The 57,671-nt window shown below is 72.3% G+C and carries 47 protein-coding genes, 8 tRNA genes and 1 pseudogene (1 of these 56 running past the window's edge); 35 read left to right on the top strand and 21 right to left on the bottom strand.

From position 1 onward, the window contains the following. The 5 genes from AB0G74_RS19795 to AB0G74_RS19775 all read left to right on the top strand — a co-directional run. On the top strand, positions 1-1,403 hold the 3' portion of the coding sequence (locus tag AB0G74_RS19795) for a DNA polymerase III subunit gamma and tau (protein ID WP_361147916.1). The gene continues 823 nt to the left of window position 1, outside the view; 1,403 of the gene's 2,226 nt are visible here — the last part of the coding sequence; its start codon lies beyond the left edge, outside the window; the stop codon is at positions 1,401-1,403. Between the two features lie 59 nt (positions 1,404-1,462). After that, entirely contained in the window at positions 1,463-2,716 is a 1,254-nt protein-coding gene (gene purD / locus AB0G74_RS19790) for a phosphoribosylamine--glycine ligase (RefSeq protein ID WP_361147914.1), read from the top strand. Between the two features lie 774 nt (positions 2,717-3,490). Further along, positions 3,491-5,245, top strand: coding sequence for a hypothetical protein (locus tag AB0G74_RS19785; protein WP_361147978.1), 1,755 nt, complete (start codon positions 3,491-3,493; stop codon positions 5,243-5,245). A 446-nt stretch (positions 5,246-5,691) separates the two neighbouring features. Then, positions 5,692-7,227 carry a N,N-dimethylformamidase beta subunit family domain-containing protein gene (locus AB0G74_RS19780; protein WP_361147912.1) on the top strand — a complete coding sequence of 512 codons (1,536 nt, stop codon included), beginning with the start codon at positions 5,692-5,694 and terminating at the stop codon, positions 7,225-7,227. 98 nt (positions 7,228-7,325) lie between these two features. Next, positions 7,326-8,228 carry a phosphoribosylaminoimidazolesuccinocarboxamide synthase gene (locus tag AB0G74_RS19775; protein ID WP_361147909.1) on the top strand — a complete coding sequence of 301 codons (903 nt, stop codon included), beginning with the start codon at positions 7,326-7,328 and terminating at the stop codon, positions 8,226-8,228. Between the two features lie 139 nt (positions 8,229-8,367). On the opposite strand, the gene AB0G74_RS19770 is transcribed toward AB0G74_RS19775, so the two are convergent. The 8 genes from AB0G74_RS19770 to AB0G74_RS19735 all read right to left on the bottom strand — a co-directional run bounded on the left by AB0G74_RS19770 (position 8,368) and on the right by AB0G74_RS19735 (position 13,320). Then, positions 8,368-8,440: transfer RNA gene (locus AB0G74_RS19770), tRNA-Gly, on the bottom strand. 25 nt (positions 8,441-8,465) lie between these two features. Then, positions 8,466-9,074: a response regulator transcription factor gene (locus AB0G74_RS19765; protein ID WP_361147907.1), complete on the bottom strand. Its 609-nt coding sequence runs from the start codon at positions 9,072-9,074 to the stop codon at positions 8,466-8,468. After that, the gene (locus AB0G74_RS19760; RefSeq protein WP_361147905.1) at positions 9,071-10,537 is read right to left on the bottom strand and encodes a histidine kinase; all 1,467 of its coding nucleotides are present in this window, start codon (positions 10,535-10,537) and stop codon (positions 9,071-9,073) included. Before AB0G74_RS19760 ends, AB0G74_RS19765 begins: the two co-directional genes overlap by 4 nt. Before the next feature lie 23 nt (positions 10,538-10,560). Next, on the bottom strand, positions 10,561-11,361 hold the full coding sequence (locus tag AB0G74_RS19755; protein ID WP_361147903.1) for an ABC transporter permease: 801 nt from the start codon (positions 11,359-11,361) through the stop codon (positions 10,561-10,563). Position 11,362: 1 nt separating this feature from the next. Further along, the gene (locus AB0G74_RS19750) at positions 11,363-12,280 is read right to left on the bottom strand and encodes an ABC transporter ATP-binding protein (protein ID WP_361147901.1); all 918 of its coding nucleotides are present in this window, start codon (positions 12,278-12,280) and stop codon (positions 11,363-11,365) included. A gap of 159 nt (positions 12,281-12,439) precedes the next feature. After that, a tRNA-Gly gene (locus tag AB0G74_RS19745) sits at positions 12,440-12,512 on the bottom strand. A 78-nt stretch (positions 12,513-12,590) separates the two neighbouring features. After that, positions 12,591-12,662, bottom strand: a tRNA-Gly gene (locus tag AB0G74_RS19740). 322 nt (positions 12,663-12,984) lie between these two features. Beyond that, positions 12,985-13,320, bottom strand: a complete 336-nt coding sequence (locus AB0G74_RS19735; RefSeq protein WP_358828044.1) for an Lsr2 family protein — start codon at positions 13,318-13,320, stop codon at positions 12,985-12,987. A 592-nt stretch (positions 13,321-13,912) separates the two neighbouring features. On the opposite strand from AB0G74_RS19735, the gene purS reads away from it, so the two are divergent. The 9 genes from purS (at position 13,913) to purM (ending at position 23,511) form a co-directional block, all read left to right on the top strand. Continuing rightward, positions 13,913-14,161 carry a phosphoribosylformylglycinamidine synthase subunit PurS gene (purS, locus tag AB0G74_RS19730; RefSeq protein ID WP_006348228.1) on the top strand — a complete coding sequence of 83 codons (249 nt, stop codon included), beginning with the start codon at positions 13,913-13,915 and terminating at the stop codon, positions 14,159-14,161. After that, entirely contained in the window at positions 14,158-14,838 is a 681-nt protein-coding gene (gene purQ / locus AB0G74_RS19725; RefSeq protein WP_361147898.1) for a phosphoribosylformylglycinamidine synthase subunit PurQ, read from the top strand. The genes purS and purQ overlap by 4 nt, the downstream gene beginning before the upstream one ends. 37 nt (positions 14,839-14,875) lie before the next feature. Continuing rightward, complete coding sequence (purL, locus tag AB0G74_RS19720) at positions 14,876-17,125, top strand: phosphoribosylformylglycinamidine synthase subunit PurL (RefSeq protein WP_361147896.1); 2,250 nt, start codon at positions 14,876-14,878, stop codon at positions 17,123-17,125. Positions 17,126-17,276: 151 nt separating this feature from the next. Continuing rightward, on the top strand, positions 17,277-17,828 hold the full coding sequence (locus AB0G74_RS19715) for a winged helix-turn-helix domain-containing protein (protein ID WP_361147894.1): 552 nt from the start codon (positions 17,277-17,279) through the stop codon (positions 17,826-17,828). 82 nt (positions 17,829-17,910) lie between these two features. Beyond that, complete coding sequence (locus tag AB0G74_RS19710; protein WP_361147891.1) at positions 17,911-18,858, top strand: M23 family metallopeptidase; 948 nt, start codon at positions 17,911-17,913, stop codon at positions 18,856-18,858. Between the two features lie 10 nt (positions 18,859-18,868). After that, positions 18,869-19,618 (top strand): sterol carrier family protein, encoded by a 750-nt coding sequence (locus AB0G74_RS19705; RefSeq protein WP_361147889.1) that lies wholly within the window; start codon positions 18,869-18,871, stop codon positions 19,616-19,618. A gap of 492 nt (positions 19,619-20,110) precedes the next feature. Further along, positions 20,111-20,599 (top strand): META domain-containing protein, encoded by a 489-nt coding sequence (locus AB0G74_RS19700; RefSeq protein ID WP_361147887.1) that lies wholly within the window; start codon positions 20,111-20,113, stop codon positions 20,597-20,599. A gap of 155 nt (positions 20,600-20,754) precedes the next feature. Then, positions 20,755-22,272: an amidophosphoribosyltransferase gene (gene purF, locus AB0G74_RS19695; protein WP_361147885.1), complete on the top strand. Its 1,518-nt coding sequence runs from the start codon at positions 20,755-20,757 to the stop codon at positions 22,270-22,272. Between the two features lie 141 nt (positions 22,273-22,413). Continuing rightward, positions 22,414-23,511 carry a phosphoribosylformylglycinamidine cyclo-ligase gene (purM, locus tag AB0G74_RS19690; protein ID WP_361147882.1) on the top strand — a complete coding sequence of 366 codons (1,098 nt, stop codon included), beginning with the start codon at positions 22,414-22,416 and terminating at the stop codon, positions 23,509-23,511. A 288-nt stretch (positions 23,512-23,799) separates the two neighbouring features. Here purM and AB0G74_RS19685 read toward each other — a convergent pair whose 3' ends face one another. Continuing rightward, a complete protein-coding gene (locus tag AB0G74_RS19685; protein ID WP_361147880.1) occupies positions 23,800-24,054 on the bottom strand; it encodes a DUF3073 domain-containing protein in 255 nt (84 codons plus the stop codon). 295 nt (positions 24,055-24,349) lie between these two features. Beyond that, positions 24,350-25,441, bottom strand: coding sequence for a Glu/Leu/Phe/Val dehydrogenase dimerization domain-containing protein (locus AB0G74_RS19680; RefSeq protein WP_361147976.1), 1,092 nt, complete (start codon positions 25,439-25,441; stop codon positions 24,350-24,352). A gap of 171 nt (positions 25,442-25,612) precedes the next feature. On the opposite strand from AB0G74_RS19680, the gene AB0G74_RS19675 reads away from it, so the two are divergent. Together AB0G74_RS19675 and bldC are read left to right on the top strand one after the other, a co-directional pair. After that, a complete protein-coding gene (locus AB0G74_RS19675; RefSeq protein WP_361147877.1) occupies positions 25,613-26,500 on the top strand; it encodes a hypothetical protein in 888 nt (295 codons plus the stop codon). Between the two features lie 551 nt (positions 26,501-27,051). Beyond that, on the top strand, positions 27,052-27,258 hold the full coding sequence (bldC, locus tag AB0G74_RS19670; protein WP_003949541.1) for a developmental transcriptional regulator BldC: 207 nt from the start codon (positions 27,052-27,054) through the stop codon (positions 27,256-27,258). A gap of 792 nt (positions 27,259-28,050) precedes the next feature. On the opposite strand, the gene AB0G74_RS19665 is transcribed toward bldC, so the two are convergent. After that, positions 28,051-28,125 (bottom strand) — tRNA-Asp (locus AB0G74_RS19665). Between the two features lie 143 nt (positions 28,126-28,268). Further along, on the bottom strand, positions 28,269-32,222 hold the full coding sequence (gene hrpA, locus AB0G74_RS19660) for an ATP-dependent RNA helicase HrpA (RefSeq protein ID WP_361147875.1): 3,954 nt from the start codon (positions 32,220-32,222) through the stop codon (positions 28,269-28,271). A 310-nt stretch (positions 32,223-32,532) separates the two neighbouring features. On the opposite strand from hrpA, the gene AB0G74_RS19655 reads away from it, so the two are divergent. The 3 genes from AB0G74_RS19655 (at position 32,533) to AB0G74_RS19645 (ending at position 34,703) form a co-directional block, all read left to right on the top strand. After that, positions 32,533-32,919, top strand: coding sequence for a hypothetical protein (locus AB0G74_RS19655; RefSeq protein WP_361147873.1), 387 nt, complete (start codon positions 32,533-32,535; stop codon positions 32,917-32,919). Between the two features lie 105 nt (positions 32,920-33,024). Further along, positions 33,025-33,852: a thioredoxin domain-containing protein gene (locus AB0G74_RS19650; protein WP_361147870.1), complete on the top strand. Its 828-nt coding sequence runs from the start codon at positions 33,025-33,027 to the stop codon at positions 33,850-33,852. Positions 33,853-33,854: 2 nt separating this feature from the next. Then, positions 33,855-34,703 (top strand): cytochrome c biogenesis CcdA family protein, encoded by an 849-nt coding sequence (locus AB0G74_RS19645; RefSeq protein WP_361147868.1) that lies wholly within the window; start codon positions 33,855-33,857, stop codon positions 34,701-34,703. A gap of 44 nt (positions 34,704-34,747) precedes the next feature. On the opposite strand, the gene AB0G74_RS19640 is transcribed toward AB0G74_RS19645, so the two are convergent. From AB0G74_RS19640 to AB0G74_RS19625, 4 genes are all read right to left on the bottom strand, one after another. After that, positions 34,748-34,821, bottom strand: a tRNA-Phe gene (locus AB0G74_RS19640). A gap of 47 nt (positions 34,822-34,868) precedes the next feature. Then, a tRNA-Asp gene (locus tag AB0G74_RS19635) sits at positions 34,869-34,943 on the bottom strand. A 46-nt stretch (positions 34,944-34,989) separates the two neighbouring features. Beyond that, positions 34,990-35,062, bottom strand: a tRNA-Glu gene (locus AB0G74_RS19630). A gap of 80 nt (positions 35,063-35,142) precedes the next feature. Further along, on the bottom strand, positions 35,143-36,807 hold the full coding sequence (locus tag AB0G74_RS19625) for a metallophosphoesterase (RefSeq protein WP_361147866.1): 1,665 nt from the start codon (positions 36,805-36,807) through the stop codon (positions 35,143-35,145). A 123-nt stretch (positions 36,808-36,930) separates the two neighbouring features. Between AB0G74_RS19625 and AB0G74_RS19620 the strand changes: the two genes are divergently transcribed. From AB0G74_RS19620 to AB0G74_RS19590, 7 genes are all read left to right on the top strand, one after another. Beyond that, a complete protein-coding gene (locus AB0G74_RS19620) occupies positions 36,931-37,281 on the top strand; it encodes a metallopeptidase family protein (protein ID WP_361147864.1) in 351 nt (116 codons plus the stop codon). A 215-nt stretch (positions 37,282-37,496) separates the two neighbouring features. Further along, complete coding sequence (locus AB0G74_RS19615; RefSeq protein ID WP_361147862.1) at positions 37,497-37,922, top strand: CrcB family protein; 426 nt, start codon at positions 37,497-37,499, stop codon at positions 37,920-37,922. Then, positions 37,919-38,269: a fluoride efflux transporter CrcB gene (gene crcB, locus AB0G74_RS19610; protein WP_361147860.1), complete on the top strand. Its 351-nt coding sequence runs from the start codon at positions 37,919-37,921 to the stop codon at positions 38,267-38,269. Before AB0G74_RS19615 ends, crcB begins: the two co-directional genes overlap by 4 nt. Before the next feature lie 546 nt (positions 38,270-38,815). Then, positions 38,816-39,406, top strand: a complete 591-nt coding sequence (locus tag AB0G74_RS19605) for a hypothetical protein (RefSeq protein ID WP_361147858.1) — start codon at positions 38,816-38,818, stop codon at positions 39,404-39,406. Positions 39,407-39,755: 349 nt separating this feature from the next. Continuing rightward, entirely contained in the window at positions 39,756-42,074 is a 2,319-nt protein-coding gene (locus AB0G74_RS19600; RefSeq protein ID WP_361147856.1) for a DEAD/DEAH box helicase, read from the top strand. Between the two features lie 300 nt (positions 42,075-42,374). Then, on the top strand, positions 42,375-45,524 hold the full coding sequence (locus AB0G74_RS19595) for an FG-GAP-like repeat-containing protein (protein ID WP_361147854.1): 3,150 nt from the start codon (positions 42,375-42,377) through the stop codon (positions 45,522-45,524). Between the two features lie 132 nt (positions 45,525-45,656). Beyond that, positions 45,657-45,729 (top strand) — tRNA-Lys (locus AB0G74_RS19590). Between the two features lie 667 nt (positions 45,730-46,396). Here AB0G74_RS19590 and AB0G74_RS19585 read toward each other — a convergent pair. Beyond that, the gene (locus AB0G74_RS19585) at positions 46,397-47,386 is read right to left on the bottom strand and encodes an XRE family transcriptional regulator (protein ID WP_361147852.1); all 990 of its coding nucleotides are present in this window, start codon (positions 47,384-47,386) and stop codon (positions 46,397-46,399) included. 128 nt (positions 47,387-47,514) lie between these two features. Between AB0G74_RS19585 and AB0G74_RS19580 the strand changes: the two genes are divergently transcribed. Next, complete coding sequence (locus AB0G74_RS19580; RefSeq protein WP_361147850.1) at positions 47,515-48,177, top strand: HAD family hydrolase; 663 nt, start codon at positions 47,515-47,517, stop codon at positions 48,175-48,177. Here the strand turns inward: AB0G74_RS19580 and AB0G74_RS19575 are convergent. After that, a complete protein-coding gene (locus tag AB0G74_RS19575) occupies positions 48,158-48,814 on the bottom strand; it encodes an HAD-IA family hydrolase (protein WP_361147848.1) in 657 nt (218 codons plus the stop codon). The genes AB0G74_RS19580 and AB0G74_RS19575 overlap by 20 nt on opposite strands. Before the next feature lie 128 nt (positions 48,815-48,942). Here AB0G74_RS19575 and AB0G74_RS19570 point away from each other — a divergent pair, with 128 nt between their 5' ends. The 6 genes from AB0G74_RS19570 (at position 48,943) to AB0G74_RS19545 (ending at position 53,267) form a co-directional block, all read left to right on the top strand. After that, positions 48,943-50,163, top strand: a complete 1,221-nt coding sequence (locus tag AB0G74_RS19570; protein ID WP_361147846.1) for a helix-turn-helix transcriptional regulator — start codon at positions 48,943-48,945, stop codon at positions 50,161-50,163. Between the two features lie 165 nt (positions 50,164-50,328). After that, positions 50,329-50,493: a hypothetical protein gene (locus tag AB0G74_RS19565; RefSeq protein WP_361147844.1), complete on the top strand. Its 165-nt coding sequence runs from the start codon at positions 50,329-50,331 to the stop codon at positions 50,491-50,493. Positions 50,494-50,718: 225 nt separating this feature from the next. Next, complete coding sequence (locus AB0G74_RS19560) at positions 50,719-50,913, top strand: hypothetical protein (RefSeq protein WP_361147842.1); 195 nt, start codon at positions 50,719-50,721, stop codon at positions 50,911-50,913. 177 nt (positions 50,914-51,090) lie between these two features. Continuing rightward, entirely contained in the window at positions 51,091-51,366 is a 276-nt protein-coding gene (locus AB0G74_RS19555; RefSeq protein WP_361147840.1) for a hypothetical protein, read from the top strand. A gap of 175 nt (positions 51,367-51,541) precedes the next feature. Beyond that, positions 51,542-52,276: an HD domain-containing protein gene (locus AB0G74_RS19550; RefSeq protein ID WP_361147838.1), complete on the top strand. Its 735-nt coding sequence runs from the start codon at positions 51,542-51,544 to the stop codon at positions 52,274-52,276. Positions 52,277-52,406: 130 nt separating this feature from the next. Beyond that, positions 52,407-53,267 carry a methyltransferase domain-containing protein gene (locus AB0G74_RS19545; RefSeq protein ID WP_361147836.1) on the top strand — a complete coding sequence of 287 codons (861 nt, stop codon included), beginning with the start codon at positions 52,407-52,409 and terminating at the stop codon, positions 53,265-53,267. Positions 53,268-53,403: 136 nt separating this feature from the next. Here the strand turns inward: AB0G74_RS19545 and AB0G74_RS19540 are convergent, their stop codons facing one another. After that, positions 53,404-54,147, bottom strand: coding sequence for a hypothetical protein (locus AB0G74_RS19540; RefSeq protein ID WP_361147834.1), 744 nt, complete (start codon positions 54,145-54,147; stop codon positions 53,404-53,406). Positions 54,148-54,311: 164 nt separating this feature from the next. Here AB0G74_RS19540 and AB0G74_RS19535 point away from each other — a divergent pair, with 164 nt between their 5' ends. After that, entirely contained in the window at positions 54,312-55,058 is a 747-nt protein-coding gene (locus AB0G74_RS19535; RefSeq protein WP_361147832.1) for a VOC family protein, read from the top strand. An 88-nt stretch (positions 55,059-55,146) separates the two neighbouring features. Here AB0G74_RS19535 and AB0G74_RS19530 read toward each other — a convergent pair whose 3' ends face one another. Further along, the gene (locus tag AB0G74_RS19530) at positions 55,147-55,755 is read right to left on the bottom strand and encodes a choice-of-anchor C family protein (protein ID WP_361147830.1); all 609 of its coding nucleotides are present in this window, start codon (positions 55,753-55,755) and stop codon (positions 55,147-55,149) included. A 515-nt stretch (positions 55,756-56,270) separates the two neighbouring features. Between AB0G74_RS19530 and AB0G74_RS19525 the strand changes: the two genes are divergently transcribed. Then, positions 56,271-57,335, top strand: coding sequence for a methyltransferase domain-containing protein (locus AB0G74_RS19525; RefSeq protein WP_361147828.1), 1,065 nt, complete (start codon positions 56,271-56,273; stop codon positions 57,333-57,335). Between the two features lie 148 nt (positions 57,336-57,483). Here the strand turns inward: AB0G74_RS19525 and AB0G74_RS19520 are convergent. Beyond that, positions 57,484-57,671, bottom strand: a pseudogene (locus AB0G74_RS19520) (HNH endonuclease); the annotation flags it as partial.

The following is a 57,671-nucleotide window of genomic DNA, read 5'->3' as shown; positions in this document are numbered from 1 at the left end:
TCGAGGGGGGGAACGACCCCCGGCGGTTCGTCGCCGATCTGCTGGAGCGGCTCCGTGATCTGGTGATCCTGGCCGCCGTGCCGGACGCCGCCGAGAAGGGGCTGATCGACGCCCCGGCCGATGTCGTGGAGCGGATGGCCGCCCAGGCGTCCGTCTTCGGCGCCGCCGAGCTGAGCCGGGCCGCCGACCTGGTCAACACCGGTCTTACGGAGATGCGGGGGGCGACCTCGCCCCGGCTGCAGCTGGAGCTGATCTGCGCCCGGGTGCTGCTGCCCGCCGCCTTCGACGACGAGCGGTCGACGCAGGCCCGGCTCGACCGGCTGGAGCGGGGCGCCGCCGCGGGTGCCGTGTTCCAGCCGGGACCGGCGGGCCCGCCCGGTCCGGCGATGGGGTACGTCCCCGGGCCCGAGGCCGCCGCGCATACGCCTCCGCGGGCCGCCCCGGCGCCCGTCGTTCCCGAGCCCGTGGCGCCGCCCGCGGCCGAGCCCGTAGCGCCGCCCGTCGCCGAGCCGCCGCAGCCCCAGTCGCAGCAGCCCGCGCAGGCCCAGGCGAGGCCCGGTGCCTGGCCCGGTGCCGCCGCGCCCGGTGACGGCGGCGGCGCGCGGCGGCCCGGTGGCTGGCCGACCGCCGCCGCGCCCGGGGAGGGCGCCAGGCCCCCCGCCGCTCCCGCCACTCCCGCCGCGGCCCCCGCCGCCCCGGTGCCCGCCCCGCAGGGGCAGCCCGCCGCGCAGGCGCCCTCGGCCGGGATGGCGCAGGGCGCGGCCCAGGTACGGAACATGTGGCCGTCGATCCTGGAGGCCGTGAAGAACCGGCGGCGCTTCACCTGGATCCTGCTGAGCCAGAACGCCCAGGTCGCGGGGTTCGACGGGACGACCCTCCAGATCGGCTTCCTCAACCCCGGGGCCCGGGACAACTTCGCGGGCAGCGGCAGTGAGGACGTGCTCCGCCAGGCGCTCTCCGAGCAGTTCAACGTCCACTGGAAGATCGAGGCCATCGTCGATCCCACCGGCGGCGCCGGAGGCCCCGGCAGCGCCGGATACGGCGGCGGAGGCGGCACCGGTGGCACCGGCGGCTCCGGTGGTGGTGGCTACGGCGGCGGACGCCCGCCCCAGGCGCCCCCGGCCGCGCCCCGGAGTGCCCCCCAGGCCGCGCCGAGCGCCCCCGCCCCCGCGGCCGTAGCGCAGCGGCCCCCGGCCCCGCAGTCCGGCGACGGGCCGCCGCAGGCCGCGCCCGCACGGGATTCCGCCGCTTCGCGGCAGCACGCGGGGCCCCCGCCGGTCGCTCCGGAGGACGACGTTCCGGAGGACGACGACCCCGATCTGGTGGACTCCGCGCTCTCCGGTCACGACCTGATCGTGCGCGAGCTGGGCGCCACCGTCCTGGAGGAATATACGAATGAGTAGACCCCGGTCTTAGGAGGGCCGTACAGGCTCCGGCGCCCGCGGCGGTTAGGCTGGCGCCCGTGAAGGTCCTCGTCATCGGCGGCGGCGCCCGCGAACACGCCCTGTGCCGCTCTCTCTCCCTCGACCCCGACGTCACCGCTGTGCACTGCGCCCCCGGCAATGCGGGCATCGGCGAGGTCGCCGAGCTGCACTCCGTCGACGCGCTCGACGGCGCGGCCGTCGCCCGGCTCGCCCGCGAACTGGACGCCGGTCTCGTCGTCGTGGGCCCGGAGGCGCCGCTCGTCGCCGGGGTCGCCGACGCCGTGCGCGCCGCCGGGATCCCCTGCTTCGGCCCCTCCCGGGAGGCGGCCGTCCTGGAGGGCTCCAAGGCGTTCGCGAAGGACGTCATGGCGGCGGCCGGGGTACCGACCGCCCGCAGTTACGTCTGTACGAACGCCGCCGAGATCGACGAGGCCCTCGACGCCTTCGGCGCCCCGTACGTCGTGAAGGACGACGGCCTCGCGGCCGGAAAGGGCGTCGTCGTCACCGATGACGTCGCCGCCGCCCGCGCCCACGCCCTCGTCTGCGAGCGGGTCGTCATCGAGGAGTACCTCGACGGCCCGGAGGTCTCCCTCTTCGCCGTCACCGACGGCGAGACGGTCGTCCCGCTCACCCCCGCCCAGGACTTCAAGCGCGCCCTCGACGGCGACGCGGGCCCCAATACCGGCGGCATGGGCGCCTACTCGCCGCTGCCGTGGGCCGACCCCAAGCTCGTGGACGACGTACTGAACACCGTCCTCCAGCCGACGGTGGACGAGCTGCGCCGCCGTGGCACGCCGTTCTCCGGGCTGCTCTACGCGGGCCTCGCGATCACCTCGCGCGGCGTCCGCGTCATCGAGTTCAACGCCCGCTTCGGCGACCCGGAGACCCAGGTCGTCCTGGCCCGGCTGCGGACCCCGCTCGCGGGGCTGCTGCTGCACGCCGCCAAGGGCACCCTCGCCGACGCGCCGCCGCTGCGCTGGCACGAGGACGCCGCCGTCACCGTGGTCGTGGCCTCCCACAACTACCCGGACACGCCCCGCACCGGCGACCCGATCGGCGGCCTCGCGGACGTCGCGGACCAGGACGCCCCGTACGCCTACGTCCTGCACGCCGGGACCCGCCGCGAGGGCGACGACGTCGTCAGCGCGGGCGGCCGGGTGCTCTCCGTCACGGCGACGGGGAAGGATCTGCGCGAGGCGCGGGAGCGCGCGTACGCGGCCGTGGGCCGGATTCGGCTCGACGGCTCCCACCACCGTACGGACATCGCCGGGGCGGCCGCCGAGGCGTCGTAGACGCGTGGCGACGCGGACGGACCCGCCGGTACGTCCACGGGCGTACCGGTGGCCGGGGCCGTCCGTGAGCGCGTCGGCGGATGCGCGTACGCGGCGGTACGCGGAGACGTACGGACGTGGCCGCGGAGCCGGGCGCGGCCGGTGTGCTCGGTACGCCGGATGCGGCGGATGTGCCGGGCGTGATGCGGCGATGCGGGCGTTGCCCGTGCACATTCATGACACCGCCGTGACGGTCGGAGCCGGGGCGGGAAGGGGCTCGTGTCCTCCTTCCCGCCCCGGTTCCGTTGCGGGTGGGACGGCCGGTCCGGGGCCGGGGGACGGGCCGCGGCCGGTGCGGTCCGCTCCGCCCGGAGCGGCGGTACGGCCCCGCCCCGGGGCCCGGTTCGTCCGGCGCCGACGGTTCCGTCCCGGGTGCCGAAGCCGGTCTCGTACGGCACTCTCCGCCGCCCCCGACCCGCTGGTCACAGCGGGAATCCGCCCGGATCCGGGGCCGGGTGCGAGTTGGCGTATTCACGCCATCTCCACGGGGAACTCACACTCTCCGCTCATTCGTCATCACCTTTGACCAAAGCCATTCCATCGGGTGACGCTCGGCCATCCGGATGACGCCCGCGATCGCCCCAACTATGGTGCGGCGGAGGCGTTCCGGCACTTGGCCCACCGGCATTGCGATGTCGGTGGCGGGTGCCACAGTGGGTGGAGTGCACCACCCACACCGTCGCGGGGCAGAGGGGGTGAGGACCGGCCGTGTCCATTACCGGGACCAGTGAGTCGATGTCGATCGGCGCGCGGGCCGCGCGCTCACGGGCGCTGGCCGTGCTGCGGATCCGTGGCAGAGCCGTCGCGGTCGCGATCCTGCCCGCGGCCGTCGCCGTGGTGTTGTTCGCGGGCGGGAACACCGGCCATATGCGGGGTCCGGGCTGGGACACCGCCCGGACCGCCGCGCTGGCCGTAGCGCTCGTGGTGGGCGTGGTGGCGCTGGGTGTCGCGGCGGTGATCGCGCGGGCCAGACCCGCCCTCAGCCCGACTGTCGAGATCCCCGAGAGCGCGGCCCCCGACCTCTACCGCCTGGTCCGGGAGCTGGCCGACCGGCTGGGAGTGCCCGCGCCCTCCGCGCTCGCGCTCACCCCCGACTGCGACAGCTGGCTGGAGGACCGTACGCACCGGGCGCACCGCCCACTGCGGGCGGTCCGGCCGCCCGCAGGCCCGGATCCCGACCGGGACCGGCCGCCCGAGGCGCCCGTGCTGGTCATCGGGTCGCCGTTCCTGTGGTGGATGCGGGTCGCCGAGCTGCGGGCCCTGCTCGCGCCCGTGGTGGCGGGCACGGCGTCCGCGGCCCAGCCCGACATAGCCGGGGCGCGCCGCTTCGTCCGCGGTCTGGACGCCGCGGTCGCCCTCGGCACCCGGCCCGCCGGGACGGCGTGGTCCGCCGGGGCGGTCGCCTCCCAGGCCCCCGCCCGGGCCGGGACCGGCCGGAGCGGAACCGGGTGGATACGGCTGCTGCGCGGTCTGCTCGGTCTTCCCCGGGTGCTCGTGCTGGGCTTCGTCGCCCGCGTCGCCCGGCTGCTGCTGCGCGCCTGCCGGACCCATGCCGCCGAGATGGAGCGGGGCGTCGCCGCCGCCGCGTCCGAGCGCGCCCAGGACGTCGACTACGGGCTGCGGATCGTCGCCCAGGAGCAGGTCGGCCTCGCCTACGCGGGCTGGGACCGGCTGCTCACCCGGGTCGCCCTGCCCGCCTGGCGGATGGGCCGCTGGCCCGCCCGGCTGGACGCCGGGGTGGTCTCCGCCCTGACCGAGCTGTCCCGCCGCGACCGGCTCGCGGAGGGCTTCGCCACCCGTCTCGGCGAGCGGCCCGCCTGCGATCTGCTGGAGGAGCCGGGCGCCATGGACGAGGCCGCGTCCCTGCTCGCGGCCCGGCTCTTCCACGGCGGCCCGGCCGCGCCGGGACCCGACTGGTCGCCCGTCGACTGGCGGCAGTATCCGGAGGAGGTCGTGGACCGGAAGTGGCGGACGGAGGCGGCCCGGCTCCACCGCGTCCTCGACGAACAGAAGGCGGCGCCCGCCGCCGGGCCGACCCTGGAGCGCGTACTGACCCGGCTCACCGGGCCGGGACCGGAGGCCGGTGACCGGCTCGCCGAAGGCATCGGCGCCGCCGTCGCCCGGGAGGAGGCCGACCGGACGGCCCGCTCCGGCGCCCCGGGGGACCGCTCGGGGCCGGGCGCCGTCGAGGCGCCCCACGGCTGGGGCGCCGACCCGCTGCCCCTCTTCCCCCTCCAGCCCCCGCGCACCGGCCGGGAGCTGCTCGCCGACCATGTCACCGCCATGGTGTGCTGTGCCGCCGTCGACACCGCCGGGGCCCGCCCCGGTCTCGACTGGCTCGACGGCCCCGCCCTGCTCTTCCACGGGGAGCGCCGCGCGGATCTGGCCTCCCGGGTCCTCACCCTCACGGAGGACGGCGACCCCGGGCCGCTGCGCGCCTGGCTCGCCGCCAACGGCATCCGTACGGAGAAGCCGGTACGCCTCGTCTGACGTACGGTCCCCGGCCCCGCCCCGGTCCCGCCGCCCCGGCCCGCGTTGTTGCGCCGAACGAGGTGGTCCGGGGCGGTCCGGGGCCGTGAGCCCGGTGCTCCGTACGCCCGTAGAGGCCCGGTACCGGCCCCGGGTCCGTACGGCCGCCGCGTCGCCCTTCCCCCGCGCCGCCCGGCGGAAACCGGCCGCCCACCGCTCGTCCGGGGACATTCTCGCGACGAAGGGTGACAGTGCGAGCGCGTAATGTGATGTGCTGGGCCCTCGTCCGGTGGACGGCACGCGGCACGCGGTGTACCGGGACGCGGCCCGTCCGGCGACGGGGCGCGGAGCGCACCGGGCGGGTCGATACCGGTGTGTCCACCCCCGGAGCGGCCACGGCGGATCAGTGCACGGGCGCGGCGTACGGGGCGTACGGGTGCGTACGAAGAGGGGCAGGGCGCGACGGCATGCGGGACACGGGGGCCGAGGGGCCCGAGCGATCCGAGGGACCCGGGACCACCGGCGAATCCACGGGTGAATCCAACGGCGGGTCCACCGGCGGGGCGCATGCCTCGCGGTACGGCTCCCGTGACGACGACACCGGCTGGGCCGTCCCCTGGTACGCCGATCCCGACCGGGGGCTGGGCGGCCGGGCGCCCCGGGCCCCGGCCGGCCCCCGGGGGCGGATCGGCGGCTTCGTCTCCAACGGCCCGGTCGCCCCGGGCGGGACCCTTGACTTCCACATCACCGTCGATCCGCCCCGGCCGTTCCAGGCCGATGTCTACCGCGTCGGGCACTACGCGGGCCGGGGCGCCGACAAGATCGCGACCGGTCCCAGGCTCCCCGGACTGGTCCAGCCGCCGCCGCTGGCCGCGGGCCGTACCGTCTCCTGCCATCACTGGTGGCTCTCCTGGCGGCTGAAGGTCCCGTCGTCCTGGGCCCCGGGCGCCCATATCGCGGTTCTGACCACCGCCGACGGCGACCGGGCCCATATCCCCTTCACGGTCCGCGACGACCGCCCCGCCGATCTGCTGCTGCTGATCCCCGATCTCACCTGGCAGGCCCGGAACCCGTACGCCGGTGACGACCGCGATCCGCACCCCGCCCCGGCCGCGGCGTCGGCGCAGGGGGCCCGCCCCGGCCCCCCCGGCCCCCCCGGCTCCCTCGGCTCCCCCGCCCTTCCCGGACCGCCGCCGGGCGAGCCCGGAGCCGGTGAGATCACCACGGTCTCCTTCGACCGGCCGTACGCGGGCTCCGGCCTCCCGCCGCTCGCCGGGCACGCCTACGACGTCATCCGCTGGGCCGAGCGCTACGGCTACGACCTCGCCTACGCCGACGGCCGCGATCTGCACGCGGGCCGGATCGACCCCGGCCGCTACCGGGGCCTCGTCTTCCCCGGCCCCGACGCGTACTGGACCGTCCCCATGCGCCGGGCCGCCGAGGCCGCCCGCGACGCCGGGACGTCCCTCGTCTTCCTCTCCGCGGGCACCCTCTCCCGCCAGTCCGAGCTGGCCGCCTCCGCCTCCGGCGCCCCGGACCGGCTGCTGACCTGGCGCGACCGCCGCGGTCCCGGCAGACCGGCGCTCTGGCGGGACACGGACCGGGCCGAGCAGCTGCTGCTCGGCATCCAGTACGAGGGCCGGGTCCCCGAACCCCGCCCCCTGGTCGTACGGAACGCGGACCACTGGCTCTGGGAGGCCACCGGCGCGGGTGAGGGCGACGAACTGCCCGGCCTGGTCGCCGGGGAGGCCGACCGCTACTTCCCGCGTACGTCGCTGCCCGAGCACCGGGGCCGGATCCTGCTCGCGCACTCGCCGTACGCGGATCCGGCGGGGGTCCGGCGCCACCAGGAGACGTCCCTGTACCGGGCACCCTCCGGGGCCCTGGTCTTCGCCTCGGGCACCTCCGCCTGGTCCCCGGCGCTCGACCGGCCCGGCCGGGTCGACGCCCGGGTCCAGCGGGCCACGGCCAACCTCCTCGACCGGATCTGCAAACGGGACTGACCCCGCCACCGGCGCGCGACCGCGCACCGCCCCGTGAGCGTCCGGGGCCGGGCTGAGAGAATCGGAACCACGCACGTCGGAAACCACGAGGAGCAACCGTGTCCGGATTCGTCGAAAAGCCCGAAGCGCCACAGGTGCCGGGGCTGGTCCATCTCCACACCGGCAAGGTGCGGGAGCTGTACCGCAACGACGCGGGCGAGCTCGTGATGGTCGCGACCGACCGCATCTCGGCCTACGACTGGGTGCTTCCGACCGAGATCCCCGACAAGGGGCGGGTCCTGACCCGGCTGTCGCTCTGGTGGTTCGACCGGCTCGCCGATCTCGTCCCGCACCACGTCCTCAGTACCGAACTCCCGCCCGGCGCCCCCGCCGACTGGGAGGGCCGCACCCTGGTCTGCAAGTCCCTCGACATGATCCCGGTCGAGGCGGTCGCCCGCGGCTATCTCACCGGCTCCGGGCTCGCCGAGTACCAGGAGAGCCGCACGGTCTGCGGGCTGGCCCTCCCCGAGGGGCTCACCGACGGCTCCGAACTCCCCGCGCCGATCTTCACCCCGGCGACCAAGGCCGAGGTCGGCGACCACGACGAGAACGTCTCCTACGAGGAGGTCGCCCGCCGGGTCGGCGCCGAGACGGCGGCCCTGCTGCGCCAGACGACGCTCGCGGTCTACGGCCGGGCCCGGGACATCGCCCGGGAGCGGGGCATCGTCCTCGCGGACACCAAGTTCGAGTTCGGCCGGGACGACCGAGGCGCCCTGGTCCTCGCCGACGAGGTACTGACGCCCGACTCGTCCCGGTTCTGGCCCGCCGACCGCTGGGCCCCGGGCCGCGCCCAGCCGTCCTTCGACAAGCAGTTCGTCCGGGACTGGCTGACGTCCCCCGAATCCGGCTGGGACCGCAAGGGCGAGCTGCCTCCGCCGCCGCTGCCGGAGCGGGTCGTCGAGGCGACCCGGGCCAAGTACCTGGAGGCGTACGAGATCCTGACCGGCACCACCTGGTTCTGACCGGGGCATCCCGACCGCCCGGCCCGGCGCGACTGCACGGGTTCGGGCGGCGCCCCGGGACCCGGAAGCGGAAGCGGTACGACGAAGGTGGAAAGCGGTACGACGAAGGCCCCGGTCTTCCGACCGGGGCCTTCACTTGAGCGGACGACCAGGTTCGAACTGGCGACCTCAACCTTGGCAAGGTTGCGCTCTACCAACTGAGCTACGTCCGCGCCACGCCCTTCGGCGCGCTGCCAACTATACCCAACCGCGGTCGCGGGCGAGCCGGGCCGCCGCGTGCCGGTTCTCGGCCCCGAGCTTGGAGACGGCCGACGACAGATAGTTCCGTACGGTCCCCTGCGAGAGCGCGGCCCGCCGGGCGATCTCCGCGACCGGCGCCCCGTCGGCCGCCAGCTCCAGCACCTCCGCCTCGCGGGCGGTCAGCGGGGAGTCCCCGGCGGAGATCGCGTCCGCCGCCAACTCGGGGTCGACATAGCGGTTTCCGGCGTGGACGGTACGGATGATCTCGGCCAGCCGCTGGGCGCTGACCGTCTTGGGCACGAAGCCGCGCACCCCGGCGGTGAGGGCCCGCTTCAGATGGCCGGGCAGCCCGTGACTGGTGACGATCATGGTTCTGCAGCCGGGGAGTTCGGTACGGAGCGATGTGGCGACACTCACACCGTCGGCGCCCGGCATCTGGAGATCGAGCACGGCGACATCGGGCCGGTGGGTCCGGGCCATGGCGAGCGCCTCGGGCCCGGACGCGGCCTCGGCGACGACCTCCAGATCGTCTTCGAGGGAGAGGAGCGCGGCGAGCGCGCCCCGGATCAGATGCTCGTCGTCGGCGAGCAGTACGCGGACGGTCACGCGTCCCCCTCCGGCCTCGTACGCCCCGCCACCAGAGCCGCGGCGTCAACGTCAACGTCGGCCGATGCCGATGCCGGTGTCTCTGGTGGTGCTGGTGCCGCTTCCGCCGCGTCCCCGGGCCCACGGCCACGGAGCCGGACCGGCTCATCCGCCCCCGTCCCACCCGGCGGTACGTCCCCGAAACCACCGGCGCCACCGACACCACCGGAACCCGCGTCCGCCCCGGCCTCCGCACCGCGACCCTCCGGCGCACCCGCCAGCGGTACCCGTGCCGTCACCCGGAACCTGGCACCCCGTACCCGGTCCGCCGCCAGCGTCCCGCCCACGGCGGCCAGCCGCTCCCGCAGCCCCGCGAGCCCGGAACCACCGCCGCCCGGCCGGAGCGACGGGGCGTCCGCCCGGTCGTTCTCCACCACCAGGACCACGGTCTGCTCCACCAGCCCCACGGAGATCGTGCAGCGCCGCGCATCCCCGTGCCGCAGTACGTTCGTCACGCTCTCCCGCACCACCCACGCCAGCGCCGACCTGGCCTCGCCCGCCAGCCGCTCCGGCAGCTCGTCGGCGACGACCGTACAGGCGATACCCGCCGCGCCCAGGACGGACCGCGCGCCCTCCAGCTCGACCCGCAGATCCGCCTCCCGATAGCCCCGGACGACCTCGCGGACCTCCCGCTGCGAATTCCGGGCGATCTCCTGGACCTCCGTCATCTGGTCGACGGCCGCCGGACGGCCGCGCCGGGCCAGCTCCACCGCCAGCTCGGACTTGAGCGCGATCACCGCCAGATTCCGGCCCAGGACGTCATGGAGATCCCGCCCGAACCGCAGCCGCTCCTCGGCGACCGCCAGCCGGGCCTGGACGTCCCGGGCGTCCCGCACCTCCCACATGATCTTCAGCAGCCAGATCGAGGCGATCGCCGTGAAGGCCAGCCAGCCGGTCAGGAACCCGGCCGCGATCGTGATCGGGACCAGCTCGGCCAGGGAGTAGCCGTCGACCGCCAGCACCGCCACGATCGTGATCAGCGCCCCGGCGTGGACGAGAACCGTCGTCCTGGCCGGTACGAGCAGGCTGTGGGCGGTCAGGAACGGCAGCAGCCCCCCGGCGATCAGATAGGCCACCCCTTCGTCGAGCTGGTCGACCGAACCGGCCACCGCCAGGCCGACGCCGAGGGCGGTGTTCGTCGTGGCGAGCGCGGCGCCCGCGACGAGCAGCCGCCGCGACACCTCGCCCCGCCCCAGGTAGGAGTCCATCGCGCGGCGCAGCAGCCGGGCGCCGACGACCGCCGACGCCAGCCCGGTCAGCAGCCCGAACCCGGCGACCACCGGGGCGTTCTCCCGTACCGGGCGGGTGACGATCATCAGGATGAAGACCAGGGCCGTGGCCCAGTAGACCGTATAGACGGTGCCCCGGCTGTAGATGTCGACCTTGGCGAGCCCACTGCGCCCGGTCCAGCCCTTGACCCGCACGGAACCCTCCCTGAAGCTGCTGGTCAGCGACGGGGCTCCCAGCGGAACCACCGGTTCACAGCAAACACCGAGAGCACGATCCACGCCAGGGCGGTCAGCGCCGCCCCCAGCAGGTCCTTGCCGTCGGACGCCCCCACCCAGCCGTCGCGGATCAGGGTCATCACCCCGGTCATCGGCAGCAGCTCGGCGATCGACGCCACCTTCTCCGGCATCAGCTCCAGGGGTACGAAGAGCCCGGAGCCCAGCGCCGACACCAGATAGACCGGCATCGTGGTGAGCTGCGCGCTCTCCACGGTCCTGGTCACCGCCGACACCACCAGGGCCAGTGCCACCAGCAGTACGACCCCCAGCACCACCCCGGCCAGCAGCAGATCGGGCCGCTTCGGGGCGCCGACGTCGAGCAGCGCGATCGACGCCGCGACCAGCAGCAGTACCTGGGCGAGCGCCAGCCCGACGGCGGGCAGCGCCGTCCCGGCCAGGATCTCCCGGTCGGAGATCTCACCGGTCCGCAGCCGCTTGAGGACCAGCTCCTCGCGCCGCGCCACGTAGGCGGAGACCAGGTTCACATGGATCACCAGCAGCAGGATGAAGCCCGTACCGCCGATGACCGCGGCCTCCGCGAGGCTCATCTTTATCTTGCCGAGGTCCAGTTCCTTCAGCGACGACTGCATCGCCAGCACCATCGCCAGCGGCAGCAGCAGCGCCACGAAGAGCGCGGCCCGGTTCCGTACCAGCAGCGTCAGTTCGGCCCGGCCGAGCGCGCTCAGCCGGCCCACCGCCGTACTCCGCGCCCCGGTCCCGTCCGTCAGTTGTGCCGTCGCCATCTCACACACCCGCCATTTCCGTCTGCGCGATCTCCAGGAACGCCTCTTCGAGCGAGGCGGCCCTGGCGTCCAGCCCCTCCAGCCGGTGCCCGCCCTCCCGGGCCCACCTGAGCAGTTCCTCCAGCGACTCCTGGAGCTGTTGGGTACGGATCTCCACCCGGCGGCCGTCGGCCGCGGCCCGCAGCGAGAGCGGCAGTACGGCCGGGGCCACGCCCCGCGGCAGCAGGAACCGGATCCGGGCCGGGCGGGAGGCCGTCACATCGGCCGGGGTGCCGGAGGTGACCACCACACCGTTGTGCATGATCGCCAGCCGGTCGGCCAGCGACTCCGCCTCCTCCAGGTAGTGCGTGGTGAGCAGGACCGTCGTCCCGGTGTCCCGCAGCGCCCGGACCAGATCCCAGGTGTCGCGCCGCCCCTCGGCGTCCAGACCGGTGGTCGGCTCGTCGAGGAAGAGGACCTCGGGCCGGCCGATCAGCGCCAGCGCCAGGTCCAGCCGCCGCCGCTCACCGCCGGAGAGCTGCTTGACCCGGACCTTCGCCCGCGCCCCGAGCCCCACCAGGTCCAGTGCCTCGGCGACCGGCCGGGCCCCGCTGGTGCAGCCCGCCCACATCCGGGCGGTCTCGGTGACCGTCAGATCGGAGGGGAAGCCGCCTTCCTGGAGCATGACCCCGATCCGGGGCCGGACGGCGGCGCGCTCCCGGTACGGGTCGTGGCCGAGGACGCGTACGGATCCGCCGGAGGGGGCCGCGAGCCCTTCGAGCAGCTCGACCGTCGAGGTCTTTCCCGCGCCGTTCGTCCCGAGCAGGGCGAAGATCTCGCCGCGCGCCACCGAGAGGGAGATTCCGCGGACGGCCTCGTAGCCGCCGCTGTAGCTGCGCCGGAGGCCCTCCGCCGCGATCACGTACTGGTCTGTGGTCATGGACCCAGATTTCCGCGCCCCGGGGGCCGTCGGCAGTGCGGGCTGTCATGGGCCCCGATGACATTTGTCATCGGGCGGCCGTGAGCCGATCACGAGGAGGCGGGGAAAGCGGTGCGGGAATGACAAAGGCCCCGGTCTTTCGACCGGGGCCTTTCACTGAGCGGACGACCAGGTTCGAACTGGCGACCTCAACCTTGGCAAGGTTGCGCTCTACCAACTGAGCTACGTCCGCATGCTCCCGACCGGCTTTCACCGGCGGTGCGAACACCACTGTACCTGATCCACCGGAGTGGTCGGTGCCAGTGATGAGAGCGGGTGACAGGGATTGCACACTGCGCCTTCCCCCTGGAAGGGGGATGTTCTACTACTGAACTACACCCGCACGCTGCTGAGGTGGGGCCTTTCGGCCTCGCCCCTCGGCGTGGTTCAGACTTTAGCCGACACCCCGGGGGTCCGTGCAACTCGGCGGCCGGGCCCCGGAGTCAGGGGTCCGGGAGGGCCGGTGCCGTACCCCCGGCTCCGGAGCGGGAAGCGCCGGACGGAACCGCCCGCCCGGCCGCGGCCGGCCCCGGGCGGCGAACCTCCGGGGCGGCGTGCCCGACCGGCCCGGAAGCCCCGGCCGGAAGCCGCGGCCGGAGAGCCCGCCCGGAAACCCGGCCCGGAGAACCGGACCCGGGCCCCGCCCCGGAGCCCCGCCGTCCGGCTCAACTCGCCTCGCGGAAAGCCTCGTACACCGCCTTCGGGATCCGTCCCCGGGCCGGGACGTCCATCTTGTTGGAGTGCGCCCAGGCCCGGACCGCGGCCGGGGACGGCTCCAGTGCCGTGTGCTTGTACGCGGTCCTGGGCTGCCGTCCCCGGCGTCCGGCGGGCTGCTTGCGGCCCGCGGCCAGGTAGGGCGCCAGGGCCGACCGCAGCTTCTTCGCGTTCGCGGTATTGAGGTCGATCTCGTAGGACTTTCCGTCCAGACCGAACAAGACCGTTTCCGCCGCTTCTCCGCCGTCGATGTCGTCGAAGAGCGCGACCACTACTTTCTGAGCCACGGATATCGGTCCTTTCCCGCGGTATCGCATCACGAGACGCTGCCCGGCCGGACGGCCGGGTAAACGGGTGAGCCGACCGCCTTCTCCGGCTCCGGATGTGGCGATACCGACTTTCCGGCAATGAGGGTTACGCATTCCTTTGTACAGCGGCCGACGGCCCATTGTGAAGCCCGCGCAATTGTCCGCGCGTGTTGTCGGGGGCGAGGTCGGGTCCCGGTACCGGCGTGAGCGGTCCGGCCCGGTTCCGCCGCCGGACCGGACCCCGGTGGCCGGGTGACACCCGCGCAATCCGGCCGTACCGTCCCGGCAAACGTCCCGGCAAAGACATCGCGATATTCTTCTTGATTTCCGGGCACTTCCCGAGGTCTTCCCCGGGTCTTGTGCCGTTCTTCCCCCGGTCTTCGCTCCAAGGTCGCCGTCCGGGATGTCCGTACCGCCGCCTTCAGGGCCGTGTCCGGTATGGCGTTCCGGGTGTTCTGTAGGTGTTCTCCCCGGCTTCCACCAGGGACGGATCGGATATCTACGCGAGTAGATTTTTTGGCCGGGTACGCTGTGACGACCGCCTTCGCACCACATCACCCCGGGAGTGCCCGTGGCACGCGTCGTAGTCGACGTCATGCTCAAGCCCGAGATCCTCGACCCGCAGGGACAGGCGGTGCAGCGCGCACTGCCCCGCCTCGGATTCGACGGGATCGCGGACGTACGTCAGGGAAAGCGTTTCGAGCTGGAGGTCGAGGGGCCGGTCGACGACGCCGCCCTCGCCCGTATCCATGAGATGGCCGAGACGTTTCTCGCCAACACCGTCATCGAGGACTTCGTTGTAAAGGTAGACGAGTCGTGACAACTCGTATCGGAGTCGTCACCTTCCCGGGCACGCTCGACGACCGGGACAGTCTGCGGGCGGTACGTCTCGCGGGCGCCGAACCCGTCGCCCTCTGGCACCGTGACAAAGATCTCCACCAGGTGGACGCCGTCGTACTCGCCGGTGGCTTCTCGTACGGCGACTATCTGCGCGCCGGGGCCATTTCCCGGTTCTCGCCGGTGATGGAGACGATCATCGAGCAGGCCAGGGCGGGCATGCCGGTCCTCGGTATCTGCAATGGTTTCCAGATCCTCACCGAGTCGCATCTGCTGCCCGGTGCCATGCTCCGGAACAACCACCTCCACTTCATCTGCCGCGATCAGGGCCTGAAGGTGGAGAACGCCGGTACCGCCTGGACCTCCGACTACGAGCCGGGCCAGGAGATCTCCGTACCGCTGAAGAACATCGACGGCCGGTACGTCGCCGACGAGCGGGTCCTGGACGAGCTGGAGGCCGAGGGCCGGGTGGCCTTCCGCTATCTGGGCACCAACCCGAACGGGTCGCTCCGCGACATCGCCGGGATCAGCAACGCCGAGGGCAATGTCGTCGGTCTGATGCCGCACCCGGAGCACGCCGTGGAGCCGCTGGTCGGCACCGGCCGCACCGACGGCCTCCCGTTCTTCACATCGGTCATCAAGAAGCTGGTCGCGGCGTGAGCGCGGGCGGACCTGTGAACACAGAGGGAACAGCAGCATGAGCCTGGACACGGTCAAGCACGCCACGGGCACGCCCGAAGCCGACCAGCCGTGGGCCGAACTCGGCCTCAAGGAGGACGAGTACGCCCGGATCCGCGAGATCCTGGGCCGCCGTCCGACCGGCGCCGAACTCGCCATGTACTCGGTCATGTGGTCCGAGCACTGCTCGTACAAGTCGAGCAAGGTGCATCTGCGCCAGTTCGCCGAGAAGGCCCCCGAGAACGACGCCCTGCTCGTCGGGATCGGCGAGAACGCGGGTGTGGTCGACGTCGGCCAGGGCTACGCGGTCACCTTCAAGGTCGAGTCGCACAACCACCCCTCCTACATCGAGCCCTACCAGGGCGCGGCCACCGGCGTCGGCGGTATCGTCCGCGACATCCTGGCGATGGGCGCCCGCCCGGTCGCCGTGGTCGACCCGCTGCGGTTCGGCGCCGCCGACCACCCCGACACCCGCCGCGTCCTGCCGGGCGTGGTCGCGGGCATCGGCGGCTACGGCAACTGCCTGGGCCTGCCCAATATCGGCGGCGAAGTCGTCTTCGACTCCTGCTACCAGGGCAATCCGCTGGTCAACGCGGGCTGCATCGGTGTGATGAAGCACGAGGACATCCACCTCGCCAAGGCGTCCGGCCCCGGCAACAAGGTGATCCTCTACGGCGCCCGCACGGGCGGCGACGGCATCGGCGGCGTCTCCGTCCTGGCCTCCGAGACCTTCGAGAGCACCGGCCCGGCCAAGCGGCCCGCCGTCCAGGTCGGCGACCCGTTCCAGGAGAAGCTCCTGATCGAGTGCACCCTGGAGATCTTCGCCGAGAAGCTGGTCGACGGGATCCAGGACCTCGGCGGCGCCGGGCTCTCCTGCGCCACCAGCGAGCTGGCCTCCGCCGGCTCCGGCGGAATGCGGATCGACCTCGACACCGTGCCGCTGCGCGACGCGACCCTCTCGCCCGAGGAGATCCTCATGAGCGAGTCGCAGGAGCGGATGTGCGCCATCGTCGAGCCCGGCAAGGTCGACCGCTTCCTGGAGATCTGCGAGAAGTGGGACGTCATCGCCACCGTCATCGGTGAGGTCACCGAGGGCGAGCGGCTGGAGATCTTCTGGCACGGCGAGCAGATCGTGGACGTACCGCCGCGGACCGTCGCCCACGAGGGCCCGGTCTACGAGCGTCCCTACGCCCGCCCCGAGTGGCAGGACGCCCTCCAGGCCGACGACGCGGCGAAGCTGCCCCGCCCGGCGGACGCGGCCGAGCTGCGCGAGCAGGTACTGCGGCTGGTGTCCTCGCCCAACCAGGCGTCCAAGGCGTGGGTGACCGACCAGTACGACCGGTTCGTCCAGGGCAATACGGTGCTCGCCCAGCCCGAGGACGCGGGCATGGTCCGGATCGACGAGGAGACCAACCTCGGCGTGGCGCTGGCGACCGACGGCAACGGCCGGTACGCCAAGCTGGACCCGTACACGGGCGCCCAGCTGGCGCTCGCGGAGGCGTACCGCAATGTCGCCGCCTCCGGCGCCCGGCCGCTCGCGATCTCCGACTGCCTGAACTTCGGCTCGCCGGAGGACCCGGGCGTGATGTGGCAGTTCGCCGAGGCCACCCGCGGTCTCGCGGACGGCTGCCGCCAGCTCGGTACGCCGGTCACCGGCGGCAATGTCTCCCTCTACAACCAGACCGGCGAGACGGCGATCCACCCGACGCCGGTCGTGGCGGTGCTCGGAGTGATCGACGACGTCACCCGGCGTACCCCGATCGGTTTCGCGGAGGAGGGGCAGCTGCTCTATCTGCTCGGCGACACCGCCGAGGAGTTCGGCGGCTCGGCCTGGTCGCAGGTGGTCCACGACCACCTCGGCGGACTGCCCCCGAAGGTCGACCTCGACCGGGAGAAGCTGCTGGCCGAGATCCTGATCTCGGCCTCGCGCGACGGCATGATCGACGCCGCGCACGACCTCTCCGACGGCGGTCTGGTCCAGGCGGTCGTGGAGTCCTGTCTGCGCGGCGGATACGGCGCCCGGCTGATCGTCCCCGACGGTCTCGACGCCTTCACCCTGCTCTTCAGCGAGTCGGCCGGACGCGCCGTGGTCGCCGTGCCGAGGAGCGAGGAGCTGCGGTTCACCGATATGTGCGGGGCCCGCGGGCTGCCCGTGACCCGGATCGGTGTGGTCGACGGCGACACGGTCGAGGTGCAGGGGGAGTTCTCGATCCCGCTGGCCGAGCTGCGTACCGCGCACGAGGAGACGATTCCGGCGCTGCTGGCCTGACCGGCCGCAGCCCGTTCCGTACGACGCCGAAGCCCCCGTCCGCACTTTCGCGGGCGGGGGCTTCGGCGTGCCCGGCGGGCGGCGTGGGCGTGAGGCAGGCGACCCGGAAGAATGTTTGCACGTAATTCCGTAACTACGTAGGATGGGTGTCATGGATCTGGAGCAGCGCGTCGCGGACCTGGAACTCCGGCTGGCCGCACTCGAACGGCGCGAGACGGGGGAGACCGGGCGGCGGCCCGCGCCCCCGGCCGATACCGATACCGACACCGCCGCCGGTACCGACGGCGGCGACACCTTCTGGGCCCTCAACGGCTTCAAGGAACGGCTCGCGGTCCTCGGCGCCGCCGACGGCGGAGTGCTCTTCACCGGCGACGTCCGGCTGCCCACCGGCGAGCGGTACGAATGGCAGTTCGGCGCGCTCACCGAAGACCTGCTGGACCGGGACTGGACCGCGGTCTCCGACGGCCTCGCCGCCCTCGGCCATCCGGTCCGGATCCGGCTGCTGCGGGAGATCCTCGGCGGTCGCCGGACCGCCGCCGAACTGGCCGAACTCGACGGCCTCGGCACATCCGGCCAGATCTACCACCATCTGCGCCAGCTCACCGCCGCGGGCTGGCTGCACACCGCGGGGCGCGGCCGGTACGCGGTACCGCCCGCGCGGACCGTGCCACTGCTGGTGGCCTTCCTGACCGCCCAGCCCTGACCGTCCGCCTTCGGCCGTCCGACTCTGACCGTCCGGCTTCGACCGTCCGTCGTCCGACGGACCCTCACCACCGGGGGAGCCCATGCCCGTACCGACCACACCGCCCGGCACCGCCTCTTCCGCCCCGGCCCGGCGCCGACGCGACCTCGTGAACCGGCTGCTGTCCGAGGTCTCCGCGGCCGGATTCCTGCTCTTCTGCACTCTGCTCGTCTGGGATCTCTTCCTGCCGGTACGGCTGCCCGGCGGCTGGACCACCGTCGTCGTCCCGGGCTTCGTCAGTGTCGGCCTCGTCGCCTACCGGGGCCACAGGGCGGCCGTCGAGTACCGAACCACCGAGCCGCCGGAGCCCGTCGAGGTCGGCGTCCCGGTCACCGGCCGCTGGGTGGCGCACAACAGCCCCGTCGACAAGACCCCCAGTCACGGCACCCACGAGTACGCGCAGACGTACGCCATCGACATCGTCGCCGAGCCGGTCGCGGGCCGGAACCCCGGCTTCAGCTGGCTCTGGCCCCTGGTCCGGCGCAGCTCCGCCTACCCCGCCTACGGGGTGCCCCTGCTGGCGACCGCCGACGCGACCGTCGTCCGGGCCCGCGACGGCCAGCGCGACCACCTCAGCCGCAGCTCCCCGCTGATGGTGATCTACCTGCTGGTGGTCGAGGGCCTCGCCCGCTCCCTGATCAGCCCCTGGCTCGTGATCGGCAACCATGTGGTGCTCGACCTCGGAGACGGCAACTACGCGCTCTACGCCCATGTGATGCGTGGCTCCCTGACCGTGAAGGAGGGCGACAAGGTAACCGCCGGGCAGACCATCGGCCGCTGCGGCAACTCCGGCAACTCCACCGAACCCCATGTCCACTTCCAGCTCATGGACCGGCCCGATCCGATACTGGCCCGTGGCGTACCGTTCCGCTGGCGGGGGATGGAGCTGCCCGCCAACGGCCGGGCCTTCACCGCCCCGGAGCCGGAGCCCGGCGCCGCGCCCGACGCCGATGGCGACATCGCGCCCGCTCCGGCCTCCGACACCCTCTAACCTCGACCCCATGCCCCCGGCCAAGAAGCGCGCCCGCCGTTACGACTCCGCCAAGCTCAGGCGGGCCGTCGTCACGCAGTACGGCACCGTGCGCACGGCCGTCGCCCGGCTCACGCCCGAACAGCTCGCCGACCGGACCGTACGGGAGCCGCTCGCCCGGCTCCACCGCGCGGCCGGGGACATCGTCGTCGCCACCGAGGCACCCGAACCCGCGCCCGGTGACGACCTCATCGCCCTGGAGCGCTGGCCGTACGCCGCCGCCCGCGCCGCCGCCGAGGGCGGCGACCCGCTCCAGGACACGTACGAGGCCGTCGCCGAGGCCGTCACCGGTACGCCCGACACCCGCCGGGTCGGCACCGAGGCCGGGCCCATGCGCTTCCCGGACTACCTGGTCACCCGGATCGTGGCACTCACCGTCCACACCGACGAGCTCAACGAGGCGCTGGAACCGGCCGGGATCACCGTCCCACTCGACCGTGAGGCGCTCGCCACCACCACCCGGCTCCTCGCCGACGCCCTCGCGACCGAGGCGCCCGGCGGCTCGGTGGAGCTGCGGATCCCGCCGTACGCGGTCGTCCAGTGCGTCGAGGGCCCCCGCCACACCCGGGGCACCCCGCCCAACGTGGTCGAGACGGACCCCCTGAGCTGGCTCCGCCTGGCCACGGGCCGCCTCACCTGGCCGGACGCGCTCCACTCCGCGAAGCTCTCCGCGAGCGGCGACCGCGCGGACCTCTCCGCGCTCCTCCCCCTCCTCCCCTGACGCCCCATGCCCCGGGGCGGGCCCGCGCCCTGCGCCCTGATGTCGTTCGCGGCCCGCAGCCCGCCTGTGGCTTGTCTCGCAGTTCCCCGAGCCCCTATGCCTTCAGCGGCGGGGCCTCAGCGCCGCAGCCCTCCGGGTAAGGCTCACTACCCGGGTCTCGCCCGGCGGCCTGATGTTGTTCGCGGTCCGCACCACCGTCGTGGCTGTTCGCGCAGTTCCCCGCGCCCCTGGTTGCCCTTCTCACCGCTCTCGTAGGGAGACGGCCCCTTCTCAGGAGCGGCGCTGGGGAGAGCTTTTAGGGGCTCGGGGAACTGCGAGACAAGCCACGACGGCGGTGCGGACCGCCGACAACATCAGGCCGCCGGACGCGGACCGGGTAGTGAGCCTCACCCGGAGGGCCGAGGCACCCGGGGTCCCGGGGCTCCGGAGGAGCGGGGCGCCCGGCTTCCCGGGGCGCGGGAACCGGAATGGAGGGGCTCGCGTCAGAGCCGCATGCGAAGGCTGCCGCGTACCCTCACGACCGCCCTGACCCTCGTCGTCCTGCTCACCGCCGCCGCGTGCGGCGACGAGGACGCGTCGGGGAAATCCGACGAGAAGAAGGGCGCCGCCCCCGGTGGGCGGGTGAGCGCCGATCCGTCGCCGGTGCCGCTCGCCGGTACGGAGTGGAAGGTGACGGACGTCACGGGCGGGCTCCCGAAGGGGGCCGAACAGAGCGCCCGTTTCACCCTCACCCCCGGTGAGCGGGGCGCGCTCGCCGGGAGCCTCGGCTGCAACCGGTTCACCGCGACCGCGAAGGTCACCGGCGAGACCATCGCCCTGGGGCCGCTGGTGAGTACCAAGATGCTCTGCGACGGGCCGAAGGGCGAGCTGGAGAAGCGTCTTTCGCAGGTGCTGGACCAGCGGGTGACCTTCGCCGTCGACGGCCACGACCTGACCCTGACCGGGCGGAACGGTACGACTGTCCGGGCCACCGCGCACTGATCGGGACGGGCCCGCGGGCCCGGTTCCGTACCCCGCCTGCGGGCGGGTCCCGCGGGCGATTCCGGGCCCGTTCCGCCGCGCGCTCCGTGTGATCTGCGTTAATCGTGATGTCCGCCAATTCGGACCAGTGGTCGATCTCGCCTACACTCGGTGGCGTGCCACGTGGTGACGGTCGACTCAATCACGATCTGCTCCCCGGCGAGAAGGGCCCCCAGGACGCTTGCGGCGTCTTCGGGGTCTGGGCCCCGGGAGAAGAGGTCGCAAAGCTCACTTACTTCGGGCTCTACGCCCTCCAGCATCGAGGCCAGGAATCCGCGGGTATCGCGGTCAGCAACGGCTCACAGATCCTCGTCTTCAAGGACATGGGCCTGGTCTCCCAGGTCTTCGACGAGACGTCCCTCGGCTCCCTCAAGGGACATATCGCCGTCGGACACGCCCGCTATTCGACCACCGGCGCCTCCGTCTGGGAGAACGCCCAGCCCACTTTCCGCGCCACGGCCAACGGCTCCATCGCCCTCGGCCACAACGGCAATCTGGTCAATACCGCCGAATTGGCCCGGCTCGTCGCCGAGCTGCCCCGCCAGGACGGCCGTGCCACCCAGGTCGCGGCGACCAACGACACCGATCTGGTGACGGCCCTGCTCGCCGGGCAGGCCGACGACGACGGCAAGCCGCTTTCGATCGAGCAGGCCGCCGCCCGGATCCTGCCGCAGGTCATGGGCGCTTTCTCGCTCGTCTTCATGGACGAGTCGACGCTCTACGCCGCCCGTGACCCGCAGGGCATCCGCCCGCTGGTCCTCGGCCGTCTCGACCGGGGCTGGGTGGTGGCCAGCGAGTCCGCCGCCCTCGACATCTGCGGCGCGAGCTTCGTCCGGGAGATCGAGCCCGGTGAGCTGATCGCCATCGACGAGAACGGGATCCGCACCTCTCGATTCGCGGATGCGAAGCCTAAGGGCTGTGTCTTCGAGTATGTCTATCTGGCCCGCCCCGATACCGATATCGCCGGGCGTAGCGTCTATCTCTCCCGGGTCGAGATGGGCCGGAAACTGGCGGCCGAGGCCCCCGCGGAAGCCGATCTCGTCATAGCGACCCCGGAGTCCGGCACCCCGGCCGCCATCGGATACGCCGAGGCCAGCGGGATTCCGTACGGCTCCGGGCTCGTCAAGAACGCCTATGTCGGCCGGACCTTCATCCAGCCGTCCCAGACCATCCGCCAGCTCGGCATCCGGCTCAAGCTCAATCCGCTGCGCGAGGTCATCCGGGGCAAGCGCCTGGTCGTGGTGGACGACTCCATCGTCCGCGGCAACACCCAGCGCGCCCTCGTCAAGATGCTCCGCGAGGCCGGTGCCGCCGAGGTCCATGTCCGGATCTCGTCGCCCCCGGTGAAGTGGCCCTGCTTCTTCGGCATCGACTTCGCCACCCGCGCGGAGCTGATCGCCAACGGGATGACGATCGAGGAGATCGGTACGTCGCTCGGCGCCGACTCCCTCTCGTACATCTCCATCGACGGCATGATCGAGGCCACCACGATCGCCAAGCCGAACCTCTGCCGGGCCTGCTTCGACGGCGAGTACCCGATGGAGCTGCCCGACCCCGAGCTGCTGGGCAAGCAACTCCTCGAAACCGAGCTGGCGGGCGGCGCCGACGCCGCCGACGCGCTGCGCCGACCGTGACCTCCGGGCCGCCGCGCGTACCGCCGGTGAGGACGCGGCCCCCGGCGCCGGTGACTCCACCGGTGCCGAAGGCGCCGCCCGAGCCGAACGTGACGCCGGTGTCCGCCGTGCCGTCCCCTGACGACAAGAAAGCCCCCTGTCATGACCACTGAGTCCCCTGCGACCACCGGGTCCCCCGAGCCCGCCGGTGCCAGCTACGCGGCCGCGGGCGTCGACATCGAGGCGGGCGACCGCGCCGTCGAGCTGATGAAGGAGTGGGTGCGCAAGACCCGCCGCCCCGAGGTCCTCGGCGGTATCGGCGGCTTCGCCGGCCTCTTCGACGTCTCCGCCCTCAAGCGGTACGAGCGCCCCCTGCTGGCCTCCGCGACCGACGGCGTCGGCACCAAGGTCGACCTGGCCCGGCGGCTCGGCGTCTACGACACCATCGGCCACGACCTGGTCGGCATGGTCGTCGACGACATCGTGGTCTGCGGCGCGGAGCCGCTCTTCATGACCGACTACATCTGTGTCGGCAAGGTCCACCCCGAGCGGGTCGCCGCCATCGTCAAGGGCATCGCCGAGGGTTGTGTCCTCGCGGGCTGCGCCCTGGTCGGCGGCGAGACCGCCGAGCACCCCGGGCTGCTGGGCGAGGACGACTTCGACGTCGCGGGCGCCGGTACCGGTGTCGTGGAGGCCGACCGGCTGCTGGGCGCGGATCGTATCCGTACGGGGGACGTGGTGATCGCCATGGCCTCCTCCGGCCTTCACTCCAACGGGTACTCGCTGGTCCGCCATGTGCTGCTGGACCGGGCGGGCATGGCGCTGGAGGGGCGGGTCGAGGAGCTGGGCCGGACCCTCGGCGAGGAGCTGCTGGAGCCCACCCGGATCTACTCCCTCGACTGTCTGGCGCTGACCGGGACCACCGAGGTCCATGCCTTCAGCCACATCACCGGCGGCGGGCTCGCCAACAACCTGGCCCGGGTCGTCCCCGACGGGCTGCACGCCGTCGTGGACCGTTCCACCTGGACCCCGGGCCCGGTCTTCGACCTGGTCGGCCGGGCGGGCCGGGTGGAGCGCGAGGAGCTGGAGCGGACCCTGAACATGGGTGTCGGCATGATCGCCGTGGTGCCCCGGGAGTCCGCCGACACCGCCCTGACCGTTCTCGCCGACCGCGATGTCGAAGCCTGGGTGGCCGGTGAGATCACCGACCGGGGCGACCACACCACGGGCGCGGCCCTCGTCGGCGACTACGCGGTCTGACGGACGGGACGGCACGGCGGTGCGACGGACCGTGGTCCGGGCGGCGGGACCGGTGAGGGGCGCGTACGGCATTTCGTACGCCCCCGGGTCCGGGTCCCGCACCCGGGCACGCGCGACCGTCCGCCGCGCCCCGGCACCCCGCCGGACGATCACCGACAACCTGATGGTCACCGGCTACCGGACGATCACCGAGGTGATCGGAGCGGCCGGAGTAGGCAGCGCCGACAGCACGGAACCCGGCCCCGGGGCTGTCGCCCCCGGACCGGGTCGGTGTTCGTCGATGCGGCGTCAAGCGCCGCGGCGATGCTGCGACGCGGGACCGGACTCGTCGTCCTCGTCCTCGTCGTCGTTGTACATCTCCGCGTACTGTGCGTACGGGTCGTCTTCCTCGTCGTCGTCCTCGAACGGCTCCGCGTTCGGCGGCTGGCTTGAAGAAGATGCGCCCAGCTCGTTGGCCAGTCGTGTCAGGTCGGTGCCGCCGCTGTTGTACTTCAGCTGGCGGGCGACCTTTGTCTGCTTGGCCTTGGCCCGGCCGCGCCCCATGGCTCGACCCCCTCGGTGACGGGGCTCGACGGCCCCAGAGTCTTGACACGCGTTCATGAGTCGGAACGGACTCCCCGTGGAGAGACCGGCCCGTAGGGCTTCAACGGTACCTGCTTCCGCGGCCATGCGGTACGCCGCCCGCATGACGTGCCACGTCACAGGACCCGCGAGGAGCCCCGTCCTCGCTGGTCATCTGCGATATTAACCTCTTCTCGGCGGTCGGCCCGCCCGTCCGGGGTGAGTCTCGTCATCCCGGGACCCTCCCGAACGGGGGACCGTGCCGGGCACCCGTCGGTCAGCCGCGTCCGACAGGGCGCGCTTCGGCCATCCTGCGCTCGGCGATCCGGTCCGCCGCCACAGCCGGGGGAACACCCTCGGAATTTGCGTGTGCGAAGATCTCCAACGTGGTGTCGTAGATCCGGGCGGCCTTCGCCTTGCACCGGTCGAAGTCGAAGCCGTGCAGCTCGTCGGCGACCTGGATCACCCCGCCCGCGTTCACCACGTAATCGGGCGCGTAGAGGATGCCCCGGTCGGCGAGGTCCTTCTCCACCCCCGGGTGGGCCAGCTGGTTGTTGGCCGCGCCGCAGACCACGGTCGCCGTCAGGACCGGTACCGAGTCGTCGTCGAGCGCGCCGCCGAGCGCGCAGGGCGCGTAGACGTCCAGCCCTTCGGTCCTGATCAGGGCCGCCGTGTCCGGTACCGCCGTGACCGAGGGGTGCCGGTCGAGGACCCGGCGTACGGACTCCGCCCTGACATCGGTCACGATCACCCGCGCGCCCTCGTCCACCAGGTGTTTCACCAGGTGATGGCCGACCTTCCCGACCCCCGCGATGCCGACCGTACGGCCGCCGAGCCCCGGGTCGCCCCAGAGATGCGCGGCGCTGGCCCGCATGCCCTGGTAGACGCCGTACGCGGTGAGCACCGAGGAGTCGCCGGCGCCGCCGTGCTCCGGGGAGCGGCCGGTGGCCCAGCGGGTGGCCCGGGCGACCACGTCCATATCGGCGACGTACGTCCCGACGTCGCAGGCGGTCACGTAACGCCCGCCGAGGGAGTCCACGAACCGGCCGTAGGCCAGCAGCAGCTCCTCCGACTTCAGCGTCTCGGGATCCCCGATGATCACGGCCTTGCCGCCGCCGTGGCCGAGCCCGGCCATGGCGTTCTTGTACGACATCCCGCGCGCCAGGTTCAGCGCGTCGGCGAGGGCCTCCTCCTCGGAGGCGTACGGGTGAAACCGGGTACCGCCCAGGGCCGGGCCGAGGGCGGTGGAGTGGATGGCGATCACGGCCCTGAGGCCGGAGGCACGGTCCTGGCAGAGGGCCACCTGCTCGTGTCCCCCCTGATCCGATCGGAACAGGGTGTGGAGTACGGAGGCGGAGACGCCGGTCATGTCGGTCACGGTGGTGACTCCCAGTAGACGAAGCGGCGGGTGGATTTCCCGGGGTGGGGGAAACCCCCAGACGGCACGAGCGTAAGTCCTACGCACGCGTAGCCCCGCAGCCGTGCCGCGGATCACTCCGTCGAGGGGTGCGGACGGCCTCGGCGTGGAAGTATTTCCGGTATGCCTGCGGTGTCCTCGGTGATCGTTCCCTACGCGTCCTATCTGCGGGTGTACGAGCCCCTGGCCGCCTTCTCCGAGCCGGAACGGGGCCATTGGGCGCGTTACGCGGCCCGTGGGGAGCCTCCGACGGCTCAGGACGAACTTCTGCGCTCGCTCGCCGATTTGACGCCCGTACCGCCCGTTCCGGTGCCGGTGCACGAAAGCGGGGACGCGTTCGTCGCCGAGGTCGACGGGGTGGTGCTGATCTGCCCCTGGCGGACCCGGCTGCGCGGCTGGCTGGCGCTGGCCGAGGCGCCCGACCGGTTTCCGGAGGCGCTGCTCGACGCGGCCGTGCCGCCGGTGGTCCGGGCCCAGGCCGCGGCCGACTGGGAGCGCTGGCGGGAACGGAACCCGGACGCCCGGCCGTGGATCAGGACCGCCGTCTGGCAGGTCCCGGTCCGCTGGTTCACGCTCTTCGACGACGACGAGCGGCGGTACGACCCCGGAGACGGCGGCGGCGCCGGTGACGGCCTCGGTGGTGACGGCGTCGGCGTCGGCAAGTGCTGCCCGGCGCTGACCTACCGGACGCCGATGGCGCAGGCCCGGCGGCGGGTCGCCCGCGCGCTGCGGACCCTCCGCGACTCCCAGGACGCCGGACGGCTCACGGCGGGTTTGGTAGATGTAGGGAAGTGGCTGGAGGAATTCCATCCGCGGTCCCTGGTCGAACTCGACTACGGCGGCCTGGCCCACGCGCTCGCCGGACCGGCGCTCGCGGACGACCACTCCGCCGCGGACGTGGCGGCCGGGATCGCCGCCCTGAAGGCCGGTGACGGCGAGGGGGCCCGGGTCGCGTACGGCCGGCTGGTCGACCGCTGGCGGGCGGTGAGGGGTCTTCAGTTCGCGAACTGAACCGCTGTACGGCGTTCCTGGCACAGTTGGCGGCACCGCTGGGGCGGGTGAGAGTCGTGGGACCGGTGGGGGCGTGGTGGTGAACGGGCCGGTCGCGGACCGTCATGGGCCCTAGGTCCCGATCCGGGCCTTTGCCTCAAGCGTGATGGACGGCACTAACAGGGCCCTTGCGCCCAACGCCTACCCTCGTGTCAAAATAGGACAAGGAGTCCGGGGAGGGTTCCTTCCGTCCAAGTAAGGGCGGAACGCTCGGCATTGTGCTCTATGGGGGGTCTGATGGCTCCTGATCGCTCTGTGACTGGTTGTCACCGTGGTGTAACTGTCCGCTATGGCATGGTCCATCGGCGTTCCGCCACTGATGAACACCTCGGAGGGCAATTCCAACGGTTTGGCCGTGGCGGCTGGACAGATGGTGTAGTTGTAGTGCCGAGGACAAGCCGTTCGTCCTATAACCGACTCAACCCGCATCCGCCATTTCGGGCAACGCGGGTCAAGGTGCAGAATTTAGAGGAAAGAACCGAGAAGGTTCGGTTCTCCCGAGGAGGCCGCTCATGACCGCTCGCACCCCTGACGCCGAGCCGCTGTTGACCCCGGCTGAGGTCGCCACGATGTTCCGCGTGGACCCGAAGACGGTCACCCGCTGGGCGAAGGCAGGCAAGCTCACGTCCATCCGTACGCTCGGTGGACACCGCCGGTACCGCGAGGCAGAGGTACGCGCCCTGCTGGCGGGCATTCCGCAGCAGCGCAGCGAGGCGTAAGTCTCGTCCCGGCGGGGCCGGCCCAAAGCCGCGACCCTTCCGGATCCGGGCGTTTCCGGGACCCCCATCCTGGTGAGCCCACCCTTGAGCTCCATTGACGGGCGCCCCGCCCCAACGGGACGCCGGTCGTCGATCGCGCTGGACTCCTTCGAGTCCAGCGCGATTTTCATATGCCCGGGGAGGGGGACTTATCGGGGGAGTGCAATGGCACATATTAAATTGGTCGGTTGTAAGTGGTGCCTAAAAACCCGCCTGCGCAAAACCTATACGGTGACACCCGTCACATGCTGCAACCCTTGCCAACGTCGAGCGTGTCATTGCCCGAGGCCCCCGTCACGGCGCGGAGGTCCCGCACGTCCGGGCCGAAGGTCCCGTCTCCGGGAGGCGGTTCACTCCCCGGGCCGCGGCGCGTCGCTGTAATGCGGCCCGCCTGTGACTCCCCGGGTCGCGCCGCGTCGCCTGATACGGCCCGCCCGTTTACCCGGGCCCGCCCGGCGGCCTGGTGTTGTTCGCGGTCCGCGGCCCGCATGTGGCTGGTCTCGCAGTTCCCCGAGCCCCTAAACGCTCTCTCCGGGCGCCGCTCCTGAGAAGGGAGCGTCTCTCCGTGAGGGCGGTGAGAAGGGCGACCCAGGTGGCGCTGGGGGTCCCCCCATTGCCGGAGGCATAGGGGGCGGAACTGCGCGACGAGCCACGACGGCGGCGCGGGCCGCGACGGTGGGGGAAGTTTCGCGGCTTCGGGAACGGCGAAGGGCCCGCGCCTTGAGTGGCGCGGGCCCTTGCGGTAAAGCAACGCGGTCCTGACGGGATTTGAACCCGCGGCCTCCACCTTGACAGGGTGGCGAGCACTCCAAACTGCTCCACAGGACCAGATTTCGCGGCCCGATTCCTGCGCTGGGCTGCGAGAAGGACAATACAGCAGCACCGCCGCTCCGGTCGAACTCGCTTTGCGTGACGACGCCGTCACGGATGTCCGGGCCCGGGACGGGCCCTGGAGCCCGCCCCGGAGGGGCTCAGCGGGCCCCGGCCCCGTACGCCGCCGCCGCCGCGTCCACGGCCTTCACGATCCGCTTGTCGGAGACGGGGTACGCCGTCCCCAGCGCGTGGGCGAAGTAGCTGACCCGCAGCTCCTCGATCATCCAGCGGATCGCCGTGACGTCTTTCGGTACGGGCCGCCCCCGCGGGAGCTGTTCCAGCAGCCAGGCGTACTCGTCCCGCATGTCGTGGACCTTCTCCATCCGCGCGGTGTCCCGCTGGACGGCGGCCGGCATCTGGGTCAGCCGCCGGTCCGCCGCGACCAGGTAGCGCATCAGGTCGGGCAGCCTGGCGAGTCCGGTGAGGGTGACGAACCCGGCGGGCATCAGCGCGTCGAGCTGGGCGCGGACATCGGCCGCGTTGGGCAGCAGCGCCGGGCTCGTGGTGGCCTTGAGCCGCCGTTCGCACGCCTGCCAGGCGGCCAGGACCTGCTGGACCTGCCCCACGGTGCGGACGGTGACGTCGACCAGGTCGGCGCGTACGGCGTCGTACAGCTTCCGGTACGACTCCTCGTCCCAGGCGGGCCCGCCGTGGTCGGCGATCAGCTTGTCGGCGGCGGCGGTCGCGCAGTCCTCGAAGAGGGCCTGGTTGGAGCCGTGGGGGTTGCCGGAGAGCGCCAGCTTCTGCTGGTTGCTCAGCTTGTCGGAGGCGAACTTGGCCGGGTTCACCGGGATGTTGCGCAGGATCAGCCTGCGGGTGCCCCGCCGCATCGCGGCCCGCTGCTCGGCCTCGGTGTCGAAGAGGCGTACGGAGACGGTCCCGGCCTCGGTGCCGTCGTCGACCAGCGCCGGGTACGCCTTCACCGGCTGTCCGGCCCGGCGGGTCTCGAAGACCTTGGTCAGCGTGCCGATGGTCCAGTCCGTGAGGCCCGTGCGCTCGATGGACTCGCCCGAGGGCCCGGCGGCCCCCGCGGCGGCCTCCGAGAGGGCCTTGCGGGCCTTGGGGCGGAGCTGGAGCCGGAGGGGTTCCAGCTCCTTCGCCTCGGCCAGCTTCCGGCGCCGCTCGTCGACGATCCGGAAGGTGATCTTGAGATGGTCGGGGATCCTCGCCAGATCGAAGTCGGCGGGATCGACCGGGACGCCGACCATCCGCTTCAGCTCCCGGGCCAGGGTCGCCGTCAGCGGCTCCTGGAGGGGTACCGCCCGCTCCAGGAACCTGCGGGCGTAGTCGGGGGCGGGGACGTAGTGGCGGCGGATCGGCTTGGGGAGGGAGCGGATCAGCTCGGTGACGACCTCCGCGCGGAGTCCGGGGATCTGCCAGTCGAAGCCCTCGTCGGTGACCTGGTTCAGCACCTGGACCGGGATGTGGACGGTGACGCCGTCCGCGTCGGCGCCCGGTTCGAACTGGTACGTCACCCGGAACTTCAGCCGCCCCTGCCGCCAGGAGTCCGGATAGTCGTCCTTGGTGACCGCGCCGGCCTTCTCGTTGATGAGCATCTCGCGCTCGAAGTCGAGCAGCTCGGGCTCGTCCCGGCGCTTCTGCTTCCACCAGGAGTCGAAGTGCGCGCCGGAGACGACATGCGCCGGGACCCGCTGGTCGTAGAAGTCGAAGAGGGTCTCGTCGTCGACCAGGATGTCCCGGCGGCGGGCCCGGTGCTCCAGCTCCTCGACCTCGGTGAGGAGCCGCCGGTTGTCGGCGAAGAACTTGTGGTGGGTCCGCCAGTCGCCCTCGACCAGGGCGTTGCGAATGAAAAGATCCCGGGAGGTCTCGGGGTCGATCCGGCCGTAGTTGACCTTCCGCTGGGCGACGATCGGTACGCCGTAGAGCGTGACCTTCTCGTACGCCATCACCGCGGCCTGGTCCTTCTCCCAGTGCGGCTCGGAGTAGGTCCGCTTGAGGAGGTGCTGGGCCAGCGGCTCGACCCACTCGGGCTCGATCTTCGCGTTGACCCGGGCCCAGAGCCTGGAGGTCTCCACCAGTTCGGCGGACATCACCAGCCGGGGCGGCTTCTTGAAGAGCGCGGAGCCCGGGAAGACGGCGAACTTGGCGCCCCGCGCCCCCAGGAACTCGTTCTTGGCGTCGGTGTCCCGGAGACCGATATGCGACAGCAACCCCGCCAGCAAGGACACATGGACCCCGGACTCCGGTCCGTCGTCCTCGTTGACGTGGATGCCCATCGACTTGGCGACCGACCGCAGCTGGGCGTAGATGTCCTGCCATTCGCGGATCCGCAGGAAGTTCAGATACTCCTGCTTGCACATCCGGCGGAAGCTGGACGAGCCGCGTTCCCGCTGCTGTTCGCGGACGTACCGCCAGAGGTTGAGGAAGGCCAGGAAGTCGGAGGTCTCGTCCTTGAACCGGGCGTGCTGCTGATCGGCCTGGGTCTGCTTCTCGGCGGGCCGCTCCCGGGGGTCCTGGATGGAGAGCGCGGCGGCGATCACCATCACCTCGCGGACACAGCCGTTCTTGTCGGCTTCCAGCACCATCCGGGCGAGCCGGGGGTCGACCGGGAGCTGGGCCAGCTTCCGGCCGAGCGGGGTGAGCTTCTTTTTGGGGTCTTTTTGCGCCGGGTCGAAGGCTCCCAGCTCCTGGAGCAGCTGGACGCCGTCGCGGATATTGCGGTGGTCCGGCGGGTCGATGAAGGGGAACTTCTCGATGTCGCCGAGCCCGGCGGCCGTCATCTGGAGGATCACCGACGCCAGATTGGTCCGCAGGATCTCGGCGTCCGTGAACTCCGGCCTGGCCTCGAAGTCGTCCTCCGAGTAGAGCCGGATACAGATGCCGTCGGAGGTCCGGCCGCAGCGGCCCTTGCGCTGGTTGGCGCTGGCCTGGCTGACCGGCTCGATCGGCAGCCGCTGCACCTTGGTGCGGTGGCTGTAGCGGGAGATCCGGGCGGTGCCGGGGTCGATCACGTACTTGATACCGGGGACGGTCAGCGACGTCTCCGCGACATTGGTCGCCAGAACGATCCTGCGCCCGGTGTGCGGCTGGAAGACCCGGTGCTGCTCGGCGTGGGAGAGCCGGGCGTACAGCGGCAGGACCTCCGTGAAGCGGTGCTGTCTCTTGTTGAGCGCGTCGGCGGTGTCCCGGATCTCGCGCTCACCGGAGAGGAAGACGAGGATGTCGCCCTTCCCCTCGCCCATCAGCTCGTCGACGGCGTCGCAGATCGCGGTGATCTGGTCCCGGTCGCTGTCGGTGGAGTCCTCTTCGAGGAGGGGCCGGTACCGCACCTCGACCGGATACGTCCGCCCGCTGACCTCGATGATCGGCGCGTCGCCGAAGTGCCGGGAGAACCGCTCGGGGTCGATGGTGGCCGAGGTGATGATCACCTTCAGATCCGGCCGCTTCGGCAGCAGCTGGGCCAGATAGCCGAGCAGGAAGTCGATATTGAGGGACCGCTCGTGCGCCTCGTCGATGATGATCGTGTCGTAGGCGCGCAGCTCGCGGTCGGTCTGGATCTCGGCGAGCAGGATGCCGTCCGTCATCAGCTTGACGAAGGTGGAGCCCTGGTCGACCTGGTCGGTGAAGCGGACCTTCCAGCCGACGGCCTCGCCGAGCGGGGTGTTCAGCTCGTCCGCGACCCGCTCGGCGACGGTACGGGCCGCGATCCGGCGGGGCTGGGTGTGCCCGATCATGCCCCGGACGCCCCGGCCCAGCTCCAGACAGATCTTCGGGATCTGGGTGGTCTTGCCGGAGCCGGTCTCACCCGCGACGATCACGACCTGGTGGTCCCGTATCGCCTCCAGGATGGAGTCCTTCTTCTGACTGACCGGAAGCTGCTCCGGATAGCTGACCTCGGGGACCCGGCCCGCCCTGGCGGCGATCCGGGCCGCGGCCTTCTCCCCCTCGGCGGCGATCTCGTCCAGCACGGCCTGCCGCGCCTCGGGCTTACGGATGCGGCGAGCGCCTTCGAGACGGCGGCCCAGCCGGTGGGAGTCCCGCAGGGAGACCCCGGCCAGCAGCGTCTGAAGGTCGGCGAAGGAAGTAGACATACGGTCTCCAGCATCGCACCCCCGGGAAACGGAGGGCGACCGCATTTCACCCCTCGGATCTGGTGCAGTATGGAGCGATCATCCGTCTCCCTCCCGCCGTGGCCCGGTGGGACCGGACGACCCGAGGGGAACCACCGCCGTGCCGCACCCGCCGACCCGTGCCCCGGCCGGGCCGCGGGTACGTACGGGCGCGGCACTTCCCGTACGGCCGCCCGGGGCCGGTGTCCTCGTACGGCTTCGTACTGCCGGGCCCCGGGTGCGACAGGCCGTCGGCGGGTCCCCAGCCCGGTCGCGTACCGCCGCTGGGCCGGTGCCGACGGCGCCCGCGGCATCCGGGGCGTCCCGGCCGTACGCCGCCGGGCTCGCCCTCGCGCTGCTGGTCGCCGTACTGCTGGCGCTCTGCCCCGGCCTGCGGGCCGGGACGGGCGGCCACGACACGGGGGAGCGGACCGTGGCGACCGCGCCCGCCGGGATCCCCGGCTGCGGCAGCGGCACCGGGGGCGGCGAGCGGGACGCGCAGCCCGCCACCCCGCCGCGCGGGGCGTCGGCACACGAGCCGCCGCCCGTCCCGTACGTCCCCCACTGCGCGGCGCTCCAGCCCGCCCGGGATCTCGTCGCGGGCGGGCCCGCCGTCCCCGGCAGGCCGCCGCCGCTGGGGCCCCGCTCACCGGAGGAGCTGTCGATCCTGCGGATGTAGACCGGGAAGGCGCGCCCTCGCCCGGGGCTTTCGCCCCGGTTCGTCCTTCCGTTGTTCTGATCCGTACGTACTCGTCACGCACCACTCGTCACAGGAGCCTCAGCCATGTCGTCCCCCGCCACGCCCCCCTCCCCCCGGCCCTCCTCCGGCAAGCCGTCCGCCGCCGCCCGGCGCAAGCCGCTGCTGATCGGCGCGGGCGTCGCCACCGCCGCACTGCTGCTCGGCCTCGCCTCCTACAGCGCCACCCGCCCCGACGACTCCACGACCACCACCGTGCGCTCCGGCGGCACCGCCACCACCGGCGCCGAGAAGACCGGCGGCGCGGGCGCCGTCGTCGAGGAGAAGACCGGCGCCTTCCCCGAACTGGAGAAGCTGGCCCGCCGCGACGCCGGGGACAAGCTCGCCATCGGCCGCGCCGACGCGCCCGTCGTCCTCATCGAGTACGCCGACTTCCAGTGCGGCTACTGCGGCAAGTTCGCCCGCGACACCGAGCCCGCACTGATCGCCCAGTACGTCGAGAAGGGCGATCTGCGGATCGAGTGGCGGAACTTCCCGATCTTCGGCAAGCCGTCCGAGAACGCCGCGCGCGGCGCCTGGGCGGCCGGACAGCAGGGCAAGTTCTGGGAGTTCCACTCCGCCGCCTTCGCCGAGGGCGCCAAGGAGAAGGGCTTCTCCGCCGACCGGGTGAAGGCCCTCGCCGCCGAGGCCGGGGTGCCCGACCTCGACCGGTTCGCCCGGGACATGGAGAGCGACGGGGCCCGGCAGTCCGTCAAGCGCGACCAGGACGAGGCGTACGGCCTCGGAGTCTCCTCCACCCCGTCCTTCCTGATCAACGGCAGCCCGATCGCGGGCGCCCAGCCCGAGGAGACCTTCACCGAGGCCATCGAGAGCGCCCTCGCGGCGGCGGGCGGCTCCGGCGCGAAGAAGTCCTGACCGTGCCCGAGATCGGATATCTGGCCGCCTTCCTCGGCGGCCTCCTCGCCCTGATCAGCCCGTGCAGCGCCCTGCTGCTCCCGGCCTTCTTCGCCTACTCCCTCGACTCGGCGGGCCGGCTGCTGGCCCGTACCGGCATCTTCTACGCCGGGCTCGCCACCACCCTCGTCCCGCTCGGCGTCGCCGGGTCGTACGCCAGCCGCTTCTTCTACGGCAACCGGGATCTGCTGGTCTCCGTCGGCGGCTGGCTGATCATCGCCCTGGGCGCGGCCCAGATCCTCGGACTCGGCTTCGCCTCCCGGCGGCTGGCGGCGGTCTCCGGCCGGATCCGGCCCACCACGGCCGCCCCGGTCTACGCGCTCGGCCTGGTCTACGGCTTCGCGGGCTTCTGCGCCGGGCCGATCCTGGGCAGTGTGCTGACGGTCGCCGCGTTCAGCGGCAGCCCCGTCTACGGCGGGCTGCTGCTCGCGGTCTACGCCCTCGGCATGGCCGTACCGCTGTTCTTCCTGGCCCTGCTCTGGGACCGGTACGACCTGGGCTCCCGGCGCTGGTTGCGCGGCCGGGGCCTGACCGTCGGCCGGTTCCGGCTGCACACCACATCGCTGGTCTCCGGGGCGTTCTTCATCGTCCTCGGCGTCCTCTTCCTGGTCTTCGACGGGGCGACGACCCTGCCGGGCCTGGTCTCCGTCGACCGCTCCTTCGCCGCCGAGCAGTGGGCGGGCGAGGTGGGCGCCGCCGTGCCGGACTGGGCGCTGCTGGTGGGCGTGGTGGCGGCGGCCGGTGCGGTACTGGCGCTCCGGGCCCGCCGCCGTACCGACTCCTCCGCCGATGCCTCGCCGGGGGAGGGATAGGAACGACGAAGGCCCCGTCCAATGGACGGGGCCTTCGATCGAGGTGGCTGGGGCCGGGATCGAACCGGCGACCTACCGCTTTTCAGGCGGTCGCTCGTACCAACTGAGCTACCCAGCCGTACAACTGTGCGGATTGAGCATTCTCAGCTTTCGCACGAGCTGTAGCGGTCCTGACGGGATTTGAACCCGCGGCCTCCACCTTGACAGGGTGGCGAGCACTCCAAACTGCTCCACAGGACCAGGTGATGCGTACTGTACGAGGGTTTATTCTCGCACAGGTGTTGCGTGCCCCCAACGGGATTCGAACCCGTGCTACCGCCTTGAAAGGGCGGCGTCCTGGGCCACTAGACGATGAGGGCTAAGGGCCCGCCTGGGCGCTTCGCAGCGCGTCGGGGACGTGAGAAGCATATGGGATGGCGGGAGGTATCGCCAAAACGGTTTACGGGGCCGGGGAACCAGGGCCTCCGGAGGGCCTGGGGAAGGGGTCGGGCGACGGCTTCGCCCCGGGCCGGTTCTCCTCCGGCAGAACCCTGCTGACCTCGGCCGTCGTCAGCCCCAGACCGCCCAGGGTGATCTCGTCCCAGGCCCGCAGCCGTTTGGTGGAACGGTCCAGGTAGAGCACCGAGGCGCGGACCTTCTCCGGCTTGTCGTTCTGGACCGCCCGCAGCCCGCCGCCGCCGGTCGACCCCTCCACCTTCAGCCGGGTGCCGAACTTCATCACCTTCACCTGCCGCCGGTGCAGATGCCCGGCGAGCACCAGCGGCACGGTGCCGTCGGTCTCCCGGGCGGCGACCGGGTTGTGCGCCACCGCGATGTCCACCGGGGTGCCCGCCCGGGCCTGGTCGCGGATCGCCGACGCCAGCCGGATACCCGCCAGCCGCTCGGCCGGATCGCCCCCCTGGACCACCGTGCGGTCCGGGGTGAACTGCGGATCGCCCGTCCCCGCGATCCGCAGCCCGCCGACGGTCGCCGCCCGGCCCTCGTCCAGCACGGTGACGTTCCGCAGCCGGGACAGATACGCCTGGGTGAGCCGGGAGTCGTGGTTGCCGCGGACCCACACATAGGGCGCGCCCAGGTCCTGGATCGGGTCGAGATAGGCGTTCTCGGCGCCGCTGCCGTGGTCCATGGTGTCGCCGGAATCCACGATCACATCGATCCGGTACTGCTCCACGAGCGACGCGATGATGTGCCAGGCGGCCGGATTGAGATGGAGGTCGGAGACGTGCAGGACCCGGATGGCGCTCGGGTCGGGCCGGTAGGCGGGCAGCGTCGACGTGGCGTCGTACAGCTTGGTCACATTGGTCACGAGCCGGGCCAGCTCCTGCTGGTAGACGTCGAACTCGGTGACGATCGAGCGGGCGTTGCCGACCAGGGACGGGGCGCTGGTCAGCAGCCCGGAGAAGCGGGGTTCGAGGACGGACTTGGGGTTCCAGGTCGCCAGGGCCGTCGCCGACGACGCCGCCAGCAGGGTGAGGGCCAGGCCCCCGGCGGCCAGCGCCCGGCGCGGCCGGCGGTAGACCGCGAGCCCGAGGGCGGTGGCCCCGGCGACGACCGCCGTCACCGACCGTACGGCCAGCTCGGTCGTGCCGTCGACGACATCGGCCGCGACCTCGTCGCCCAGGCCCGAGAGCCGCTCCGGATGCTCCACCAGGGCCGTGGAGCGGGCCGGGTCGAGCTGTTCGACATCGACGTCGAGCCGGAGCGGCGCGGTGTGCGAGTCGAGGTCCAGCGCGCCGAGCGGGGAGACATTGATCCGGGTCCCGCCGGAGAGATCGGGCCGGAGCGTCATGCTGGTCTCCATCGGCCCCACCCGGGTGTGGACACTGCCCACGACCAGCAGCCCCAGCCAGGCCCCGAGCAGCGCCACGGCCACCAGCCCGGCAGCCCGCGCCCAGGGCCGGGGCGGGGCGGCCTCCAGCCGGGTCTCCCCGGGGGTGTCCGCCGGCCGCCGCCGGGCCGTACGCGGTGCCCGGAACCGGGCCGTAAGGGATCGCGCCGTACGGCTTCGGGTTGTACGGGATCGGGTCGTACGGAGCCGGGCTCCGACGCGCCGCGCGAGGGCGCGGAACCGGGGTGGCCTGGGGGGTTCCGACGGGCCTGTCATTGGGCCCGTATGCCCGGCGGACCCGGCCGGTATGCGGGAGTCCGGGGGTGCCGGACCCGGTGCGCGGGGGCGTGCGGCCGGGCGCCCGGTCGCGTTTCGGCCGGGGTACGTGACAATGGCCGGGTGCTGGAGATGACGCGCGAGGAGTTCGAGGAACTGGTGGCCGAGGCGCTGGACCGGATCCCGCCCGAGCTGACACGGCTGATGGACAACGTCGCGGTGTTCGTCGAGGACGAGCCGTCCCCCGACGATCCCGAACTGCTCGGACTGTACGAGGGGACTCCGCTCACCGACCGGGGCGAGTGGTACGCCGGGGTGCTGCCGGACCGGATCACGATCTACAGGGGGCCGACGCTGCGGATGTGCGGCAGCCGGGAGGAGGTCGTCGAGGAGACCGAGATCACGGTGGTGCACGAGATCGCCCACCACTTCGGAATCGACGACGACCGGCTCCACGCGCTGGGCTACGGATGACCGGGCGGCGGGAGCCGCCGGAGGTGCCGGAGCCGCCTGAGCCGCGGGGGGCGCCTGGGGGGCCTGGGACGCCGGAATCGCCCGAGCGGCCGGAATCGCCCGGGTCGCCCGCGCCGCCCGGGCGGTCCGGGTCGCCGGTTCGGGGCCCGGCGGATTCCGGGGCCCCGCCCCGTACCCCCTCACCCCTGCCGATCGATCCTGACGTCGACCTCCGCGTGCCCGCCCAGCGCGCCGAGACCGCCGGGGCGCACCTCGTACTGGTGGTCGCGGCCGTCGCGGCGGGCGGCGCGGTGGGAGCCCTGGCCCGGTACGCGGTGGTACGCGCCCGGCCCGCCGACGACCCCCTCACGACGCTCGCGGTCAACCTCCTGGGGTCGTTCCTGATCGGAGTCCTGATGGTCCTGGTCGCCGAGGGCGGCCGGAACCCGCACCCGCTGATCCGCCCGTTCGCCGGAACCGGGGTACTCGGCGGATTCACCACCTTCTCCGCCTACGCCCTCGACATCCGGGAGCTGCTCGCCCGCGAACAGCCCCTGACGGCCTTCGGCTATCTGGCCGGGACGCTCATCGGCTGCCTCGGCGCGGTGTGGGCGGCGGTCCTGCTGACCCGCCGCGCGATCCCGGGCGGGGCGGGCCCGTGACCTGGCTGCTGGTGGCGATCGGCGCCGCCGTGGGCGCGCCACTGCGCTATCTGACCGACCGCGCGATCCAGGCCCGGCACACCACGGCGTTCCCCTGGGGCACGTTCACGGTCAACGTCACCGGCTGCGCGATCCTCGGCGCGGTCGCGGGCGCCGCCGTCTCCACCGAGCTGTACGCCCTGCTGGGCACGGGCCTGTGCGGCGCGCTCACCACGTACTCGACCTTCTCCTACGAGACCTTCCGCCTGGCCGGTACGGGCCGCCCGGGGGTGGCCCTGGCCAACGCCGCGACCTCCGCCCTCACGGGCACGGCGGCCCTGATCCTGGCCTTCGAACTGACACGCTGACTCCCTTCGCGTCCCCGCGCCCCTGGAGCTCCCTCCGCCCGTCGCGGTCCCCCTGCGGTTGCTCGCACGGTCCCGCCCCCCGCCTCCGGCCATGGCCCCCGCGCCCCGGGTTGCCCTTCACGCCGCCTTCCTGAAGAGAGGGCCCCTTCTCAGGGACGGGCCCCTTTCAGGAGCGGCGCTGGGAAGGGCATTTAGGGGCGCGGGGAACTGCGCGAACAGCTACGACGGTGGTGCGGACCGCGAACAACAGCAGGCCGCCGGGCGAGACCCGGGGTTGTGGGCCTCGCCCGGAGGGCCAAGGCGTTCGGGCCCAGGGGGAAACCGCGCGACAAGCCACTGCGGCGAGCCGACGCTGCTGATCGGTATCGGCTCCGCCGAAAGCGTGGGCGTGTCCCCCGCCCCCCGACGGGAGTTGGGCAGGAAGACCCGCGTACGGGGCCAGGCCCCGCGCGCGGTGCGCAACGCGCTCCCGCGCGCCCCTGAGCGCCGGGCGCCCGACGCGCGCCCCCTGTCCCCGCTGTCCCCGTACTGCCCGGAGGTGCCCCCGTGCGCCAGCTCCCCGTCCCCGGCCGTCGTCTGGCCGCCGCTTTCGCCGTCTCCGTCGCGCTGGCCGCGTCGACCGGGTGCATGAGCGTCGGCGACGACGAACGGGCCGAGCCCGCTCCCAGCGGTACGCCCGACCGGCGCGACACGGTCGCGGAACCGGACGGCGGCTACGAACGCCCGGGCGGCGGACGGCACGTGGGCGGCGGTCACCGGCATCCGGCCGAGGTCGCCGGGGTCGACGGGAAGGCGGCGAAGGGCGGCAAGCCGGAGTTGTCGCCGAGCCCCAGTGCCTCCACAGGCCAGGAGGCGGAGCGGCCGGGCAAGCCGGTCGAGCGCCCCCGGCCGCAGCAGCCGGGGGCGCCCGGCCCGACCGCGCGCCCCACGCACTCCGAGGCGCCGACCCAGCCCCCGGTGGATCCGCCGGTGGACCCCCCGGTCGATCCGCCGTCCTCGCCGCAGCCCCAGCCGACGGACCCGCCGTCCGCGTCGTCGGCGCCCGAGGTGCACGCGGGTGCGATGCGGCTCGCGGAGGTGGCGGGGCCGGGCCTGGAGGTCCGGCCCGAGGTGTCTCCCCGGCCGGGCCCGGTGTGATCCCGGCCGGGCGCGTACCGGGCCCGGCGGGCCGTACTGTTCCAGCGGTACGGTCCGCCGGTCGCCCGCGGGGCGGCCCGGTGACCGTGCGGACGCCTACGGACGCGTACGGCGACGGCGCGTACGGGGCGCGTGGCAGGCGCGTGTAACGGGGGTCACGCCCGAGCGGTTTGCCTCGGACCGGGGAGGGTGCGTATGGTGGTAGATCGTTTGATCCCATTGCCCGGCGCCGGAAGAGCGCGCCGTGTGGCGCGTATTTCCCAGCCGTGGCGGACCGCATCGAGGCGGTCGTGTGTGAAATCACGGAGATCGGGCGCGTGCCGAGACTCCGGAAGGTTTCGCATTTCGCATGTCCACTTTCACTTCTGATCACGCTGTCGAGCCGGTCGAGAACACCACTCCCGCCGAGAGCACCGACAACGCCGACAGCACCGTGAGCACCGAGATCGCGGCCGAGCCGACCGACGCCGTCGACACGGTCGAGCCCGCTGAGGCCGCCGACGTCACCGACGTCGCCGCCGAGTCCGACGACCTCCGTGCCGAGGACGACGACTCCGCCGCTGACGCCGATGTCGACGCCGACGCGGATGCCGAAGACGCCGAGCCGCAGATCACCTTCGCGGACCTCGGTCTGCCCGAGGGCGTCGTCCGCAAGCTCGGCCAGAACGGTGTGACCACCCCCTTCCCGATCCAGGCCGCGACCATTCCGGACGCCCTGGCCGGAAAGGACATCCTCGGCCGTGGCCGTACCGGCTCCGGCAAGACGCTCTCCTTCGGTCTGCCGCTGCTCGCGACCCTCGCGACCGGCCACACCGAGAAGAAGAAGCCCCGCGGCGTCATCCTGACCCCGACCCGTGAGCTGGCGATGCAGGTCGCCGACGCCCTTCAGCCGTACGGCGACGTCCTCGGCCTGAAGATGAAGGTCGTCTGCGGCGGTACGTCCATGGGCAACCAGATCTACGCGCTGGAGCGGGGCGTCGACATCCTCGTCGCCACCCCGGGCCGGCTGCGGGACGTCATCAACCGGGGCGCCTGCTCCCTCGACCAGGTCCAGGTCGCCGTCCTCGACGAGGCCGACCAGATGTCCGACCTGGGCTTCCTGCCCGAGGTCACCGAGCTGCTGGACCAGGTCCCGGCCGGCGGCCAGCGGATGCTCTTCTCCGCCACCATGGAGAACGAGATCGCGACCCTGGTGAAGCGGTACCTGACCGACCCGGTCAGCCACGAGGTCGACAGCGCCCAGGGCAATGTCACCACCATGACCCACCACGTCCTGGTCGTGAAGCCGAAGGACAAGGCCCCGGTCACGTCCGCGATCGCCGCCCGCAAGGGCCGGACGATCATCTTCGTCCGTACCCAGCTCGGCGCCGACCGCGTCGCCGAGCAGCTGCGCGAGTCCGGTGTGAAGGCCGACGCGCTGCACGGCGGTATGACGCAGGGCGCCCGGACCCGGACCCTCGCCGACTTCAAGGACGGGTACGTGAACGTGCTCGTCGCCACCGACGTGGCCGCCCGCGGTATCCACGTCGACGGCATCGACCTGGTCCTCAACGTGGACCCGGCCGGTGACCACAAGGACTACCTGCACCGTTCCGGCCGGACCGCCCGCGCGGGCCGCTCCGGTACGGTCGTCTCCCTCTCCCTGCCCCACCAGCGCCGGCAGATCTTCCGGCTGATGGAGGACGCGGGCGTCGACGCCTCCCGCCACATCGTGGGCGGCGCGGGTGCCTTCGACCCCGAGGTCGCCGAGATCACCGGCGCCCGGTCCCTGACCGAGGTCCAGGCCGACTCCGCGAACAACGCCGCCAAGCAGGCCGAGCGCGAGGTCGCCGACCTCAACCGGCAGCTGGAGCGGGTACAGCGGCGCGCGGCCGAACTGCGTGAAGAGGCCGACCGGCTGGTGGCCCGGGCCGCGCGCGAGCGGGGCGACGACCCCGAGGCCGCGGTCGCCGAGGTGACCGGCGCGGTCGAGGCCGAGCTGGAGGCGGAGGCCGCCGCTGCCGCCGCCAAGCAGGAGCGCGAGGAGCGCCGGGCGCGCGAGGAGCGCGAGCGGTCCTTCGAGCGCCGGGACGACCGGGGCAACTTCGACCGCCGCGGCGGTGGCCGTCCGTTCGACCGTGACCGCCGGGACGACCGGGGTGGCGACCGCGGTGGCTTCCGCCGGGACGACCGCGGTGACCGTGGCGGGGACCGTCCGTACAACCGTGACCGCCGTGACGACCGTCCGTTCGACCGCGACCGCCGGGACGACCGCGGTGGCGACCGTGGCGACCGTGGCGGGTTCCGCCGTGACGACCGCGGTGACCGTGGCGGGGACCGCCCGTTCAACCGTGACCGCCGTGACGACCGGCCCTCCGGCGGCTTCCGCCGCGACGACCGTCGTGACGACCGGGGCGGCGACCGCGGCGGTGACCGTGGTGGCTTCCGCCGCGACGACCGTCCGTCGGGCGGCTTCCGCCGGGACGACCGTCCCAGCGGCCACCGGGGCAGCGACCGTCCGTTCAACCGCGACCGCCGCGACGACCGCCCCTCCGGCGGTTACCGCTCCGGCGGCTCCTCGGACCGCCCGTACGGCCGCCGCGACGACCACCGGGGCGGCAGCACGTCCGGCTCCTCCGGCTCGTTCGCCCGCCGCGACGACAAGCCGCGCTGGAAGCGCAACGGCTGACACCGGCTTTCCGCCGGCCGGCTTTCCGGACAGGGCCCGCACCCCACGAGGGGTGCGGGCCCTGTCCCGTACCGCCGCTTCCGGACCGCAACTCCCTCACCACCGCCGGATATCCCCGTGTAATAGATCTTTCGGCCACTTCGGCCGATTGCTATCCTGTCGCTCGCCCGAGGTGGGAGTTCCGCTCTGGTGCAGCGCCGGTATCCGGTCGCTCCTCCTGCCGCCCGGGCCTATCGACGTATCGCATGCCGCCGTATCGACCCCTGTCGATATCTGTGCGGACCCTGGGGAGGGACTTCTTTGCAGAATCGTTTCGGCAGCGGCAGCGGCAGCGGCAGCGACAGTGTCGGTCGGGTCGGCGGTGCTGACCGCGCCGGTCGCGGCAGCCGCGTCGGCCGTGTTCGTACGGCCCCCCGGCGCACCGTCGCGACCGCCGTCGCGGTGGCCGTCGGCGCCGGACTCGTCACCGCCATGGCACCCGCCGCGTCGGCCGCACCCGCGGCTTCGGCCGTGCCGACCGCTTCGGGGGCGACCGGTGGCGCTTCGGCCGAGGCGGTGCTGCCGCCGCAGTCGCGTTATCTGCCCCGTGAGGTGGTGCTGGGCGAGGCGGGCGCCACCGGCTATCTGGCCCGTGAGGAGGGCCGGGGCAAGGCCCGCCAGTGGTTCGACCAGAACACCGGCGAGTTCCGGGACGTCCCGGCCGTGCAGGAACAGCGCCGGGGCCACTCCGGCCTCCGGGACGACGAGGACCTGGCGCCCGACGGCACGGTCACGGTTACCGTCACCGACCTGGCGACCGGCCGGGACACGGTCTACCGGCTCCCGCAAGGAGCCCTGTACAGCGGCGCGCACACCGCCGACTCGATCGTCGTCCACCGGGTGAACCCCGAGGGCACCGCCGTCTCGATGAGCATCCTGCGCCGCGCCGCCGACGGCACCACCGAAGAGCGACCGGTCACCGGCGTACCGGCGGTCAACGAGGCGGACGTGGACTCCCTCGAGGCCGAGCAGACCGGCTACGCGGCCGTCATCGGCTTCCGGGTGAACGGCTCGATCGTCGACTACGTCCTCGACTACCGCACGGCCCGGCTGACCGAGCTCCCCCCGAGCCCCTCCGGTGGCTTCCGCCGACTCGGTGAGCACCATGTGATCACCGACTTCGACGCGTGGCAGCGGCGGGTCACCACCGTCGATCTGCGCACCCCCGGTGCCGCGCCGGTCGTCACGACGCTGCCCGAGCGGGCCGGATCCGAGCTGGTCACCGGCGGGCTCGCGGTGGTCGGTGACACGATCGTGCTCAGCCGCCGGCTGGACTCCCACTTCCGTGCCTCCGTACGCGGCGCCCGGCTGTACGCGATTCCGATCGGCAGCACCACCGGCACCGGGCGGGAGCTGATCCGCCACGCGGCCGAGCACCTGGTCCCCGCGCCCGACGGCAGTGTCCTCGTCGCCGCCGGGACCAGCGGCGACGACTGGGCCGTACGCCGGATCTCGGCGGCGGCGGACGGCACGGTCGGGCTGACGACGGTCCGGGCCGTACCGCAGGTGAACGCGGAGATCCAGGGCCTGGCCCTGGGGGGCGGCCGGTTGAGCTACTTCACGCACTCCGGCTCCGACCTGCCCGCCCTCTACCAGCACGACCTGTCCGGCTCCGGGACCCCGGCCATCGGCAAGCAGGAGTCGGTCTTCCGCAGCACCTCGGCGCTCCAGGGCGGTCTGCACTCGCTCGGCGACGGCCGCAGCGCCTTCGCCACCTCCGCCGGACTGCACATCCCGAACGGTGACAAGAGCCTTGCGTGGGTCGACGTACCCATGCCCGTGCGGATCACCGAGACCACCGGCCGCTACTCGGTCCTGACGGGTGGCGACGGCCGTCAGTACATCGGTGACGTACGGCAGCAGTACGCCGACAACGTGGCGCTGAAGCGGGCGGAAACGGCGGCGTCCGTCTGGGGCACGACCCTGTGGACGCCCGGGAAGACCGCCGGGAACGTCGCCCCGTACGACCTCAAGACCAAGAAGACCGGCGCCGAGCTGAAGCTGGGCTCCGGCTGCGTACCGAACGACCTCCAGGCCGTGGGCCGCTGGCTCTACTGGGCCTGCGGCACCACCAAGGCGGGCGTTCTGGACCGCACCACCGGCAAGGGCACCTCGGTGGCTCCGGGCGGCGGGGCGCGCCTCGGCGACGGCTTCGTGGTCGGCCGGGACGGTACGCAGCTCCGGCTGACGAACCTGCACACCGGCGGTACGGCGCCGTTCGCGACGGTCCCCGCGAACGGCAAGTGGACGGTCGACAAGTTCGGCGGCCACGTCGCGTACACCGACGCCGACCAGGGCATCCGGATCAAGCCGGTGGAAGTGCCGCGCTCCCCGGTCGCGGCGATCGAGTCCGAGACCGACTACTCCGTGGACACCAAGGCCGGTGCCGAGGACCCGAAGTGGAACGGCCACTGGCAGCTCAGCCGCCCGGCGGCCGACTGGTCGATCACGATCAAGGACGCGGCGGGCGCCACCGTACGCACCCTGACGCGGACCGAGATCCGGCGCTCCGGCGCCCAGCTCGACATCGCCTGGGACGGCAAGGACGCGGCGGGCCGTACCGTACGCAACGGCTCGTACTGGTGGTGGCTGGCCGTCGACGGCAAGACCCACGGCAGCGGAAAGCTGACCGCGCACGGCGGCAAGGACGTCCCGCGCGACTTCAACAGCGACGGACTCCCGGAGCTGGTCACCCGTACCGGTGGCGATCTCGTGTCCCACCAGAACCTGACGAAGGCCGCGTCCGGCGGGGCCGTCCAGAAGGTCTCCAAGGGCTGGAAGAACATCAACGCGGTGCTCCCCATGGGCACCATGAACACCTGGTGCGACAGCCTCGTGGTCCGCACCACAGCGGGTGAACTGTGGCGCCACGAGGGCCCGTCGTGCGACCGGCTCCCGGCCCCGACGTCCCCGAAGGTCCGGATCGGCTGGGGCTTCGGCATCTTCGACACCCTGCTCCCGGCGGGCGACCTGACCGGCGACGGCCGGGGCGATCTGCTGGCCCGTAAGCCGGACGGCACGCTCTCCCTCTACCCGACGACGGCGAAGGGCACCCTGGGGTCCCCGGTCCGCCTCCCCGGCTCCTTCAAGGGCCTCACCCTGATCGCCCCCGGCGACATCACCGGCGACGGCCACGCCGACCTGCTGGCCCGCGACGGCGGCGGCGAACTGTGGCGCTTCAACGGCACGGGCAAGTCGGCGCTGGGCGCGAAGACCCTGGTCGCGAAGGACTGGCACACCACCCACACGTCCTTCGCGGGCGTCGGCGACCTGAACGCGGACACCCGCCAGGACCTGCTGACCCGCGACACGTCCGGCCGCCTGTGGCAGCACCTGGGCACGGGTACGGGCACGTTCGCGGCTCCCACGCAGGTGGGCACGGGCTGGCAGAAGTACACCTCGCTCCACTGACGCGGAGGGCCGTCGGCCGGGGCCATGCGCCGCCCCGGCCGACGGCCTTTCCCCACCCGCCACACGCCTACCACGGGATACCCGATCGGCTCCGGTCCCGGCTCCGGCTATGCTCAGGTGTGGTCGGGCCGAGGGCCGCTAGCTCAATTGGCAGAGCAGCGGACTTTTAATCCGTTGGTTGTGGGTTCGAGTCCCACGCGGCCTACCGCCCCAGGTCCCGGGTACACCCGGATGACCTGCGAAGAAGCGCCCCACCCGGCTTTCGGCCGGGTGGGGCGCTTCGGCGTTGTGAGGCTTTGCGAGAGCTCATCCGAGGACGAGCTGACATCGTGCGCCCTACTGCGGGGGCTGTGTGTCAGGAAATGACAGCGATGACCAGGCTGACGAAGAGATTCCACCAGCCAGGATTGGACCACCAGGGATCCCCCGGCTCCATCCTCACCTGCTCCCTCCCGTGAGTGTTTGTAGCACGGACCGGTTGCCGACCCGCTTTCTGGCTAACCGGCCTCCTGGTCGGCCGGTTACGCAGTCAAGGCGAACAGTCCCCTTGGCTGTTCAGTTGTCATCGGCGAGTCGGGCTGGTGATCGAGAGGCCATCAAGCGTGCGGTTCAGTGCCGGACCGCCACAGGCACGCGTGGGCGCCGAACCGAAGGGTTCGGCGCCCACTAACTGACACAACCCCGCTCGTGCGGGGACGACTGCATGTTTTGGCCTTCACAGCCAAGTGGACTGGGGACACCCCCGCACGCGCGGGGAGGAAATGGCGAGATCAACCGCAGTCTCTAACGAGTGTCGGGCTGTCTGGTGCCGGACGTATCCGACCGGGAGGCCACTTGCGGTGGGAGAGCGTGACCGGGGCGATGCCGACTGTTCAGTTCAGCGCGCCGATGCGGACGGCGAAGGTAAGCACACCGGGAAGTGCGCGGTCGTGGCGGAGGAGACCGGTGGCCATGGTGCGGACCGAGCCGCGCCGGACTTCCTGCGGGGCGGCTCGTTCGGCGGCCAGGAGGGCTTGGTACGTCCGGTCGGGTTTGGCCCACTGGTCGAAGGCGCGGGCGACGTCGATCCAGTAGCGGGCCCGGCGTTCGGGCGACGGGAGGCGGGTGACGTCGACCCGGCGGGCGTGTTCGACGGCCAGTCCGCAGTCGCCCAGGAGGTGGCTGATGGAGATCCGGTGCAGGAGGACCTGGCTCGGTCCGAAGAAGGTGGTGCCACCCGGCTGACCGTCCCGGCCCAGCCGGGTGGCGGTGGCCTCCGCCTCGGAGATCAGTTCCCGGGCGGTGTGCCGGTCGCCCTGTTTGGCGGCGGTGTAGGCGGCGGTCGCGTACAGATTGCCCTGTACGGAGAGGCGTTCCGCTTCCGGGGCCGCGCGGTCGTCCGCGAGCTGCCGGGCGGCGGTGACGGCCACTTCGGTGGCGCGGGCGTAGTGCCCCTGGCGCCGCCAGGAGCTGGAGACCATACGGTGCGCTTCGGCGATGGTCAGCGCCCCGGCCCCGGACAGCGCGGCGGTCAGGGCCCGGTCGGCGGTGACGGCGGCCAGGCCGTCCTCGCCGAGTTTGATGCAGAGCCGGGTGGCCGTGTTGTAGAGCTCGGCCACGGCGCTGGCCGACTCCTCGGCGGCGCCCTGCCGGCCCAGGGCCTGGGCGAGAGCGATCCGGGCGGGCAGCGCGCGGGCCAGGGCGTCGTAGCGGCAGGCCCCGAACTCCCGCCGCGACGCGGCGAGCGCGGCGCGGACCGATTTCCGGGTGGGCTCGGCTCCGGCACTCGGGGCGTCCCGGTGCGGCAGCAGGTCCTCCGGCCAGGACGTCGTACCGAGAACGGCGGTCGTCGTCAGCCCGGCCAGCAGGTCACGGCGTCGCAAGGGGCCTCCCTCGGGGGCGTCTGTCGTTCCACTGTGGAGGTGACGCGGCCGCTCCCACAAGATGGCCGAACTCCCGCCGGCCTGGGCTCGCCTCCCGCTCGGCGGGGCGAGTTCCTAGGCTGGCGCTCATGATTCGAGCGGTGGTGTTCGATGTCGGCGAGTGTCTGGTGGACGAGACCCGGGAGTACGGCACCTGGGCGGACTGGCTGGGAGTGCCGAGGCATACGTTCACGGCCGTGTTCGGGGCGGTGATCGCCCAGGGGCGGGACTACCGGGAGGCGTTCCGGGTGTTCCGGCCCGGATTCGATCTGTACGAGGAGCGGGAGCGGCGGGCGGCGGCGGGGGAGCCGGAATGGTTCGGCGAGGGGGACCTCTATCCCGACGTACGCCCGACGTTGGCGCGGTTGCGGGCGGACGGGCTGTGGCTGGGGATCGCGGGCAACCAGACCGTACGGTCCGGCGCGCTGCTGCGGGAGTTGTTCTCGCCGGACGTGGATCTGATCGGCACGTCCGACGACTGGGGCGCCCACAAGCCGGATCCGGAGTTCTTCACCCGCCTCGCCGCCGTGGTGCCGTTTCCCCCGGCGGAGATCCTGTACGTCGGTGACCGCGTCGACAACGACATCCGTCCGGCCGTGGCGGCGGGGATGCCGACGGCGCTGGTACGGCGGGGCCCGTGGGCCACGATCCAGTGGGGCACGGAGGAGGCCCGACGGCTGCCGACGTTACGGGTGACGGGCCTCGCGGAACTTTCGCGCGTCGTGACGGGGCTCAACGCGGGAGGGCGTTGACCTCACCCGGTGGGCGCGCGTCGAGAAGCAAGTCGTCCAGCAGGTCCGCCGTGGCGCCGGGGTCCGTGGTGTGGTGGATGGTGCGGATACCGAGGGCTTCGGCCGGCGGCAGGTTGTGGGCGTGGTCGTCGACGAAGACGCACTCCGGTCCGGGCAGGCCCAGTTTCTCCAGCGCCCGCTCGTAGATCGCGGTCGCGGGCTTGCGGATCCCTTCCTCCTCCGACAGGACGACGACGTCGAAGAAGTCTTGGTAGAGCCCGAGTTTCTCGTACGGGTTGTACGGCTCGACACCGAAGCTGTTGCTGAGCATGGCCAGCTTGACCCCGGCAGCCCGGGCACGCCGCGCGGCTGCCACGATCCGAGGTTCGGGGTGGAGATTGGCGAGGGCGCGCCGCATCAGGTCGGTGGGGTCGATACCGAGGATTCCACCGATGACCCGGTTCCAGTCCTCCTGGGTGGCCTGACCGACTTCGAGCGCGGCGTAGACCGCGACCCCCTCCGGGTGATCGTTGAGCGCGTGGAAGTAGGCGCCGGATGTCAGCCCCTCGGACCGTTCGAAGGCTTCGCCGTTCAGCCGCATCCGGGTGGTCAGGACGCCACCGAAGTCGAGGATCAGTCCGCTGTAGGGGGCGGGCAAGGCTACCTCCTGGCTGTCGGAGCGTTCGGGGTGCTGATGGGGCAGGGGAGCCAAGTATCACCTCTGCCCCTGCGCGGGGGCATAGGCTCTGCGATGGGACTTGGTCCACTACGGCGAATGGTCAAGCCATGGTGTATGACGGAGAGTTGTTCAGTGTCGGCCAGCGGATCCGATGGCTCCGGGAGCAACGGCGGATGTCTCAGAAGGTCCTCGGAGACTTCGTCGGCCGGTCGGAGAACTGGGTCTACAAGATCGAGCACGATCGGATCCCCGTCGACCGGGTGCCCGTGCTGATAGCGCTCTGTCAGGCACTCCGATGCAGTATCGAGGACCTCACCGGCGGCTACGTAACGGGAATCTCGACCGGCCAGGCGGAGCACGAACATGTCCCCGCCATTCGGCAGACCCTGTCTTTGCCCGCGTCCCTTCTGTCGCTTCGGGCAGACGGGATCGGGGCGGATGACTTCGAGACCTCCGTCACGGATGCGTGGAAGGTGTACGAGACCCAGGCCGTGGCCCGATACCGGGATGTCGGGGCGCGTCTCGCGACGCTTCTGGGCCAGGGGCACGCCACCTTGCGCGACGCTTCCGAGGGCGAGGAGACCCGGGTTCTCCGGCAGTTGGTCAGTCTCTATGGCCTGCACCAAGTGTGGCTGCGTCGGGTGGGCGAAACGACATCGGCCCGTGTCGCGGCTGACCGCGGGCTGGCACTCGCCGAGCGAACCGGTGACCCGGCCCTGTTGGCGGCGGCGGCCTGGAATCTGAATTGTGTGCTGACGTCCGCGGGCGATGTGTCGGACAGTCTGGAACTGGCCCGGCAGACCATCGCCCGCTGTGAGCCGGACGAGAAATCGCCCGTCGAACACTGGTCGGCCTATGGCGCACTCCATCTTCAGGGTGCGGTCGCCGCCGTACGGGCCAACAAGTCGCTGATGGGCTGGGACCTCTACCAAGGCGCCCGACGTGCGGCGAGGAAGGTCACCTCCGAGTTCAACCACTGGCACACCTGTTTCGGACCCACGAACGTCGCCATGCACGAGGTGCATCTGATGGCGGAGGACGGAGATCCGGGCGAGGCGCTACGAGTCGCGGACACGGTACGGATCAGCTCGGGGGTTCCACTGGAACGCCGGACGAGGTATCTCATCGAGGTGATGAACCTCAACCGGATCCAGCGTGACGACTACGCGACCGTACACATCCTCGGAAAGCTGATGCAGCAGTCACCGGAAGAGATCAGGTTCTCGCCTCTCGTCCGTGAGGCGGTCGCGGAGCTGCTCAAGCGGGAGAAGCCGTTGTGGTGGGATGACCTCCGGCAGGTCGCCCAGCACATCGGGCTGGCCGCGTGATGATTCGTACACCCTGAGCGCTGCTCAGCCCTGAATATTCCTCAAGGGGGCGACGGTGAAATGCCCTTAGCGTTCTGAGCCATGGCAATGAGTCATGAATCCGGTGACGCTTCGGCGCTCTTATCGGTCAAGAGACGGCATCTGAGGCTTCCCGAGGGAAGCAGGGTGGAACTTACCGAGGCGGGGCGTCTGGCCGTTCCCCTCATCCTGTGCGAGTGGAACGGCCGGGTCGACTCCGTCCCCTTCCTGATGACGGCCGACGAGGCGGTCGCCCTGCGCGACCTGCTCGGACGGCTGCTCGCGGGCAGGCAGGCGGGTGATGCCGGATGAGTCCGCGTCGTACCGCTGGGGACCGGGATCGACGGCGGAAGCTGGCGGATGCCTCGGTGACGCCGCTCCCGGGGCTGACCGGCTCGGTGTCCAGCCGACGGACCCTGGAGCAGTGGGGTGTCGTCGAGGCACCTGAGGGGCCGAGCCCGCTGGGCAGTTCCGTGTTTGATTGGCCTCCGTGCCGTTGTGGCAATTCTGTCTGCCCCGATACACCCGAGGTGGACGATGTCCGGTAGCCCCGCCCCGGTGTCCGGTGGGTTTCCGGAGTACTGCGTGTACTGCGAGCGGTTGGTGGAGCGGACCGAGGAGACCTTGTTGATGCTCGGGTTCTCCGCCTCCGGGTCTCGGCCGTCGCTCTACGCGCACCCGGAGTGCCCCAAGCCGCGTATGCGGGCCCCGTCCCGGCCCCGGCGGGTCTGAAGGCTCCCGGGTTCGGTGGCCCCACGCCCCGGACTCGGGAAAGGGTCCCGGCCCCGTACAACCGATCCCCCGCGGCACGGGGCCGGGCCCCCACAAAGCAAAGACGCCCCGACCGACCGCTCGCAACGGTCCATCGGGGCTCAACCGACCAGCCCTCCGAAGGAGCTGACCTGTCGTATGCGTGACCTTATCCTCAGCCTCGTCGCCGCCGTGCGGGCTTTACTGGAGCCGCGTCGAAGCCGTCACACGGTGATCGTCGTCGTTCCGCCGCCCCGGACCGACCCCTGGGCCCGGCCCTGGACCAGCCCCGGCCGAGCCGAAGCCCGGAACATCCTCCGGCAACGATCCGCCGCTCCCCGCCGGGTGATCATCGCTCCCGACGGGGTCCACTTCGAGCAGCCCGTGGCCGTACGAGCCGCCCGGCCCGGACCGGCGTGGACGTGGATCCGGTGACCCGGGACGGGCTTCTCGCCGGGCCACCGTCGCCCGTCACCGCGGAATGCCAGGTCTGCCGGAGAACGACCAGCGCCCCCGTCGAGGTCCACCCCGGGCGCGTCACCTGCCCCGACCACATCATCGATATCAGTCGTCGCGTGCCGCCTCGGGGCAGGTCCTAGCCTTGCTCTCCATGGAGCTGACCCAGTGGGCGTACGCGCTCTCCGAATCGATGCTCTCCCCGACGCTGCCGCGCCGTTGGGCGCACTCCCTGGGGGTGGCCGAGCGGGCCCGGTCGCTCGCGCCGGTGCTCGGTGGGGACGCGGCGCTGTTGGAGGCCGCCGCCGTGCTGCATGACATCGGGTACGCGCCGGCCATCGCTGCCACAGGCTTTCATCCGCTCGACGGGGCCCGTTTCCTCCGGCACGAGGAGGGGGCCGACGAGCGGGTCGTGTGCCTGGTCGCGCATCACTCCTGCGCCGTTCTGGAGGCGGAGGAGCGCGGACTCCGGGACGAGCCGGCGGGGAAGGCCCTGGTCGACTGCTCCAATCCGGTCGGGCCCGGGTTCCGGCTGCTGACCGGCGGCGGGCCCTCGGCCGCCCGGCTGCTGGCCGACGCCGCGCCCGGGGCGCGGGTGGTGAAGGCGTTCAACCTCTGCCATGTGGACGTCTGGCGGATGCGGCCGCCGGTGTTCGACGGCCGTCCGCTGGCCGTGCCGGTCTGCGGGGACGACGAGCCGGCACTCGTACGGGTCCGGGAACTGGTGCGGGACGCGGGCTGCGAGCCGGTGGCCGCCGGTGGGCTGGAGCGCGCGGGGCTGTTGGAGGCGACCGCCGCCCTGTACATCGGCCTGTGGGTGGGGGAGAACGCGGACGTACGGGCGATGGCGCCGCCGCTGGAGTACGCGGCCGGGCCGGGGCGACCGTAGGCCGGATCACGCGCGGATCATCCGCCCCGGCGTTTCGGCCGGGGCGCCGTCGGGCAAGTGATCTCCCGGTCCGGCCGCCCGGGGAGAGCCGCGCGCGGCACGGTGATCGCGCTCGCGGAGGTGCGGCAGGGTGACGGACGGCACGGACGGTACGGACAAGGCGGACGACGACGGGGCCTGGCCCGCGATCAGACCGGCGGTACGGGAGGCGTACGGCGCGGGGGATCTGAGCCGTGAGCCGATCTTCGCCGGGGGGTTCATCAACTTCGGCTACTGGCACGGCATCGACCTCGGCGGATCGCTCGGCGAGGCGGAACGGGTCCGCAGCCAGGAGGATCTGTACCGCAGAGTGCTGGACGCGCTGGCGCCACCGGCGGGCGGCTCGATCCTGGAGGTCGGCTGCGGTCTCGGGATGGGGTGCGCGGTGGCGCTGCGGGAGTACGGGCCCGCCGCGATCACGGGCATGGATATCCACCCCGACCAGCTCCGGCGGGCCCGCGAGGCACAGAAGGACCTGCTCCGCGCGGAACCCGGGCGGCTGCGGTTCGTCCGGGGCGCCGCCGAGCGGATGCCGTGGGACGGGCCCGAGTTCGACACCGTGATCAGTGTCGAGGCGGCCCAGCACTTCCCCGACCTCGACGCCTTCGCCGCCGAAGCGGCCCGGGTCCTGCGGCCCGGCGGCCGGGTGGGGGTGACCAGCTTCTTCACGGTGGACGAGGCCCCGGTACGGCCCGGCCAGCTCGCCGGGCTGCTGGAGACCTTCGCGGGCGGACTCGACATCGCCCGCCCGGTCGGCGGGCTGGTGGCCGCGCTGACCGGGGCGGGCTTCGACGACGTACGCGTCGAGTCGATCGGGGACCGGGTCTGGCCGGGCTGGGATCTCTGGCTGGCCCGCTGGTGGCCGCCGGGGAGCTGGCCCCGGAACTTCCGGCACGCCTGGGAGCGGGGCATCCTCGACTATTACGTCGTCACCGCCGCGCGGCCCGAGTAGCGGGACGGGTCCGGGGCGTCCCGGGCCCGCCCGTTCGCGAGCCCGCTGACCGAGCCCGTTGACCGGGGCCACTCACCGGGCCCGTTCGCAGGGCCCGTTGACCGGACCGGTTCACGGGCCCTGTCGCCGATTCCGGCTACCGCGAGGCGGTCTCCGCCAGGACGAACCGGCCCGACTCATTGGCCCAGAACGGTTCCACCGTCGTGCCCTTCGCGTTCACCTTCGCCGTGAGGGCGAGGTTGCTGCCCATGAAGCGGAGGTCGAGGGCGAAGGCGGTGGTGTCGCCGGTGCGCTTCAGGGCGTGGATGCGCTCGTTGTCGTACTTCAGGCCGTTGAGGACCTTGCGCACCTGGTCGGGCGCGGTGGACTTGCCGGCGAGGGCCTTGGTGATGCGGTCCGCGTGGCGCTTGCCCGCGCACTGCTCCGCCTCGGACAGCTCGGCCGGCGGCTCGATGGTGTCGGGCTGCTCGGGGACGGGGGCGGTGTGGTCGACCGGGAGCGGTACCGGGCGGGTCGGCGGCTTCTCGTCCGGTCCGAGGGGCTCGTCGGGGGCCGGCGGGACCGGGACCGGGTCCGGGTAGCAGGGGTCCGAGACCTCGTTGAGCATTTCGAAGAACGACCAGTCCGCGTTGGTGTCGTCCTCGTGCGGCTGCTGTTTCTCGGCAGCCGCCACCGTGGCCTGGGTCTGCGGCTGGGTCTGCGCACCGGCTCCCGTCCGTACGGTCTCCTTCATCGCGCCGTCGGCGTTCGACTTGTCGGTGCCACAGGCGGCGAGGGCGAGGACCGCGACGACGGCCGTGCTCGCCAGGGCGAGGCGGGAACGGCGGCTGGTGCGGGCGGTACGGGCGGTGCTCGTCGTGGGGGCGTCGAATCGCTTCATGCTGCAAGTTTTCGATCATCACCGGGTGCTGACATGAGCATCCGTACTCAAACGACGATCCGGACAGGTGGGGTGATCGACCCGGTATCACGGCGGATCGGGGCACGGGTCCCGGCCCGGCGCCTACCCTTCCGGCAGGGAGTCCGCCGTACGAGGGGAGCACCATGATCCGCTGGACGAGCCTGTTCGTGGACCGGCCGCGGGAGCGCTTCGTCGCCGCCGCGGAGTTCTGGACGGCGGTCACCGGGACCGAACTCTCCCCGCGCCGAGGTTCGTACGGGGAGTTCGCGACGCTGTTGCCCGACGCCGCCGTCGCCGATCCGTACGTACGGCTCCAGGGCGTCGGGGCCTGGGACGACGGGACGCGCGGGGCGCATCCCGACTTCCATGTCGAGGAGGTGGCCGCCTTCGCCGCGCGGGCCGTCGCCGAGGGCGCCGAGATCGTCGTGGAGTACGACGACTACGTGGTGCTGGCGTCCCCGGGCGGGCAGGCGTTCTGTGCGGTGGAGTGGCACGGCGAGTCCCGGCGGCCCGACACCCATGCCGGGACCCGGCTGGACCAGATCTGTCTCGATATCACGCCGGAGATATACGAGAAGGAGACCGCGTTCTGGAGCGCCGTCACCGGCTGGCCGCTGCTGATCGCCCCCCGGGCGGAGTACCGGGCGGTCCAGGCCCCGGACGGACAGCTGCCGATACGGCTGTTGCTCCAGCGGCTGGACGAGCCCAGGGAGGCGGGCGCGCATCCCGACCTCTCGGCGGCGGACCGGGCCGCGTCGACCGTCGCGCACGAGGCGCTGGGCGCGACCGTGGTGGGGGTCTTCGAGCACTGGACCGTACTGCGCGATCCGGCGGGGGGCCTGTACTGCCTCACCGACCGGGACCCGGAGACCAGCCTGCTGGAGGGGTGACCCCCAGGGACGGGACGGGACAGGACGGGGGCACGGGGACGGGCCCCGTGCCCGGAGGCGCGGAGCCCGTACCGTACCGAGACGTCGGTCAGCAGGACGACGAACAGCCGCAACAGGCCGACTTGACCTGCACATTGTCGATCGCCGGGCCGTGCGCGCCCGGCGTCCCGCTGACGAAGGCGAGGGTCGTGGCCGCCGCGCCCGCGGTGAAGTCGAACTGCCGGTTCACATACCCCATGGCCGGCCTGGTCTTGCCGGTCACGTCGAAGCTGAAGTCCTGGAAGTTCTGGCCGTCGATCAGCACCCGCCCGGTCTTCACCACCGGCTGCGAGTTGCCGTCGACATTGCCCGCCAGGGAGTAGCTGACGGTGTACGTCCGCCCGGGCACGGTGGTGAACGTCTGGGTCACCGACCCCGGCGCACCCGCGTTGAGGTCGATCGACTGATCGCCCTCGGCGGCCTGCCAGAAGCCGTTGTCGATCAGGTCGATACCGCCGCCGCCCACCCGCCACGGGCCGAGGAGGCTGCCCGCGGGATGGGTCGAGAAGGAGTTCGCGGGGGCGAGCGGGTACTCGAAGCTGCCGTTGTCGAACCGGCTGAGCGCGGCGGCCTGCGCGGGCGCGGCGAGTACGGCACCCGTCGCGGCGAGCGCGAGGGCCGTGGCGACGAGGGTGGTTCGGGCACGCAAGGCTGACATGGAACCTCCGTGAAAGCGCGGACAGGCGTCGGTACCGATCGGTTTCGACGACCCCGGCGGGCATATTTCCCGCCCGACGAATTTCCCGTTCATCGGCCCGGACGCCAACCCCGGGGCGGCGGCGCACTTCTGCGCTTCGGGCGGACGGAAAGCTTCCGGGCGCCGGTTTCCGCGCCGTTCTCCGGCCGTTCACGCCGGGTCGCATCGCAGGTGGGGGCAGGTCGGAGGGGGCGAGTGCTTTCCCCTGGCGATTATTCCGCATGTCGTGGAGGGGGAAACGATACTGCGATGAAGGCGGTCTTCTTTCGCATTCTCATATGAAGAATGCGCGGCCTTCGCGAGAAAGTTCGGTCCGGTACGCGGGAAAGGGGGCGGCCCCACCGCGAGGGGGGAGCGCGGCGGGGCCTGACCCGCCCCTGCCCGGCGCCCGCGGGGTTATGCCTCGGGGATGTGTGAGGACAGCCGTACGAGGGATGCCTCGCGCCGCGTAGTACGTGCCACGTACTATCGCCACCATGCGGACCCATGACGCACAGACCCTCGTCCTGACCGTCCTCGCCGAAGGCCCCCTGCACGGCTATGCCGTCAACTCCGCCGTGGAGAAGCTCTCCGGCGAACGGCTCGGCTCCGGCAGCCTCTACGGCGCGCTGGCCCGGCTGGAGCGGAAGGGGCTGGTCGAACCGATGGAGGTACGGGAGCGGAGGCGGCCGTACCGGATCACCGGCCGGGGCCGGGACGTCCTCAAGGCCGAGGCCCGGACCATGGAACGGGTCAGCGGACAGGTCTTCGAGACCGCCCCGCCCGACGAGATCCACTACCTCGACCGGGTCGCGGCGGGTGCGGGCCGGTCATACAAACATCTCGCCCTGTGTGAACTCCGGGCCTCCGCCGGTCATACCGTCGTCGATCTGGGCTGCGGTCCCGGTACCGATCTGCTGTCCCTGGCCCGGGCCGTCGGCCCCGAGGGCACCGTGATCGGGATCGACGCCAGCCGGGAGATGGTGGCCCGGGCCGGGGAGCGGGTCGCACAAGAGGCCGAGGGGCAGGCCGCGGGGAACGTCGAAGTCCGGCTGGGGGACGTCCACCGACTGCCGCTCCCGGACGCCGGTGCCGACCGGGCCCGTACGGACCGGGTACTCCAGCACGTCGAGGATCCGGCGGCCGTACTCGCCGAGGTGCGGCGGGTGCTCCGGCCCGGCGGCCGGCTGGTGACGGCCGAACCCGACTGGGACACCCTCGCCTTCGACCATCCCGATCTGGAGACGGCCCGCGCCTGGACCCGGCACATCACGGACCGGATCGTCCGCAACGGCGTCCTGGGGCGGCAGTTGCCCAGGCTGGCGCTGGCGGCGGGCTTCGACGTCCCGACCGTCATCCCGGTGACCTCGGTCTTCCGGGACGTCCGGGCCGCCGACGACGTACTGGGGCTGCACCGCAACACCGAACGGGCGGTCGACGCCGGATATCTCACCCGGGAGCAGGGGCGCCGCTGGCTCGACGCCCTCGCCTCGGACGGGCCGTTCCTCGCGGCGGTGACCCTGTACGTGGTCGTCGCCGACGTACCGCCGTCCCGGCTCTGACCTCGCGGGCCGGGCGGGACTTCACGGACACCACCCGGGAAACGGCCCGGCCCGGGAAACGGCCCGCGAACAGCCCGGGACACGGCCCGGCCCCCCGGCGGCCACCGTGGTGGTGGGCCGACCGGGGGGCCGGAACGGCGGCGGAACGTTACGGCGCCGGTTCGTACGTCACGTGGTCACCGGAACAGTCGGCGGCCAGCTCCAACAGCCGGGTCTGTTCGGTCCGGTCGACGGTGAGACCCCAGCGGAGCTTGGTGGCCAGCCACTCCGAGGTGTAGCGGCAGATCGCGCCGTTGGACGGCGGCAGCCACTGGGCGGGGTCCTGGTCGGACTTGG

The sequence above is a fragment of the Streptomyces sp. NPDC020875 genome (assembly GCF_040641415.1).
Classification (GTDB): domain Bacteria; phylum Actinomycetota; class Actinomycetes; order Streptomycetales; family Streptomycetaceae; genus Streptomyces.
The sequence above is the reverse complement of the archived record's forward strand: the minus strand, read 5'-3'. Positions and strand labels throughout refer to the sequence as shown.

What these genes read in the sequence shown, in the direction of transcription:
- AB0G74_RS19785 (WP_361147978.1), top strand. Translation starts at nt 3,491, where the DNA reads ATGTCGATCGGCGCGCGGGCCGCGCGCTCACGGGCGCTGGCCGTGCTG.
- AB0G74_RS19780 (WP_361147912.1), top strand. Translation starts at nt 5,692, where the DNA reads ATGCGGGACACGGGGGCCGAGGGGCCCGAGCGATCCGAGGGACCCGGG.
- AB0G74_RS19755 (WP_361147903.1), bottom strand. Translation starts at nt 11,361, where the DNA reads ATGGCGACGGCACAACTGACGGACGGGACCGGGGCGCGGAGTACGGCG.
- AB0G74_RS19750 (WP_361147901.1), bottom strand. Translation starts at nt 12,280, where the DNA reads ATGACCACAGACCAGTACGTGATCGCGGCGGAGGGCCTCCGGCGCAGC.
- purL (WP_361147896.1), top strand. Translation starts at nt 14,876, where the DNA reads ATGAGCCTGGACACGGTCAAGCACGCCACGGGCACGCCCGAAGCCGAC.
- AB0G74_RS19715 (WP_361147894.1), top strand. Translation starts at nt 17,277, where the DNA reads ATGGATCTGGAGCAGCGCGTCGCGGACCTGGAACTCCGGCTGGCCGCA.
- AB0G74_RS19710 (WP_361147891.1), top strand. Translation starts at nt 17,911, where the DNA reads ATGCCCGTACCGACCACACCGCCCGGCACCGCCTCTTCCGCCCCGGCC.
- AB0G74_RS19705 (WP_361147889.1), top strand. Translation starts at nt 18,869, where the DNA reads ATGCCCCCGGCCAAGAAGCGCGCCCGCCGTTACGACTCCGCCAAGCTC.
- AB0G74_RS19700 (WP_361147887.1), top strand. Translation starts at nt 20,111, where the DNA reads ATGCGAAGGCTGCCGCGTACCCTCACGACCGCCCTGACCCTCGTCGTC.
- purM (WP_361147882.1), top strand. Translation starts at nt 22,414, where the DNA reads ATGACCACTGAGTCCCCTGCGACCACCGGGTCCCCCGAGCCCGCCGGT.
- AB0G74_RS19685 (WP_361147880.1), bottom strand. Translation starts at nt 24,054, where the DNA reads ATGGGGCGCGGCCGGGCCAAGGCCAAGCAGACAAAGGTCGCCCGCCAG.
- AB0G74_RS19680 (WP_361147976.1), bottom strand. Translation starts at nt 25,441, where the DNA reads ATGACCGGCGTCTCCGCCTCCGTACTCCACACCCTGTTCCGATCGGAT.
- AB0G74_RS19675 (WP_361147877.1), top strand. Translation starts at nt 25,613, where the DNA reads ATGCCTGCGGTGTCCTCGGTGATCGTTCCCTACGCGTCCTATCTGCGG.
- bldC (WP_003949541.1), top strand. Translation starts at nt 27,052, where the DNA reads ATGACCGCTCGCACCCCTGACGCCGAGCCGCTGTTGACCCCGGCTGAG.
- hrpA (WP_361147875.1), bottom strand. Translation starts at nt 32,222, where the DNA reads ATGTCTACTTCCTTCGCCGACCTTCAGACGCTGCTGGCCGGGGTCTCC.
- AB0G74_RS19650 (WP_361147870.1), top strand. Translation starts at nt 33,025, where the DNA reads ATGTCGTCCCCCGCCACGCCCCCCTCCCCCCGGCCCTCCTCCGGCAAG.
- AB0G74_RS19625 (WP_361147866.1), bottom strand. Translation starts at nt 36,807, where the DNA reads ATGACAGGCCCGTCGGAACCCCCCAGGCCACCCCGGTTCCGCGCCCTC.
- AB0G74_RS19600 (WP_361147856.1), top strand. Translation starts at nt 39,756, where the DNA reads ATGTCCACTTTCACTTCTGATCACGCTGTCGAGCCGGTCGAGAACACC.
- AB0G74_RS19580 (WP_361147850.1), top strand. Translation starts at nt 47,515, where the DNA reads ATGATTCGAGCGGTGGTGTTCGATGTCGGCGAGTGTCTGGTGGACGAG.
- AB0G74_RS19570 (WP_361147846.1), top strand. Translation starts at nt 48,943, where the DNA reads ATGGTGTATGACGGAGAGTTGTTCAGTGTCGGCCAGCGGATCCGATGG.
- AB0G74_RS19560 (WP_361147842.1), top strand. Translation starts at nt 50,719, where the DNA reads ATGTCCGGTAGCCCCGCCCCGGTGTCCGGTGGGTTTCCGGAGTACTGC.
- AB0G74_RS19555 (WP_361147840.1), top strand. Translation starts at nt 51,091, where the DNA reads ATGCGTGACCTTATCCTCAGCCTCGTCGCCGCCGTGCGGGCTTTACTG.
- AB0G74_RS19550 (WP_361147838.1), top strand. Translation starts at nt 51,542, where the DNA reads ATGGAGCTGACCCAGTGGGCGTACGCGCTCTCCGAATCGATGCTCTCC.
- AB0G74_RS19540 (WP_361147834.1), bottom strand. Translation starts at nt 54,147, where the DNA reads ATGAAGCGATTCGACGCCCCCACGACGAGCACCGCCCGTACCGCCCGC.
- AB0G74_RS19535 (WP_361147832.1), top strand. Translation starts at nt 54,312, where the DNA reads ATGATCCGCTGGACGAGCCTGTTCGTGGACCGGCCGCGGGAGCGCTTC.
- AB0G74_RS19530 (WP_361147830.1), bottom strand. Translation starts at nt 55,755, where the DNA reads ATGTCAGCCTTGCGTGCCCGAACCACCCTCGTCGCCACGGCCCTCGCG.
- AB0G74_RS19525 (WP_361147828.1), top strand. Translation starts at nt 56,271, where the DNA reads ATGCGGACCCATGACGCACAGACCCTCGTCCTGACCGTCCTCGCCGAA.